Origin of the sequence: Antricoccus suffuscus (genome assembly GCF_003003235.1) — a bacterium.
GTDB classification, from domain to species: domain Bacteria; phylum Actinomycetota; class Actinomycetes; order Mycobacteriales; family Antricoccaceae; genus Antricoccus; species Antricoccus suffuscus.
In genome coordinates, this window is the sequence record NZ_PVUE01000014.1 from 1 (window position 1) to 56306 (window position 56306).

The following is a 56306-nucleotide window of genomic DNA, read 5'->3' on the forward strand; positions in this document are numbered from 1 at the left end:
GTGAGTTGTTGGTCGAAGATGTGTAGTGCGAACGCTTCGGTGGTGTGATCGAGGCGGTACTGGCGCGGTATTTCCTGCCCGACGGCAGCGGGCCGACCGGGACCGGTGGTGGTGCCGGTGGGTGGTGGGTCCTGGGTCGTGGTCATGTCAATTATGGTAGGACATGTGTACGACAATTCCGGAGTTGTCCACAAGCCGAGCCGGATGTCTCAGGACATCGGTGACAGTTCCAGGATTGTTGGTGGCGACACCTCCTCGGGGCGAATCCAACTGACCGACGCAGCGCGCCTAATCGCTGCGAGGCGCGTCGAAGCCTCATGACACAGAAATGCCCGCAACCTGAGGGTTGCGGACATTTCTAAGTTGCTGCGTCTACCGGCTACTTGCTGCTTTTGCCGCCGCGACGGGCTGCGAGGACTTCGAGCCGCTCAGCTAGTACCTCTTCGAGGTCGGCAATCGTACGGCGCTCCATCAGCATGTCCCAGTGCGTGCGCGGAGGCTTGACCTTCTTGGCCTCAGGCTCGCCGCCGCCGATCAACCGGGCGTTGACGCCGTCGTAGCGGCACTCCCACGTAAGCGGGGTTTCGGCGTCGTCGGCGAATGGCACGGTCGTGATGTGACCGTTGGGGCATTCGTAACGTGCCATGACCCGTGCGACTGGTTCGAAGTTGCGGTCGGTCTCGTAGCTGATGCTGCCAAGACGGCTACCGCGCAATGTGCGCTCGGCCATAGATAGTTCCTTCCGACAGGGAGTGCAAGGTGAGTCTTGTTCGTGTTACTGAATGAGTCTTCAGATACGTACATGTGGGGCGTTATCGGGTCCAACGCGCGACCCCGCCGAATAATTCCGGACTGCTAATTATGTCAGACTCAACTCGGCGACATGGGCAGTACGTCCTGTGCAGCCGAACCAGGACCAAGATCACCCGCGCGCCAGTGTCGGCGGCACAGCACCTGATAACGCACGTCGTCGTCTTGCCGTACGCCGTTCACGTCCCACGCTTCGCCCGGGGCCGTGTCCGCAACCATCACCTGGGCGCCCTCTTTTACAAGGATCCGGCCGACTACGCGGCCGTTGAAGGCACCCAGTCGACCGCACCAGCACAACACCTCGACCTGGAGTCTGGTTACCTCATCAGCGAGTTCGAGCAGCCGTTTCGACCCGGGAAACAGTTGGCTGCGAAAGTCGGTGATCAAACCAAACGCGTAGACATCCACGTCAGAACCATCGACGAGTTCGGCGAGCTGATCGATCTGGCATACCTGTAGAAACTGGGCCTCATCAACGATGATGTAGTCCACTCGTTGGCCCTGCGCCCAGAGGTCGCGGACAACTCTTCTTACGTCCATTTGGTCTGTGACATCGATCGCCGGCCTGCCCATACCCATCCGGCTAGAGATGACGGGAGCGGCTGAGCGGTCGTTCTGAGTGAGCAACAGGCCGTGTCGGCCCTGGCGCGCGTGATTGTGGTCGATCTGTAAGGCGAGCGTCGATTTGCCGCAGTCCATCGGTCCGTAGAAGTAGCGCAACTGGGCCGACGCCGGCAGGCCACGGCGGGCGCCTGCGGCCGGCACAGAAGACAGTGCGGAGGGGTTCTCGGACATGAGACGAAATCGTACGCGGTGTGCAAGGATCGGACTGTTCGGTGTCCTGCGCAGAAAGGCGATAAACGAGATGGGCGAGCACAGCAAACTACACGAACGGCATAAGGCGGTCATGCCTGCGTGGCTGGGTCTCTACTACAACGATCCGATCGAGATCGCCAGCGGTCAGGGCTGCAGAGTCACTGACGCAGAGGGCAACGAATACATCGACTTCTTTGCCGGCATCCTCACCAACATGCTTGGTTATTCGATCCCTGAGGTCAATGCGGCGATGAAGGAACAGATCGACGCTGGAGTACTGCACTCGTCGACGCTCTACCTCATCCGCCAGCAGATCGAGTTGGCCGAACGCATCGCAAAGCTGTCCGAGATCCCAGATGCCAAGGTATTTTTTGTAAATTCCGGCAGCGAGGCCAATGAGGCTGCGTTGCTGATGGCCACCCAAAAACGCGCTAGCAACCAGATCCTGGCCCTCCGCAACAGCTATCACGGGCGTTCCTTCGGCACGATGGGCGTGACCGGCAACCGCGGGTGGTCGGCGTCCTCGCTGACGCCGGTTAATACCCGTTACGTGCATAGCGGCTATCGGCTTCGTAGCCCATTTAAGGACTATTCCGACGAGGCATTCATTGCCGCTTGCGTCGACGATCTCCGCGACGTGATTGCGACCCAGACTGCGGGCGACGTGGCCGCAATGATCGCCGAGCCGATCCAGGGGGTCGGTGGATTCGCTACTCCGCCCGACGGATTCTTCAAGGCATTCAAAGAGGTGCTCGACGAGAGCGGCATCCTGTTCATCTCGGACGAGGTCCAGACCGGCTGGGGCCGCACTGGAGAGCATTTCTGGGGAATCCAGGCGCACGACATTGTGCCGGACGCGATGACCTTCGCCAAGGGCCTTGGCAACGGCGTCGCAATCGGCGGCGTGGTTGGAAAGCCGGAGTTCATGGATTCGATCAGCGCGCTGTCGATCTCGACGTTCGGCGGCAACCCGCTCGCCACGGCTGCGGCCCGCGCGACACTCGATTACGTCACCGACCACGACCTGCAGTCGCACGCTCACAAGATCGGCTCGTACCTGTTCGATGGCGTACGCCGGATTGCCGACGAGGTGCCCGGCATCATCGACGTACGCGGTCGCGGGCTGATGCTCGGAATCGAGCTGGGGGATCCCGGCGATCTCAGGCCAGACACCGAACTTGCCGGTCAGATCCTTGAGGCAACACGGGAGCGTGGCCTGCTGGTCGGTAAGGGCGGCCTTTACGGCAACGTCATCCGGATGGCCCCGCCGCTGACGCTGTCGGAGGACGAGGCCAAAGACGGACTCGCAATCCTTGCCGACGCGGTAACGGCGGTTTCGGCCCGAAAAAGCTGACTGGCTAAGGGATGTCGTCGGGTACGACGCCACCCGGGAACGCCGCGACACGCCGTTCGCTGAGCGGGCGCGTCTCGTCGACGTACCTGGGCGCGCGAAGTTCGGTGGCTCGTAACGGTCTCAGGTTGCGGGTAATCGCGGCCGCGATACGGTCCCGCGCCTTGACGGCGTCTCCCCGGCGGTCTGCCCGCAGGTCGTCGAGACTGACTGGTTGACCGAAGTGAACCCTGAGTTTCGGCTGTCGCCATACCGACGACAATCCGGACCGCAGCATTGCCTTGTTGTCTTCGTATTTCACGACCTCATGCGCGCCCCATTGGGACACCGGAATGACCGGGATCCGATGGGCAAGTGCAATACGGGCGAGGCCGGTCTTGCCGCGTTCGGGCCACAAACCGGGATCCAGACTGACTCGGCCCTCGGGATAGATGATCAAATGCGCCCCGTGCGCAATGGCTAGGTCGACGAGAGCGGTCGAGTTGTGCGCGTCGGACTGACCGCGATTTACTCGCAGACTGCCGGATTTCTCTAACAACCGGCCGACGACGGGGGCCGTCATGATGCCTGCCGTCACCAGAAACCTGGGGGACAGGCCTAAACGCCGGCACGCCACCGTGAGGACCATCGCGTCGAAATTGCCTATGTGATTGGGCGCAAGGAGGATCGGGCCGCGCATCAGGCGTTCGTCGATCGATCCGGTGATCTCGATCCGGCCGAACAGGCTGATCAGTCCGTATCCGTATCTGGTCGCGAATTGCCAGAACCACCACGGTTCCCGGACTGCGGTCACCTGTTGCCGACCGAACCAGTCGTCGTCCTGCGTTGCCATTGAGTCCCTAGTCGATACGAAAAATTTGCTGAGCATAAGCCCTTGACAGGGTAGCGAATCAAATCGTCCGCGAAGATGCGGCGAGAATTCTCAAATCGGCGTGGTCAACACGGTGTTACATCTGGCAATTGGTTGGTACGCTGTAGTCGGCTCACGCGTAGCAATCGGGGGATTGGCACGCAACAGCCGCAATACTGGGGGGTATTGGGGGATGCAACGCTTTTTGCGTGCAGCCACGCCTTCTGAAGATGGGGATCTTCAGGCCAACCACGAACACTCGCCTGATCTGGGCGGCGCTGTTCGGGTTCTCGTGCGTGGCGACGAGTACGACGATATTAATGACGTGGCGGGCTCAACCGTCGATGACGTCACGCCGCGGTTGACTGATGCGCCTTTGGGCGTGCCGACGCCGCAGCCAACGCGCGAGACGGCATCACCGCCTTCGGTCGCGTCGATTCTTGCGTCTATTGGGGCGCGCCGAGTCAAGACGAGATCGACAAGGGTGCGCGTTGTCGCGATCATCGGTGTAGATCTTCTGGCACAGATCCTCGCGATCGCTGCTGTCATTGGGATCCAGTTCGGCGCCGTGACGACCGCGAGCATCGCGTCGATGTCGCTGCTGGCCGCCGCGCTGCCGGTTGGCTGGGTGGTCATACTTGCGCTCACCGGCGGTTATAAGGCCGGATTGCTGAGTAGTCGCCACGGCGAACTGCGCCATGTTTTCCGAAGTGCGCTCTATGCAGCCGCCATCGGATGCATCGCGTTCAACTCGTTCGCATCGGGAGTCTCCCAGCTGACCGTCTTCGCGACCGTCGGAATCGCGTTGCTACTAATGATCCTGGGCCGACTTCAGATCCGCCGCATCGTTGCTCGTGCTTGGCGCGCCGATGCAGCAACCACAGGAGTGGTATTGGTCGGTTCCCTCGCGTCTGTACTCGATTCCGCCACGCGAATGAGCGAGTCGCCCGACAGTGGACTGCGCGTCGTTGGGCTATGCGTGTCGACTCCTGAGTTCGAAGACCGGGAGTCCATGCGTCCGATGGCGCTGCCAGATTCTTATCCGATCGCATCCGACGCCGACCTCCTACACATCGTCACCGAGCACAACGCCGGGATGGTCATCGTGACCTCGCCGGGGACGCTAGGTGCGAACCGGATTCGTGAAATTGCGTGGATGCTCGAGTCCACCGACGCGGAACTGATGCTGTCGACTGGGCTCGGACAGGTCGCCGACCACCGGATGCGGCTGCAGCGGATTGGCGGCGGCTCTTTTGTGTCGGTTGACCAGCCTCGCTACACCGGCGTACGTCGGGTTGCCCTCGACATCGGGGAGCGCGCGATCGCCGCGCTCGGACTGATAGTTCTATCGCCGATCATCGGGGCTATCGCGCTCGCCGTTCGGCTTGACAGCAAGGGAAAGGCGTTCTTCGTCCAGACTCGCGTCGGACGTGGCGGTAAGACCTTCCGGATGTTCAAGTTCCGGTCGATGGTCACGGACGCCGAGGTACTTCGGGACGCGGTCGTCGCCGCCGAGAATGAACCCGACCGCGGCCCGATGTTCAAGAGCCGCAACGATCCACGCGTTACGAGGATCGGCCGGCTGCTGCGCAAGTCGTCACTCGACGAGCTACCGCAGCTGCTCAACGTGGTGTCGGGCTCGATGGCGCTGGTCGGCCCTCGTCCGGCACTGCCCGACGAGGTTGCGCAGTACAAAGGCCCCGAGATCCGTCGTCTGCTCGTCAAACCTGGAATCACCGGACTGTGGCAAGTCAGCGGACGTAGCAACCTGAGTTGGGAACAGACGGTCAACCTCGACTTGGAGTACGTCGAGAACTGGTCGCCGGTAATGGATCTCTCGATCATGTCGCGCACGCTCGGTGCGGTCACCCGGTCGGCCGGCGCCTACTAAGTCGTTCTTCTTTCACGTGTGCTTTATGTATCACGTGCGCTTTGTGCCAGCGCTGATAATGTGGACAGGTGATCGAACGCGTATCCACTCGCGTTGATCGGGCGGTGACCTCCCTCGCGCCAGGCTACTTCGCGATCACGATGGCGAGCGGGATTATCTCGGTTGGTAGCCACCTCGAAGGCTACGAGGCGATCTCGCTTTGCCTGATGTGGTTTGCGATCGCGTCATTTGTCGTCGTCCTGGCCCTCACCGCAACGCGTTTCGTTCGCCACCGGCCTGAGTTCTTGGCCGATTTCACCGACGCCCGTCGGGGTTTCGGCTATTTCACGTTCATCGCGGCAGCAAACGTACTCGCCGTGCGGGTGGGCATGCACGGCGAGCGCACGCTGATGATCGTGCTGTTCACGATCGCGGCGATAACCGGGCTGGGGCTGTCCTACGCGCTGCCGTGGAGCGCCGTACTGGGGCAGACGATGCGCCCCGTGCTTGCCTCGGCCAATGGCAGCTGGTTTGTCTGGGTCGTCGCCAGCCAATCCGTTGCTACCGTCGCGGCAGTCATCGAACGCGACGCCGGTTCCGGTCGTGACGCACTGTCTTTGGTGGCGATGCTCAGTTGGTCGGTTGGGCTATTCCTGTACGGCGCCGCGGGAATCCTTGTGGCACTGCGGATGTTGCTGTACGACCTGCGCCCGGCCGACCTGACCGAGTCATACTGGGTTGCGATGGGTGCCTGCGCCATTACGGTGTTGGCCAGCACCCGGATCCTCATCATGACCGACGCTCCCGTCGTACGGGCCGCCGCCGGACTGATTGCAGGCGTGGCAGTCGTGTTCTGGGCATTTGCGACCTGGTTGGTGCCGGTCCTCATCGCCGAGACGTGGTGGCGCTACTGGCATCACCGGGTGCCGTGGCGGTACGACGAGGCGTTGTGGAGCATGGTCTTCCCGCTCGGGATGTACGCCGTGGCAGCGATCGACCTTGGCCGCGTCGAACGACTGCCCGTCATCGAAAATATCGGATCCGTCGAGTCATGGGTAGCGCTTGCGGTGTTCGTCTATGTCTTCGGCGCGATGTGCGTGCACGTGACCAACACCGTGTTTCGCGGCCACACCGTCAATCCCGGCGCCGACTAGTCGTCCTCGACCGTCGGTCGGCGTACCAATAAATGTCGCTCGCGGACGTGTTCCTCACCCAGGTCGTGCTTACGTGCATGCAGCAAGTCATCTAGTGAGATGACGCCGAGCAGCCGATCCGGCGCCATACGATCGACGACCGGCGCCCGGGTGACGCCGTGTTCGGCGAAGACATTGGCGACGTGCCGGAGGGTGTCGTTGTCGAACACGGTGGTCACGTCCGTGCTCATCAGGTCCGATATGAGCGGCCCCGAGTCTCCTCGATGTAGGGCCGTCATGACCCGGCCTATCGTGACGACAGAGGCCAGCTGACCATCCTTGCCCATGACCGGTATCAGTCGCTGAGTGTGCGCATGCGGATCGACCGTCAGCCGTGCGGCAACTTCGGCGACCGTGTCGTCGGGTGTCAGTGTCAGCGGGTCGATGTCCATAACCTCGTTGACGAAGAACGTCTCCAGCGGATCCGTCGAGTACTCCCGGGTCAGATGGAGTCCGTGGCGGGCGATCTTCTCGGTGAGCACCGAGCGCTTAAGGATGAGGCAGGAGACGGCGTACGCCGTAGTCGCCGCGATCACCAAGGGCAAGATGACACCCCAGACATGCGTGAGCTCAAGAGTGAAGATCACTCCGGTCAACGGCGAGCGCATTACCCCACCGACGACCGCGGCCAGCCCCATCATCGCCCAGAATCCGGGGAAGACGTGCGGCAGCACCTGCCCTTGCAGCGCGCCGAGCGAGCCGCCGATCATGAACACCGGGGCCAGTACGCCGCCAGACGTCCCAGAGCCGAGCGACAGCGACCAGATGATGGTCTTCACGATCAGGATGCCGAAGATCAGTGACAGGCCCGCCTTTCCAGTGAGGAGCTGGTCGATGACGTCGTAGCCGACCCCGAGCGCCCGAGGCTCGATCAGACCCCCGATGCCGATGATCAGACCACCAATTGCCGGCCACCACATCCAGTGCACCGGCAGTCGCTTGAACCCGTCCTCGGCGAGGTAAACGAGGTAGGTCGCGCCGACTGCCAGCAAGCCGCCGGTGAGCCCGGCGATGACACACAAGGCGTCGACGCCCGCGTTCAGGTGGAAATCGCCGGGATTCACGGGAAAGATCGGACCGCTGCCCAGGATCGGGGCACGCACGAGCACCGCAACGCAGACCGACGCGACAACGGGGATGAAACTGCGCGGCCGCCACTCGAACAGCAGTAGTTCGACGGCTAGCAGAATCGCGGCGAGAGGAGAGTTGAACGTCGCCGCCATGCCTCCGGCCGCCCCCGCGACGAGCAGCGTCTTACGCTCGTCGGCCGTCATTTTCGTCAACTGCGCGAGCATCGAGCCAACCGCGCCGCCGGTCATGATGATTGGCCCCTCGGCGCCGAATGGTCCACCGGTGCCGATGCTGACCGCCGCCGAGATCGGCTTGAGCACGGCGATCCGAGGAGCGACGCGGCTTCCGCCGGTCAGGATCGCCTCGATTGCTTCGGGCATTCCGTGGCCACGGATTTTCTCGGACCCGAATCGGGCCATCAGGCCGACGATCAGCCCGCCCGCGACGGGCGCGAGCAGGATTAGCCAGGCACTGTGGTGCTCAAGGCCCGGCGCGACTAATTTGGAGTCGACCCGCTGATAGAAGACCAGATTCGTGATCAAGCCGATCAGCGACAACAGGGCCCATGCAGTCAGCGCGCTTATTGCCCCGACGATCACCGCATATGCGGTGATGACGAGCACACGCGGAGTCAAGGTGAAGTCGCCTAAGTGGGCGGTACGCCGGGGAAGCGCATCGTCGGTCGGTTTCGTGATCCGCGATTGTTTGCTCATAGGAGATCAATTTTCCCATTAGAGACAGGTCACATAGGTGTCGGCTTAGGAGAAAACCGCTGCCGTTAAGGGGAAGTAAAGGAATTGCGGTTAGTCGGCGTCGTCGGTCGTCCAGAAGCCGCGCTTCTGCAGGACCTGTTTGAGCACCTCGGGCCTGTCAGTCATGATGCCGTCGACCTGCATGTCGATCAACCGGGACATCTCGTCCGGATCGTCGATTGTCCACACGTGCACTTGCTTGCCCAACTCATGTACGAGAGTCACGAATCGCGCGTCGACTAGCGTCTTACCCCGCACCGTGACTGGCACCTGCACGCAGTGTCCGGGCGTCTGAAGCATGGTGCCGCGGCGTCCGGCGTACGACGCGGCACGCAGTAGACCGACGCCTGCACGCCCGACGCCGGTAATGGCGTCCGGCCCCACTAGGGTTCGCAGGCGAGCGATCCGTGCGTCGCTGAACGACGTCAGGCAGACTCTCGACTGTGCGGATCGGCGTACGACCAGATCCGCAAGCGGCTCAACGACGTCGGCCGTTTTGGCGTCGATGTTGAGGTTGATCTGCGGCCATGTATCCAAAATGTCGTCCAGCCGCGAAATCGCGGGCACCGTGTCGTTCTTAATCTCGGCCAGTTCGTCCCACCTCGTGTCGGCGATGCGACCGGCCAATCCGGTGAGCCGGTTCAGCGACAAGTCGTGGAAGGCGACCACGACTCCGTCGGCAGTCAGTTGCACATCGGTTTCCAAGTAGCGGTAGCCAAGATCGACGCAATACTGAAACGCGGCCATCGAGTTTTCGTGCATGTGCGTCGCGCCGCCCCGGTGCGCGAACGCAATTGGTAGCGGTCCGTTCAGGTAACCCACCGGCCCAGCCTTCCCCGTTATCCGCCCCGTTGGCCGTACTCTCGCGCCGTGGCTAGTGAAACGCGTTGTAAGTGGTGCAGCAAGAAGATCGTCGACCAGACGTCCATTGGACGACGAAAACAGTACTGCGGTCAAGCATGTCGCCAACGTGCCTACGAGAAACGTCGTGAGCAGGGTGGTGGGATGCACGTAGACACCGACGCGGTAGTGGTACGTCGTATCGAGCTCGAATACCTGCAGGATCGGCTTTATGTACTGCGTTCGGCGGTCGAAGAACTCGACCGTTCGGTGAAAGAGAAGGCCTCGTTGCAGGAGATGACCACAGTCGCAAAAGAGGTAGTCGCGGCCACCGGTGATCTCGACAAGCTGTGGATCGTGCCCTAACGACCGCGGTACGCTGCTAGCTCGGAAAGCCGGTGATCGAGCATGGTGGACCACGCATCCAGGACGGGCCGGCGCCGGCGCGAGTCGTCACTGAGTAAGTTGGCCAGGGCAAGCCCACGCAAGAAGTCCAGTGTGGCCTGGATTGTGGCACGCACTCCGGGGATCGATTCGTCAACTTCCAGTAGCGACACGGCCAGCTTATGGACATCGCGACCGAGCCGCGCCTCGAAGGGTCGGACCCGTGTCAGGAGGTCCGCATCGGTCGACGCGATCGACCACACTGCGACCGAAGCCCGGAAACTGGCCCCGTTGTAGAGCACAAACAGATGGTCCAGGACTTTGCGAGTGCGCTGCGGGCCGCGCTCTGGGAGCGCATGTACAACGGCCTCCACTTCCTTCGATCGTGCCGCTACTAACCGGTCGATCGCTGCGGTGAAAAGCACGTCGCGAGTAGGGAAGTGGTGCTGCGCCGCGCCACGCGAGACACCTGCCCTCTCGGCGACTAGTCCGACGGTAGTCGCGCTCCAACCGTGCTCAGCGAGGGCTTCGACCGCAGCGTCGAGTAGCCGGTCTTGGGTGATCCGGCTCCGATCCTGTTGCGGCGGGCTCGCTGCAGACTGTGTCACTGGGCTACCCCCACTGACCCCTCTGGGATTTTGTGTCCACGTGCCACTGCGAGCTCGGTCATGGAAGTCTCCTCTAGTCGGTTGCCCACCGGGCCGGCCGACGCTCCAGGAACGAGCGCATGCCTTCGTGGGCCTCCTCGGTCGCGAACAGGTTCATCGACAGTTCCGTGAGTTTGTCGGCGTTCTCGTCGAAACCGGCAAGCATCTGCGCACTCTGAAGCTTCTTCGATTCGCGCAGTCCTTGCGGCGACGCTTTGCGCAGCTGCGCGGTCAACGCGTCGAGCTCTGCATCGAGATCGTCGGCTGCCGTGGTGATCAACCCGATGCGCTCTGCTGTTTTCGCGTCAAACACTTCTCCGGTCAGAAAGTACCGATTCGTGGCGCGGGAGGTCATCCGCGGGATCGTGGTCAGCGAAATGACCGCCGGTGCGAGCCCGAGAAGCGACTCTGAGAATGCGAAAGTGCCCTTATCGCTGGAGATGACGATGTCGCATGCGCCGACGATCCCCGTGCCTCCGGCCCGCACATGTCCGTCCAGACGTGCAATTACAGGTTTTGGTGCCTCGATGATGCGCCGTAGAATATCCGGCAGATTGACGGGCGCGGCTTTTTTCGAATCGCTGCTGGCCTCACTGAGGTCGGCTCCCGCGCAGAACGTACCGCCCGTGTGGGTGAGCACGATCGCACGCACAGCGTCATCGGCGATCGCGGCATCCAGCGCCGCAGCGAACTCGCCCACCAACTGACGGGAGAGGGCATTGCGGTTATGCGGCGCATCGAGAGTAATGGTGCAAATGCCTTTATCTGTCGCGGTGTGCACGACCTCGTCGGGATTCTCACTCATGCGTGCGGTCCTTTCGTTTCGATGGGTACAGGTGTTGAGTTAGCTTGCCGCGCCGGCGTCCTCTGCCGTCTTCTCAACGACGGCGAGCGCAGTGCCGACATCCACCTGAGTGCTGACCTCGACCAGTATCTCGGTAATGACGCCGTCGTACGGCGCGACAATCTGATGTTCCATCTTCATCGCTTCGAGCCACATGAGTGGCTGCCCGCTCACCACCGGATCGCCTACAGCACAGGCGATCCGCAGAACTGACCCGGGCATCGGGGCGATCAATGAGCCCTCGGCGACCTGGTCGGCCGGGTCGACGAACCGAGGATGACGCTGCAGCGTCGTCGTTCCGCGTGGTCCGCTGACATAGAACAGCGAGTCGTATCGCGTGACCTCCAGCGTCTGACGTACACCGGCCACCTCTGCCAGCACCCGTTCGGCGTCGTACGCAAGGACTCGCACGTCGTCGCGTCCCTCAAGCACCGGACCGGAACGCTCAGGCATGTAACGGATCGCGACCTCCTGTCCGCTGACGGTGAAGATATCTGCGATCGGTTCGCCGAGCACATTTCGCCATCCCTGGGGCAGGGTGCCATTGACCGGTGAGCGACCGTGTAGACCCGCGCGATAGGCCAGCGCGGCAGCGAACCCGGCCAGCGTCGCGTCTCGTTCGTCGTAGACCAACGCAAGCACCTGGTCGGCGTACTTCGTGAGGAAGGAAGTGTCGGTGTCACCGGCGACGAATGCCGGATGCGTCAGGATGCGCACCAGCGAGTCTCGGTTGGTGGTGACTCCGTGCAGCTTCGCCCGCCGCAGCGCATCGGCGAGAATGGCCGCGGACTCCGTGCGCGTCGGCGCCCAGCTGATCACTTTGGCAAGCATCGGGTCGTAGTCGGTGCCGATCACCGATCCCGCGACCACTCCGGAGTCCAGCCGGACCCCGGCTCGGTCTAGCACGCCGAACTCGCGCTGCACCGCGGGCACCTCGAAAGCGCGCATTACGCCGGCTTGTGGTTGATAGTCGTGCGCGGGATCCTCGGCGTAGAGGCGAACTTCGATAGATGAGCCGCGAGACGGTGACGGTTCGCCCTCGAGGCGTTCGCCCTGTGCGACCTCGATCTGAAGGCGCACTAGGTCGAGTCCGGAGGTGCATTCGGTGACCGGATGCTCCACCTGGAGTCGAGTATTCATCTCGAGAAAGTAGAAATGCCCGTCATCGTCTGCCAGGAACTCGACGGTGCCCGCGCCCACGTAGCTGATCGTCTTTGCCGCAGCCCGAGCAGCCTCGAACAGTTCTTCACGCATCCCGGAAATACGCTCGACGAGAGGGGAGGGCGCCTCCTCAACAACCTTTTGATAGCGCCGTTGGATAGAGCATTCACGTTCTCCGACAGCCCATATCGTGCCGTGCTGGTCGGCCATGAGCTGCACTTCGATGTGATGCCCGGTCGGAATGTAACGCTCGCAAAAGACCGTGTCATCACCGAATGCCGAACCGGCTTCCTGCTGAGCGGAGGCGATCTGATCCTTGAGCCGATCGAGCGTCTCGACGATGCGCATGCCGCGACCGCCACCGCCGGCCGATGCCTTGACCAGCACAGGGAGGTCGTCATCGGTGACATCTGCTGGATTCAGTTTGTCCAGGATGGGTACGCCGGAATCGGCCATCATCCGCTTGGACTCGATCTTCGAACCCATGACTTTGATCGACTCCGGAGGCGGTCCTATCCAGACGAGACCAGCGTCGGACACGGCTTGGGCGAATGCGGCGTTTTCCGAGAGGAAACCGTATCCGGGATGGATCGCCGTCGCGCCGGTGCTCTTAGCGGCGGCGAGAATCAGATCGGTGCGTAGGTATGTTTCGCTGGGCGTCGCGCCGGGCAGGTGCACGCTCAGGTCGGCCTCTGCCACAAACGGGGCGTCTTCGTCGGCGTCGGAGAACACCGCCACTGTCGAGATGCCCATGGTGCGGCACGTCGCGAAGACCCGACGTGCGATTTCGCCGCGGTTGGCGACCAGGATGCGCTCAATGCGCTGTGGGGTAGTCATGTGGTTGAGTTCCTCTACATCCGGAAGATGCCATAGCCACTGGCACCTTCGACGGGGCCGTTGTGGATAGCCGACAGGCAAAGCCCCAGCACGGTACGGGTGTCACGCGGATCGATGAGGCCGTCGTCGTACACGTGGCCCGACATGAACATCGGTAGTGACTCGGCTTCGATCTGGGCCTCGACGGCTGCTCGCATCGCCGCGTCTTGCTCCTCGTCGTACACCTCGCCGCGTCCCTGGGCCGATGCCCGGCCCACGATGGACAGCACGCCCGCAAGCTGCGCCGGACCCATCACCGCCGACTTTGCGCTCGGCCAGGCGAATAGGAACCGCGGGTCGTAGGCCCGGCCGCACATTCCGTAGTTGCCTGCGCCGTACGACGAACCCATGATCAGTGAGATGTGTGGGACGGTTGAGTTGGAGACCGCGTTGATCATCATCGAGCCGTGTTTGACGATGCCGCCTTGCTCGTATTTCTCTCCGACCATGTATCCGGTCGTGTTGTGCATGAAGATCAGCGGCGTATTTGCACGGTTGGCCAGCTGGATGAACTGCGTGGCCTTGTGTGCCTCCTCGCTGAAAAGTACGCCGCGGGCATTGGCAAGTATCCCGATCGGGTAACCGCCCAACTGCGCCCATCCGGTGACCAGGCTTGTGCCGTATAGCGGCTTGTACTCATCGAAGTCGGAGTCGTCGACGAATCGCGCCAGCACTTCCCTGGGATCAAAGGGAACCTTGAGGTCGCTGGGCGCGATGCCAAGCAACTCCTCTTCGTCGTACCGCGGCGGCAGACCTTCGCCGATCGGCGCCGGTCCCTTCTTCTTCCAGTTCAGTCGCTTGACGATGTTGCGGCCTATGCGCACGCAGTCATGCTCGTCCACGGCGAAGAAGTCCGCCAGTCCGGTTGTCCGGGCGTGCATCTGTGCGCCGCCGAGCGACTGCTCGTCGGCATCCTCGCCGGTGGCCATCTTCACCAGAGGCGGACCGCCGAGAAACACTTTTGCCTGTTGGTCGACCATGACGACAAAATCGGACATGCCGGGGATGTAGGCGCCGCCGGCTGTCGAGTTGCCAAAAACCAATGCGATTGTCGGGATGCCGGCCGCGGACAACCGGGTCAGGTCTCGGAAGCTTTGGCCACCCGGTATGAAGATGTCCTTCTGAGTAGGCAGATCCGCGCCGCCCGATTCGACCAGACTGATCAGCGGCATGCGATTCTTCAGTGCGATGTCGTTGGCGCGCAGCGACTTCTTCATCGTCCACGGATTCGTCGTACCGCCCTTGACCGTTGGGTCGTGCGCGACGAGAACGCACTCGACGCCCTCGACGACACCGATCCCGGTAACAACACTCGCCCCGACGGTGAACTTGCTGCCGTACCCCGCGAGTGGCGAGAGCTCTAAGAATGCCGAGTCCTCATCGAGAACGAGGTTGATCCGCTCGCGTGCCAGCAGGCGCCCGCGTTTGCGGTGCCGCGCGATGTAGCGCTCACCGCCGCCCGCGACAGCGATATCGTGCTGCTCGTGCAGTTGACGTAGCTTGTCCTCCATAGACTCGCGATTTGCCTGGTACAGATCAGACTTATCGTCGATCGCGGTGCGGATAACGCTCATTGGCGTCCTTTCTGTCGACGTACGCCGCTCATAGCAGCGAGTCCGGGATGTCCACGACTCGGGAACGAAGCCATTCGCCAATCGCTTTGGCTTGCGCGTCGAAGCGTGCTTTCTGCGCGACGCCGAGGCCGAGGATGCCCTCGATGACGAAGTTGACGGCATTCAGGTTGGGTAGCGGCTGCCGGCGGATTGTCAGGTCGGCCGCTTCTGGAAGCAGTTCGCGAACTTTGTCGACGGTCAGGGTCTGCGCGAGCCAGGGCCAGGCTTCTTCGCGACGTACCCACACGCCCACGTTGGCTGAACCGCCCTTGTCACCGCTGCGGGCGCCGGCAATCGTCCCGAGTGCGGCGCGTGTCGTCGGCTGGTCGCTGAGCGGCGGCGCGCTGTAGTCGTCGGGTACGTCGACTAGTTCGAGAGTTGTGGTGGTTGGTTCGATGATCTTCGTTGTTCCGTCTGGCAGCAGGGCCTGGTGCTCGATCTCGGTCGCCGGGATTGTCGCTGGAACGAGCACGCCGTACGGCTGCGAACCTTGCGGCGGGGCCGTGGTGTGGAACCCGGGAATGCTCGCCAACGCGATCTCGACACCGGTGTTGGAGAATGACCGGCCGATGAGCTTGGGATCCGGATCGCGCGCATCGAGGTGCAGGAACGCGCTGGCTTCCTCCTCGCTTGCGCTGTCCGAGTGGTCGGTGCGTGCGAGGGTCCAGGACATCTCCGCGGGACGCTTTTGCAGGTGCGCCTCGAACTGGTTCTTGATCAACTCGGCCTTCGCGTCGATGTTGAGTCCGGTCAAGATGAAGCTCATCTCGTTGCGGTGGCCACCGATGATGTTGGCGCACACCTTGTACGTCGGCGGTGGCGCCTCACCTCGCACGCCGCTGACCTCCACCCGGTCTTTGCCGTCTTGGCGCAACTTAATGGAATCCAGTCGCAACGTTGCGTCGGGGTTCGCATAGCGGGCGTTGCCTACTTCGTAGAGCAGCTGGGCAGTCACCGTTTCGACGGTGACTGCCCCGCCGGTCCCGTCGTGCTTGGTGATGATGCATGAGCCGTCCGCGCGTACCTCCGCAATCGGGTAGCCCGGGCTAGTCATGTCCTCGATCTCGTCGAAGAAGGAGAAGTTGCCGCCGGTCGCCTGCGTACCGCACTCGATGATGTGTCCTGCCGCGATGGCACCAGCAAGCTTGTCGAAGTCATCACGCTGCCAGTCGAACCGCCAGGCCGCTGGTCCGACAACAAGCGACGCGTCGGTTACCCGGCCGGTAACCACGATGTCCGAGCCCGCTGCGAGGCACTCGGCGATGCCCCAGCCACCCAGGTAGGCATTCGCGGTCAAAGCATCGTGTACGCCGAGGTCCTCGGCGCGGTCCATCACGTCATCGCCGTATACGACGCCGATCTTCGGCGACAAACCGAGCTCGGCGGCGACCTTGTGCAACGCCTCGCCGAGGCCCTCGGGATTGACCCCGCCGGCGTTGACGACGATCTTGGTATTGCGATCCAGCGCCGTGCCCATCGAACTTTCCATCTGACGCAGGAAAGTCTTGGCGTAACCGGTGTCGGCGTCCTTGAGCTTGTCGCGCCCGAGGATCAGCATCGTCAGCTCGGCGAGGTAGTCGCCGGTCAATACGTCGAGGTCTCCACCGGTCAGCATCTCCTCGAACGCCGATAACCGATCGCCGTAGAACGCCGAGCAGTTGCCGATTCGAATCACGTCGGGTGTCGACGTACTCATGCGTGTGCCTCTTCTCGTTTTGCGCCGGGCGGACCGGCGAACGCTTGGATGATCTCGAGCCAGTGATCGGCCTCGGCGCCGTTGGCCGTGACGTCGCAGTCATTGCGGTGCCGACGTTGAACGGCAAGCAGACAGAAGTCGAGTGCGCTGCCCTTGACCGACTGGTCGTCGTGAGGGTCACCCCACGTCCACAGCTCGCCGGACGGACCGGCGAGCTCGAGGTACACAGTGCTGTCCGGCGGCGTCAGGTTGTTAGTCATATACGCGAAACCCCGTGCGCGGTATGCGATGTGGGCGACATTCTTGAGTCGATCGGTCGGCGTGCGCTCAAGGCCGAGCCCGTCGGCGACGTCTTGCCCGTGTGCCCAGGTTTCCATCAGTCGCGCTGTCGCCATGGATACCGCGTTCATCGGCGGGCCGAACCAGGGAAGCTTCTCGCCGGATTTCGTCGCCAGCAGCACATCGGCGATGTCTCGGCGAGTCTCACGCCACGTCGCCAGTAGCTCGGCAGGATCTTCTCTCGCGCCATTTGCAGCGTCGACATCGACGAGGTTGGGCTGCGATTGCGACTGGGTCAGGATCTCCTTGAACGCGTCGGGATCGGTCGCCGCCTTGACGCTGGCGCGATCGGTCCACCGAAGATGGGCGATCTGGTGCGCGACGGTCCACCCGGGCGCAGGAGTCGAGGTACGCCATTGGTCGGGTTGTAGTCCTGCCACGATGCTATCGAGATCGTCGCCTTCAGCGACGAGGTCATTAACAATGCTGGCGAGATCTGCCATCGAGCGTCCTCCCTGACGTCGGTACCACCGAATCGTCGCATCACCACACGACAAAAGCAAGCACGCCTGATTGTTTTATCCGCGCGCTTAGATATCTAATCGATGCGCGGAGGCCGACCTACGCGCGTCGCAGCGTGATCAGCGCGATCTCCGGTGGCGCGCCAATCCGAAACGGCGGTCCCCAAAAGCCCGTACCGCGACTGATGTACAGCTGGGTGCTCGGCCCAGGACGAGATAGTCCAGACAATGCGCCTTGCTCCGCGCGCACCAGATAATGGAACGGCCAGATCTGACCACCATGTGTGTGGCCCGACAATTGAAGGTCCAGCTCCTGGTGTACGGCGTCTCGTACTTGCTTCGGCTGATGCGCCAGCAAAACCGTTCGAGTGCCCGCCGGGATACCTTGTACGGCCTTGTCGATATCCGGACGGTCCGATGCGGCGTCGTTACCGGGAGCTGTCAGGTCGTTGATGCCGACCATCGCCAGATTCGCCTCACCGATGCGCACCATTGCGTGCGCATTCTGCAGGACCGTCCAGCCGAGCTTGCGCATGTGCGCGACCCAGTAGGCGGCGTCGGACAGGTATTCGTGGTTTCCGGTGATGTAGAACCGGCCTAGGGGAGCGCGGATCTCGCCGAGCGCGCTGACCGCGTCCGTACGTCGGGCAACATCGCCGTCCGCGAGATCGCCGGTGTGGCAGACGATGTCGGGGGAGAGTGAATTGACCTGCTGGACGATGCGCGTCATCCAGCGCTCACCGAGCGCTAGTGACAGATGCGTATCAGTAATGTGCGCGATCGTGCGGCCGTCGAATTCTTGGGGGAGCCGATCCAATCGTATCGTCACGTGACGAATGCCGACGCGTCCAAGGGCAGTAATTGCGCCGCCGGCCAGCAGTCCTGCGACGATTACCACGCACGCCAGGGCGACGTATCGTTCGCGGGCGCCATGATCCGCGCCGAACGCCCATGCGATGAATCCAACGAACTCACAGATGACGGACCACACGAAGAACTGCCAGACCGCACCGAGCCAGACATCACCGATCAGTGCCGGCAGATCGCGTTTCTGCCCGTGCCCGAAAATCATCAGTATCGGCATAGCCAATGCGCCGACACACAGAATGACGATGCCGGCGACTTTCACCGGAGTCGACCAAATCGGTGCAAGTACGACGATCCATAGAGGCATGACATGCAAGATGGCCGACACGATGAAGAGGACACCGATAAAGATCAGCAACCGGCCGCGTGTCATTAACACCTCTAACTAAGTACCTACAGGTCTCCACAAAGAGTACGGCGATTCGAGTGTGAGCCGCGTCGAGTTTCCACCAGGTCGCGCCGCAACGGGCCAGCGATTCACAACAGCCGGTCCGGTGGGCGTATGCGCACGCGTCAGACTTGGGTCATCGGGCCATCCAACCGGCCTGCCCGACAACTCGACCTTGACCCATGATTCTGTCGATCAAACCGGGTCACCTAGATACGTCACAGTGACGTATCTAGGTGACCCGGTTTGATCTAGGTCGGACACCCTCGGTGGCGAAGTTCTGCCGGCGGCGCGACATCCGCGTCGGAAGGCCTTGCGATGCAGCCATCGCATTCGGCCACGGCGCCGAATCGAGCTGAGGCGCCGAGCCGAGCGCCCGGTAGCAAGCCGAGGCGATCCGACAACTCGAAGGTCAACACGTCAGTCTGGTCATCGCCGCAAGAGGCTCGGCGTCATCGGCTAAGGACGGCACAAAGTGACGGAATGATGAATCGGACCGCTTTGCGCCTGCGTATGAAGTACGCCGATAATCGACATTATGACATTCAAACTGGATACTATTGCATCTGTTGCACGATTCAGCGCCACCACTGCCGGGGGCTTTCTTGCATCTGCCGTCAGCGTGGCAGCCATGGTCAGAATTTGTGCCAGACTATTGCCATGGTGGCACGAGGTTCACCGAGTTCCGAGGCTCGCCGGGCCGAGGTCCTGGCGGCTCTCTCGATCTCTATCGACCTGGGGCTCGGGTTGCCGATGGAACACGTTTTGCGATCGTCGTTGCTTGCCTCGATGCTCGCAGACGAGTTGAATCTCTCCGACGACGAACGCGCCACGGTCTACTACACGAATCTGGTGCTGTGGATCGGTTGCCATGCGGACTCGCACGAGTTCAGTCGATGGTTCGGTGACGACCTCGCCATGCGGCGGGATAGTTATCAGGTCGACTGGTCCGGCCTGCCCTACATGAGATATCTGCTGCAGCGCACCGGTTCTGCACAGCCCATCGGCACGCGCGCGCTACTGCTGTTCACCCTGCTGATGGCTCCCCGCGCCCAGATGGCCGCGCTGATCCACTCGCATTGCTTGTCCGCGGGCCTCATGGCGCAGCGGATCGGGCTTGATCGTACGGTCGCAGACGCCGTCGCGTGCGCCTTCGAACGATGGGATGGCAGCGGGCTTCCGAGTGGGCTGCGCGGCGACCAAATCCCCCTACCGACACGGATCGTCCAGTTGGCGGAGACCTGCGAGGTACATCTGCGGACACGCGGTACGTCCGGTGCACTCGCAATGGCCCGGGATCGCAGCGGTCGGCAATTCGACCCGCTGCTGGTGCATGCACTTGCAAAATGTCGGGACCGGATCAACGCGCTCCCCGACCAGGACGTGTGGGCGCGAGCTCTTGAGCTCGCGCCGGACGACGGTGTGGTGCTCCGTGGCGCGGACCTGGACTCGCTGCTCGGCGCCATCGGTGACTTCGCCGACCTGAAGTGCCCATTCACCGTTGGGCACTCGCGCGCAGTTGCCGAACTGGCCGCGGCCGCGGCGACACGCATGGGACTTGGCTCTGCCGATACGGACGTCGTACGTCGGGCCGGGCTCGTACACGACCTCGGGCGCATGGGTGTGCCGAACTCGCTATGGGAGAGGTCGGCGCCGCTGTCCGAGTCCGACTGGGAAAGGATCCGGCTGTATCCATATCTGACCGGGCGAGTCCTCAATCGAGTTCAAGGTCTAAAGAGCGTAACCGCCGTCGCCGAGGCACATCGCGAACGTCTCGATGGGTCAGGCTATCCCCGCGGCCTGCACGGATCCGCTCTGCCGATTACCCACCGCATTCTCGCTGCCGCGGACAGCTATCGCGGCTCGCTCGAGCACCGACCGCATCGGCCCGCGCGAGCGGCCGAAGCCGCCGCGACGCGGCTTCGTGGCGAGGCTGATGCCGGACGGCTCGACCCAACGGCTGTTGACGCCGTCCTCTCGGTCGCGGGCCACCGCACTGGCCGGCGTACGTCGGGCCCGGCCGGGCTGACCGCGCGCGAAGTCGAGGTCTTGGGTCTACTCGCGCAAGGCTTCACGAACTCCCAGATCGCCCAACGCTTATGCATCAGCGCCAAGACCGTGCGCAACCACCTCGAGCATGTCTACCTGAAGGCCGGGGTTACCAACCGCACCGGCGCCGTACTCTTCGCGCTCGAGCGAGGCATCGTTGGCACGATCGAAGATGGGGCAACTGCCCCATGACTGGATGCTCCCTCCCCTGCCACGATCGGTGGTGAGAAAAGGGAGTTGCACATGAAGACCAAGTCAGTGATCAGTCTTAGCACCGGGCTGGAGGACGCGGAGAAGGTTGCCGTTGCCTTCCTCGTCGCCGTCGGGTCGGCCGAAGGCGAGCGCCCTACGCTGATGTTCCTCACCAAGGAGGCCGTGCGTCTTGCGGTCAGCGATGTCGCCCGCGGCACGGCGTGCGAGGGATGTCCACCGCTGGAGGACCTGATGCGGAGGTACTCCGAAGCCAGGGGCGAGTTCCTTGTCTGCCCGATCTGTTTCGACGCCAAGCACCTTGACAAGGGAGATCTGGTAAGTAACGCAGAACTCGGTGGCAGTGTGCCGATGTGGGGGTGGATCGGCGATGAACCAGCCAACACATTCAGTTACTGACCGCGCTCTTGGAGCCGAAATCGCATACGCGATAGCCGCGCAGGACGCCGAAGCGCTTCGCCGCGTGCTGTCGACGCCCGTGACATTCCGAGCGGTCACACCACGCCGGTTCTGGGATGCCGAGACCGCGGTGGGAGCGGTCGACATCATTCTGGGCACCTGGTTCGGACCCGACAAACAGGTCACCGAGATGACCTCGCTGGCGACTGACAGCGTGGGTGATGTGAAGAAGGTCAGCTATCGGCTAAGCGTCGAGCTCGAATCGGGTCCGTCGGTGATTGAGCAGGTTATCTACTACGCCGAGACAGACGGCCAGATTACAGACCTGCGACTGGTGTGCAGCGGTTTCCGACCGAGCTGAGCAAGCCAAAATGCGATGCCAGGTCCCGGCCGCGAACGACGCGGACGATTCATAGTTCCTTTGCCCTAGCAAATTTACTTCGTGTGGTTAAGAATCAAACAGAATTGTCCGTCGGAAGGAGCTCAGCCAATGACCTGGTATTCGTACGCCGAGAGTGACCCGGATCGTCTCGCGATCGTCGGAGACGAGGTGCGCCTCACCTTCGGAGAATTGTCGAACCAGGTGAACCAAATTATTCACGCGCTCGACGAGCTGGGTGTGGGGCGCGGCGACGCCGTCGCGATAGTCCTACCCAACGAGTGGGAGTACCTTCCCCTTGAGCTCGCCTGTCTCAGCACCGAGCGCTACGTCGTACCGGTGAACCGACATCTCACCGCGCCCGAAATCGCCTACATCCTAGGAAACTCCGAACCGAAGCTCGTGCTGACGAACGCCGATCTGCTCCCGACGGTCCGGGAGGCCGCCGACGAAGCGGGGCTCCCCGGCTCTGATCGGATCTATACGACTGGGGATCCTCAGTCCGAATCCGCCTGGTCGAAGGTCTGGGCCGCTAAACCGACAGATCCGCCGCAGCGCCGCCTGAGCGGTTCGGTGATGTTCTACAGTTCCGGCACCACCGGCAAGCCAAAGGGGATCAAACGCGCACTCTCCGGTCTCACACCGCAGGCCGAATCCGAACTCGGCCGCGAGACCTGGGAGATGCTCAACCTCACCACCGAGCCGGGTGTACATGTCGTCGCCGCGCCGATGTATCACTCGGCGCCCAACGCGCTGACCCTCAGTGCTCTCGGGCGCGGTGTCACCATCGCGTTCCCGCCTGCGTCCCGGTTCGATGCCGAGACGTTCCTTGAGTTCGCACAGCGGATCGGTATGACCGAATCATTCATGGTGCCAACCATGTTCCAGCGGTTGCTGCGGCTCCCAGACGACACGCGGAAACGATTCGATTCCTCGACGATTCGTGCCGTGGTGCATGCGGGCGCCCCGTGTCCGGTCTCGGTCAAGCAAGCAATGATCGAATGGTGGGGCCCGGTGCTCGAGGAGTTTTACGGTTCGACCGAGAGTTCTGTGGTCACCACCGTCAATTCCAAGCAATGGCTTGACGCGCCAGGGACGGTTGGCGCGGCACGACCGGGCTGGCAGATCCAAATCAGGGGTGCGGACGGCGAGCCCGCCGAGCCCGGTGTCGAAGGGTTGATCTACAGCCTCGGCAGCACACCGTTCGATTACGTCAAGGACCCGGACAAGACCGCGGCGACCTGGGACGGCAATGCCCTCCTCATCGGTGACATCGGCAAACTCGACGAGCAAGGGCGGCTGTTCGTCCTGGATCGGCGTACCGACCTGATCCTGTCCGGCGGCGTGAACATATATCCTGCCGAGATCGAATTCGTCCTCGTGGAGCATCCGTCGGTCGTCGACGTCGTCGTCATCGGGGTACCTGATGAGGAGTGGGGCCAGCGGGTTGTCGCCATCGTGCAACCGACGGACGAGGCTGAGTGGGGCGAGCTTTCTGAGGAACTGATGCGGTTTTGTCAGGGCAGGTTGGCGAAGTACAAGCAACCGAGCCGGATCGAGATCACTGAGGAACTGCCGCGCATGGCCACGGGAAAGATCAGCCGGTCAAGGGTCAGAGAGGCGTACGTCGGCACCTGAGTTCCGCGAACAACGTAGATTCCGCGCGACCACGACGGGAGCAGCTGGTACGCCGGCGGCCGGGCAAGAAGCGACCGTTTGATAACCGCGCCGCGGGTGTACACGAACGTTGATTCTGTTGAAACCGGTTAGTGCTTGTCGCGGACGCGTTGCATGTACTTCTGCCGGGACGCCTCGCATTCGTCGTCGCTCAATCCAGACAAAAGACCGTCGCCGTCTGCCCAGCTGCGTGCCGTGCCGACCATCGACTCGGTGACGGCATTGGTGTGGACCTTGGTGGCGAGTAGCGCGAGCTTAGGCATGCGGAGCAGGTTATGTACCAACTTCTCGACCTCGTCGTCCAGCTGGTCCGGCTCGACGACGCGGTTGAGGAATCCGGCCGCCTTTGCCTCGTCCGGCCCGAACTCGCGACACGTCATGACCAACTCTTTGGTCAGTGCCGGACCGATCTCACGCACTAACCGTGGGATACCGCCCCATGCCAATGGGATGCCTAACTCCACTTCGGGAATCGAGAATCGAGTGTCACTCGCGGCAACGCGCAGGTCGCACACACCGGCGAGGACAAGGCCGCCACCGACGCACCATCCACGGATCTTGGCGACCGCAACGGCCCGCATCTCGTCCATCGCGCGCGCCATCCGCCAACCGTTGTCGGCGTCGTCGCGCGGCGTTCGTCCGGTATTCTTCGCGAGCCCGAATGCGGCGACATCCGCACCGGCCGAAAACGCGCGCCCTCGACCGGACACGACGACGACTTTCAGGTCGTCATGCTCATCGAACCAACGGGCTGCCCGCTCGATCTCACGAAGCGTCAACGGCGAGAGCGGGTTGAGTTTGTCCGGGCGGTTCAGGGTTAATGCACCCCGTGGGCCGTCAATTGATACGTCGATTGTTTCGAATTCCATTAACGGACCCTACGACCTCGGGCAGTTCTGACCAAGTCGGCATCCGCCCGAGCATCGGTGCTGGGGCCGCGGGATGAGCCAAGGCGCCGTTACCCGATATCCATGTCTCCGCTGTCCCCCAGCCGCACGCGACACGTGAGCCGCCGCGGTACGGTCGCTAGGTGAGATGCAATCCGGGAAACCCTCATGAAAGGTTCCACGTTGCACACAGCTAATGTTGGCGCTGCCGACGTCACGGCCCTGCTCGATGCACCGTTCCTGCAGGATCTTGCGTTCCTGTCCCCCGACCACGCCGCCGAGCTGAAGGCGGAGTACCGCGACACTCTCAACGAACGCGGTCTGTGCACCGGTGCTGTCACCTGCTACCTCGTGAAGACCCCTAAAGGTCTCGCCCTGATTGATTCCGGAATCGGCCCGAGAAAGCGCAAGGGCTTCCCCACTGGGCGACTGGATGCAGCCCTCGAAGAGGCAGGCGTTCGGCCGGGTGACATCGACCTCGTCATCCACACCCACCTACACGTCGATCACGTCGGCTGGAATACCTACCCGAACGCGAACGGCCATGCGGAGATCTTCTTTCCGAACGCGCGATTCGCCGTCCAGCGCGACGAATGGGACTACTGGATGGCGCCCGAAAGGCTCGACGATCCGGGAAATGTCGTATTGCGCGAATGCATGTTACCGGTTCGCGAGGCGGGACGACTACTGCTGATCGGCCCGGAAACTCGGTTCTTCGACACGATCGGGTTCATCGCCACACCTGGCCACACTCCTGGTCACGTCGCAGTCGTCATTGGCGACGGTCCGGAACGCGCCCTGATCATCGGCGACTTATGTCACCACCCGTTTCAAGTGACGCACTCCGACTGGGCATCACCGATGGACGTTGACACGGAACTGGCTAGCCGCACTCGGGACAAGCTTTATGACCTCGCGGCTGACGATCAACTGCTCGTGATGGGCGGCCATTGGCAGCACCCAGGGTGGGGTGAGGTCGTTCGGGTGGGCGAACGGCGGGAGTACCGGCCCGGACTGCGCCACTGATAGGTAGCTAATTAGGGGCTTTCTGGCGCCTTCGGACCGGTGAGCCCGGTGGATCCGAACGCGATGACAACACCCCGAATGGCTCCCATGCGTTGAGCCTATCGATCTCCTAAGTCAGACCTTCGCGCCAACTGGCCTTCGCTCTAACTGGCCTTGCACCGGCGGTATTCAGTGTTACTATCTAGTGGTAGTCAGTAACACTGAGTAGTGGAGGTGGGTCGATGAGCAAGCAGATGACCGAGATGCTCAAGGGCACGCTCGAAGGCGTCGTCCTCGCGATCCTGACTGTGCAGCCGGCGTACGGCTACGAGATCACGGCGCGGCTGCGCGAGCAGGGCTTCTCCGACATCGTCGAGGGCACCATTTATGCGCTGCTGGTCAGGATCGAGCAGCGCGGCCTCGTGGATGTGGCGAAGGTGCCGTCCGAGAAGGGACCGCCGCGCAAGGTTTACTCGCTGAACGTCTCAGGCGGCCAATATCTCGAGGAGTTCTGGAAGAGCTGGAGTTTCCTGGCCGAACGTATCGAGCTGCTCCGCCACCACATCGACCACCCGAACGGAAAAGGACAGAAACCATGACCGCCAAATGGATAGAGCAGATTACGGGCTCGTTCGAGGACAAGAAGCGTTGGCGCCAATATAAGGCGCGCAAGGAACAGCTCCCCGCTAGCTACCGAACTGCGATCGACGGACTCGAGCGCTACTTCATGTATGCAGGAGCAATCGTCAAGGGCGACGTACTCATGCAAATGCTCGACGATCTCGCGGACCTCATCGAGCAGTCCGCCGCCGATGGCACCCCGATCCGCGCCATCGTCGGGGACGACCCGGTGGAGTTCGCGGAGACATTCATCGCGAACTATTCGGACGGCCAGTGGGTCAACAAGGAACGTAAGCGCTTGACCGACGCGATAGATCAGGCCGCCGGCGATGCCTAAGCAGAGGGAGTATCAGGAGTATCGGAAATGACCACCGACTTGGCCCTCGAGCCCGCGATCCGGGTGCAGGGCATCGCGAAGTCGTTCAAAGACCTGCGCGTGCTGCAGGGCGTCGACTTCGATGTGAAGGCGGGGAGCATCTTCGCGCTGCTCGGCTCGAACGGCGCGGGTAAGACCACGCTGGTCCGGATCCTCTCCACCCTACTGAAGTCCGACGCGGGCACTGCCACGGTGCACGGCTTCGACATCGCCGCTAAGCCCGGCAGCGTGCGCGAGTCGATCAGCCTGACCGGCCAGTTCGCGGCGGTCGATGAAATGCTCACCGGTCGAGAGAACCTCGTGCTGGTCGCCCGCTTGCGTCATTTGAAGAACCCGGGGGTGATTGCCGACGACCTGCTAGCCCGCTTCTCACTCACGGATGCTGGAAAGCGCAAGGCATCGGCGTACTCGGGCGGCATGAGACGTCGACTCGATATCGCGATGAGCCTGATCGGGAATCCGCCGATCATCTTCCTTGACGAGCCTACGACGGGGCTCGACCCCCAGGGCCGCATCGACGTCTGGGAGACCATCAAGCAACTCGCCGGCAAGGGTACGACAGTGTTACTGACGACGCAGTACTTGGACGAGGCCGAACAGTTAGCCGACCGGATCGCGATCCTGCACAAGGGCACGATCATCCAAAATGGAACCCTCACCGAACTCAAGGCGCTCCTGCCCCCTGCCAAGGTCGAGTATGTCCAGAAACAGCCCTCGCTCGAAGATGTGTTCCTCGCCCTCGTCGGCGACACGGACGTCGTCGACCACGAGTCTGCCCACGACCAGGACCCAACGCGAACGGAACTACGATGACCACCCATGTCCTCGGCGATACCCGCGTCCTGACCGGCCGCTCGCTACGCCACATTCTGCGCAGTCCCGACACCATCATCACCACCGCGATCACTCCGATCGCCATGATGTTGTTGTTTGTGTACGTGTTGGGCGGCGCGATCCGCACCGGGTCTGACGAGTCCTACATCAACTACATGCTCCCCGGCATCCTGCTGATCACGATCGCGTCCGGTATCGCTTACACGGCGTACCGACTATTCCTCGATATGAAGGGCGGCATCTTCGAGCGCTTCCAGTCCATGCCGATCGCGCGGTCGAGTGTGCTCTGGGCGCACGTGCTCACCTCGCTGGTCGCGAATGTCGTCGCGGTCGCGATCGTCACCGGCGTCGCTCTGATCATGGGGTTCCGCACTGGAGCATCAGTGCTCGCGTGGCTTGGCGTCGCCGGCATTCTGATCCTGGTCACCGTCGCGTTGACCTGGATTGCAGTCCTCGCAGGACTCTTGGCAAAGTCCATCGAGGGCGCTAGCGCGTTCAGCTACCCACTGATTTTTTTGCCGTTCATCAGCTCGGCGTTCGTCTCCACTGACTCAATGCCGGGCCCGGTCGCCTGGTTCGCCCAAAATCAGCCCGTGACCTCAATCGTGAACACCATCCGAGCGCTGTTCGCCCAGCAGGCGGTCGGTAGTGACATCTGGATCGCTCTGGCCTGGCTCCTCGGCATTCTCGTCATTGCCTACGCTTCCGCGATCGCCGTTTACCGTCGCAAAATCAGCTGAGGCTGAGTTGCGGAAATAGTGGCTCAGTGTGGCAGCCTAACGCCAGCCCAGCCCAGGAGCGACGTCCTTGATGATTGTCTCTAGGAGGTGAACGTTGTAGTCGACGCCCAGCTGGTTGGGGACCGTCAATAGCAACGTGTCTGCCGCGGCGATCGCCTCGTCTCCGGCAAGTTGCTCGATGAGCGCATCCGGCTCGGCGGCGTAGGTACGGCCGAAGACAGCACGCAGGTTCGCCTCGATCTGGCCGACTTGGTCCGTGCTCTCCCCCTCGCGGCCGAAGTAAGCGCGGTCTAGATCAGTGGTGATCGGCATGATCGAACGGCTGACCGAGACGCGTGGCTCGTGGGCGTGGCCGGCTTCCGACCAGGCCTTGCGGAAGACGTCGATCTGCTTACGTTGCTGGACGTGGAACGGCTCACCGCTCTCGTCGGCCTTCAGGGTCGAGCTCATCAGGTGCATGCCCTGCTTGGCTGCCCATCGGGCGGTCGCGTCGGACGCCGCACCCCACCAGATCCGCTCGCGCAGTCCCTCGGAGTGGGGTTCGATGCGCAGCAGTCCGGGCGGGTTGGGGAACATCGGCCGGGGGTTTGGCTGCGCGAATCCCTTGCCCTGAAGTACCTGCAGTAGCACGTCGGTGTGTTGGCGCGCCATGTCAGCGTGCTCCTCACCATCGGCCGGCTCGTAGCCGAAGTAGCGCCACCCATCAATGACTTGCTCGGGTGATCCCCGGCTAATGCCGAGCTGCAGTCTGCCCCCGGCTATCAGATCGGCGGACCCTGCGTCCTCGGCCATATAGAGCGGATTCTCGTAACGCATGTCGATCACGCCGGTGCCGATCTCGATCCGTGAGGTCTTGGCACCGACCGCGGCCAGCAAGGGAAATGGCGATGAGAGCTGGTTCGCGAAGTGGTGGACGCGGAAGTAGGCGCCGTCGGCGCCGAGTTCCTCGGTCGCGACGGCAAGGTCGATCGATTGGAGTAACGAGTCGGAAGCCGTCCGCACCTGCGAGTGGGGCGACGGCGTCCAATGGCCAAAGTTCAGGAACCCTATCTTTTTCATGTATTATTCAACTATTCGGTCCTAGGTTTTGTTCCATCCTTGAGCCCCGGTGCATCCTGGTCAGTAACGCCGCCATTGCACTCCGGCGCCCGCGACCATGCGATCACTCAGTGTGTGCCCATGGGAGTTGCGTCAGCGACTCTTTTGGAGACTAGCGGTGGCAAGGCAGATGTGAGCGAGATCCTCAAGGGGCACTGTGAGGGCGCGCGCTAGTGCGGCGATAGTTGCAAACGCCGGAGTCGGCATTCGCCCGGTCTCGATTTTGCGCAAGGTCTCCGGTGAGATCCCTGCCGCTTGCGCCACTTCGACGATGGCGCGGTCGCCTCGAGTCTGGCGTAGATATGCGCCAAGACGCTGACCGGCCGCGTGTTGGGCGGGAGTGAGCGGAAGTCGCACCATGCCAGTAGTCTACTCGAAGTCGGTATAAAAATACCGTCCAGCCAATTTTCCTGGTATTTTAATACCAGGAAATCGCATTGTCGGAGAGGAAACCCTTGTGCTGGAACTGAAGACACCCCAGGAGATCGAGGCGATGGGGGTCACCGGCGCATTCATCGCCGAGCTGCTTGACGATCTCGCCGGCCGAGCCAAGCCAGGGGTCAACCTGCTCGACCTCGAAGAGCGCGCCCGCGACTTGGTTGCCGAACGCGGCGCCGAGTCCTGCTACTGGGATTACGCCCCGTCATTCGGCCGGGGTCCGTTCCGTAACGTCATCTGCCTTTCGGTCAACGATGCGGTGCTGCACGGACTACCGCACGATTACGCACTGCGTGACGCGGACCTGCTGACCATGGATATCGCGGTATCGATCGATGGATGGGTCGCCGACTCAGCTCGCAGTGTCGTCGTTGGCGTTCCGCGGCCAGAGGACGAGCGACTCATCGAATGCACCGAACGCGCCTTGGAAGCAGGGATTGCCGCTGCGCTGTCCGGCAATCGTTTGGGCGACATCTCCGCTGCGATTGGCGCCGTGGCGACCGACTACGGGTACGGCATCAATACCGAGTTTGGTGGGCACGGACTCGGGCGCACCATGCACGAGGATCCACACGTACCCAACACGGGACGTGCCGGACGCGGTCTGAGGCTGCAACCCGGATTGACTCTTGCGCTGGAACCCTGGTTCGCCTGCGGTACCGACAAGATCATCTATGACGATGATGGGTGGACGATCCGTTCTGCCGACGGATCGCGGACCGCTCATAGCGAGCACACCATCGCGATCACCGATAGCGCACCACTTGTCCTGACTCGTCGAGATCACAACGCCGTGCCCGCACTGTAGTTCGACCCGTCCACTTATCAATGCCGCCGACCCACGATCGCCTCGACGTACCCGTCTAGGATCCGCCTCGGCTTGCCACGATCGCGCCATGGGGTCGCACACCAGCATCGGAGCGGGTCTCGATACGGACAATCTTGAACCCGGCCCGCTCCAGCAGACTAATTAGACGGGGTACGGGCCAGAAGTACGCCGTCGTCACAGCATGCTCAAATGACGCGAGTTCGGGTCCTTCACAGAACCCGAGACACAATCCCCCGTTGGGCTGGATCGCGCGGGCGAACTCGGCTAAGACCGCGCCGATTCGCGCGGGCTCGATATGGATCAACGAATACCAGGCAAGGATCCCGCCAAGGCTTGCATCGCGAACTTCCAACCGTTCGGCTCGCCCGACAGAAAATCGGACCTGCGGATGCCGGTCCTTGGAGATCGCTACAAATTCCGGCGCAGGGTCCACACCTTCGATATCAATTCCGCGACCGTGAAGCCATCCGGTCCACTGCCCCGGACCGCAGCCGACGTCTAACAGGCGTCCGCTCAGCCCCGCGGCCCAATTCCCGATCAGCTCCCGATCGGGATCTGCGGTCGCACTAATTGCCCCAAATAAGTCGGCATATTCCTGCGCACGCCGACTGTAGGCGCGGGCCGCGGCCGGACTCTCCATGCTCACCAGACTCGCATATGTCGAGGAAGGCCCGCCGCACCCATTCGGACGGTCGGTAAATGCTAGCTCGCTAGAGCGTCGCGAATCGCGGTGGCCTCAGCGCGAAGCCGATCCGCTTGGTCCTGGCTTCCACGCGAGGCATAGCCTTCGGCTGCCTGCTCGCGCTCGGCAACCTCGGTCTCGAGGATCGCGTGAACGTCCGCGTGAGTGAGCATCCGTCGCGCGACCTCGGTCGACCCCACTCCCACAGGACTGGTCTCGATGGCTCCGGCTGGCGGAGCACCGGTGATGTTGACTGCCTCAGCGTTTGCGATCGCGGCCATGGCCGATCGCAAACCGGAAACCGCTGCTCTATCGCGATGTCTCATCGCCGCCCGCAAAGCGGTGCGTAGGCGGGTAAGAGTCTTGTCGCTGTGGGATTCATCGGTCGCGTCCATGCCGCGATGCTATCGACACGGAGAGTGATGACGCACGGGATTTAACCGGCCAGCGACGCCTAGGTTGAAGGGGTCCTCACCTAGCCAACCGGGCAGCGTGCCCGCGGGTGTACGCGACGGGGGCCTTCGCAAAATTCATTTCGTTCATAATCACCCCGTCACACGTCGAACGTGAAAAGGTGAAGCCACTAGACCGTCGCAATCGGACTCGGCGGCCTGTCTGTTCAGGAAAGTGGTCAACGAATGGTCGCAAGCGGAGAGGAAGACGGCCCCGAGCTGCCTGCTCATCTCGATCCGCGCACGACGGATCAACGGACCACACGGGCCGGTCGTCGTCACCACCAGAGCAGAGCGAAACGCCTCGCGATCAACGCACTGCGCGCATTCGCTGGTGTGCTGGCGGTGGCCATTCTGGTGGCGTCCGGGGCGGCCCATTCCCTGTATACAACGGTGAGTGCTAAATCTGGCAACCTTCCTGCGGTCGACGCTGGCACGCACAACGCTGATGCGAGTGGAGTCAATGGCGAGGACCTGAACATTATGGTGGTGGGCGACGATTCCAGAGACGGTTACACCCCTGAACAGCTCGCCGAACTCAGCACCCAGGACGACGGCGGAGGGCAAAACACCGACACGATCATGCTCATTCACGTGCCTGCGAACGGTAAGTCCGCAACGGTTGTGTCATTTCCCCGTGATAGTTACGTCTCGATACCCGGTCAGGGAATGGGAAGGATCAATTCGGCGTACGCCGACGGCTACGCGAGTGTCGACGGAACAGATGCCGACAAAAGCGCGGCAGGACAGAAGCTCCTGATCGAAACCGTCAGCCAGCTCGCCGGCGTACAGATCGATGGGTACGTCGAGGTCAGGCTGTTGGGGGTCGTTGAACTGACCGACGAACTTGGCGGGATTGAGGTTAACCTCTGCCAGGCAGCGAAAGATCCGTACTCCGGAACCGATTTGCCCGCCGGCAAGTCCGTCCTCGACGGAAAGCAAGCCCTGAGCTTCGTCCGCCAGCGGCACGGACTCGACGATTTCGGCGGAGACCTGGCGCGGGTCCAACGACAGCAATACTTTTTCGGGTCCGTCATTCGCAAGATCCTCAGCGCGAACCTGCTGGACTTCGGGAAAGTGACCGGGCTAGTCAGCGCCTTGTCGGGAACCATTCATTACAGCAGCGGTCTTGACCCAATCACTCTTGCAAAGCAAATGCAGGACATTGCCGCGGGCGCGGTGAAGTTTGCGACTATTCCCCTCGCGCCTGAGAAGTTCGGCAAGGTCGACGGCCAGGACATCGTGGTGACGCAGACCCCAGACCAGATAAGACAGTTCATGATTGACCTAAACAAGGACCCGGCGACGCCTCCGTCCTCGGAATCCAGTGCACCCTCACCCGCGCCGTCGAACCCGAGTACTGGCGGCGACGCAAGCGCTCCCGCCGGCAGCGAACCCGCGACACCCACCACGACGGCCGCCGACACCGGCTGCATCAACTAGGTTGGACTTATGAAACTTAGCCTGTGGCTTCCAGCGGACCGCTCATGGAATGACTTGCGCAACTTGGCGACTCACGCCGAACAGTCAGGATGGAGCGGCCTGTGGCTGGCCGACCACTTCATGACCAACACGCCCGAGCCCAACGACGATCCGATGGGTGAATGCCTCGCTCAACTGGCCGCCCTCGCCGCCGTCGTGCCCCGCGTCCGCATCGGTTCGCTCGTCCTCGGTAATACCTACCGTCACCCGGCCGTCGTCGCGAAGGCCGCAGCAGCGATCGATGAGATCAGCCAAGGGCGATTCGTCCTCGGCGTCGGGGCAGGCTGGCAGATTAACGAACACGAGGCCTTCGGCATCGAGCTCGGCTCCGTTAAGGATCGTCTCGCCAAGTTCCGCGAGGCGTGCGACATCTGGACTTCCTTGCGGGACAACGACAGTACGACGTACGCCGGCTCCCACTACCAGCTGACGAATGCTGCCCTCAGTCCTAAACCCGTCGGGCCCCTGCCGATCCTGATCGGTGCTAGCGGCGAGAAGGTCATGCCAGGGATAGTCGCGCAGTACGCCGACGAGTGGAACACCTGGGCAACGCCGCAGATATTCGCACACAAGACCGCAGTCATGACGCGTGCATGTGAGAGCAGTGACCGCGACCCGGCGACTCTGCACCGGTCGACCCAGGCTCTGGTGTTCGTCGGTCCCGATGCGGCCGCTAAGGCTGAGCACGTGAGCAAGACTCGCCCGGCCATCGGTGGTACGCCCGAGCAGATGACCGATATCCTCGGCGAGTATCGCGACGCGGGGGTTGACGAATTCATCGTGCCGACGTCCGGCATGGGAAGTGTCTCGGAGATCAACGATTTCGCTGACCAGTTCGTGCATCAGATCGCCGCACCAATCGCATAGCCCGGCGTCACCGCACGAAATCGCAACAGCGTTCCACGTTCGGAACCGGCACGACTACGCTGACTTCTGCAACTGCTGATCTTGGAATGGACTAAAACTGTGGCCTCAACAGTACGCCGTGGACTGCGCAAGCTCCTTGGAATCTGGGTCGATGACGTCGTAGCCGGAGAGGCGGTCTCGCACCTGAAAGTCACGGAGGATCATCTCAACGGCGGCGGAATCCTGCACGGCGGTGCCATCGCGATGGTGTGCGACAGCGCCATGGGACATGCGGTCGGTTCGCTGATTCAGCCCGAACAGGGCGCATCCACCGCGACGTTGAACATCACGTTCCTCAACCGAGCTGAGCTCGGTGACGAGCTTGTCACTACGGCAAAGGTCCGTAAGCGCGGCAAGCGGATTGTCGTCGTCGATGCGTCTGTTGTGCGGACCTCAGACGATAAGCCGATCGCCGACGCGGTCGCCACCTTCGGCACCCGCGAGCGCCGTACCTAGCCTTCGGTCATCAAGCGCGACTTGCGGGTCGGCCTGGGTCGTACGCCGGCGCGATCGTTGTGGACGGGAGTGACATCGGGATGCGCGCCAAGGACGGCAGACGCGCTGCCGAGGTGGGCTAGCTCTCGCAGAATGACCCGTGTCGGCGTCATCAGTTGCAGATCTCCTCCATTACCGCGATCCAGTACCTCGCTCACTGGCAGCCATTCAGACTCAAACGCCTCTGTAGTTGTGTTGCGTGGCGAGCGGGGATCGCTTGTCGGCAGGTGCACGACCATGAAATGAACCTGGAATCGTTTCGGAAATGCCGGTGGTGTTGTCCAGTCGTCCCACGGCAGCACTTCGGGCGGGCTCAGTTGGATCCCGGTCTCCTCAGCCATCTCCCGTATCCCGGTCGCCAATAGCACTCGAACTGCGAGACGCGGATCGTCGGAGTTGGATACGTAGCTTGAATCTCGCCAGATCTCAGCGAGCTCGTCGAGGTCTTCGTGAGCTACCTCAGGTGCGTTCGCGGTGTCGATCGGGTCGATCCGCCCGCCGGGGAATACCACCACGCCGGGAGCGAAGTCCATGGTGTGCACCCGGTGTTGCACGTATACCTCCAGCCCGCGTTCGCCGTCGCGGATCGGAATGACACTCACCGCGGGCCGGGCCTCGACATGTGGCGAGATCGCACGTGCCATCGCTACGCGCGGGCCTCCCCGCTTGAGACCGATCCGCGTTTCCTCGGCGATCGCCGACGACAGATGGTCCGGCGCAGGGTCAACGACTTCGAAGCCAAGCTTCCGATAAAACGGCGCGTTCCACGGTACGTCGGCGAACGTCAGGAGGGTCATCGAATCTCCGCCGCGATCGGCGATTGCCTCTGCGGCGGCGTACACGAGCTCTGTTCCCAGGCCGCGGCGTCCGTGGTCGGGATGCACGGCGAGCTGCTCCAGGTGGAAGTGGCCATCAATCTCAGTGACGTGAGCGAATCCGACCGCGGGATCGCCGATCACGAAGAGCCGGCCGCCTGATTCGGCGCGCTTACGCCCAGTGGGCGGGGTGCCCCAGTGAGCGATCTCTATCAGTGGCGCGAACATCTGGTCGGCAGCCGCCTCGATATCTCCCAATAGAGCGAGATCACGCTCTTCGGCAACACGCGCACGCATAGGCCCCACGCTCATTCAATCCCGCTTCCACTAGACGTCTCAAAGCCTCCGTCGGCCGGGGTGGTCGACCGCGAATAGCGTTACTGCACCCGATCGGCGGCCACCGCAGCAGTGTCCGGGAAGCCGACAAAACGCACGAAACTACCGATATCTTCGCGATCGGACCGCACGCTGTTCGCCGCGAAAGTCTCGTCCGGATATCCCATCGCGATACACGTCATAATCACCTGATCGTCCGGGATGTCGGCCACCTCGCGTACTACATCCGAACGCTGAATTCCCTGGCCGTTAATCACCGCTCCGAGCCCGCGGGTCCACGCGGCCAGCACGAGGCCATAACTCAGCGCACCGAGATCAAATCGACATTCCGCGCCAATATCGAGCACCCGGTCGTAGGTCAATACCAACGACACCGGAGCGTCGAACTGACGAAAGCCGCGTAGCACCCAGTCCTGTCGCATCGGGATGTCTTCCCGCGCGATACCCATCGCCGCAAAGAGCTTTTTCGCGATGCCGACCTGCCGGTCGCGATGCACGCCTTCGTACTTGCCATGCGACGGAATGTCGCGGCTCGGTTGGGCGCCGTCCATCATCGCCGTCATGTTGCGGCTGCGGATCTCCTCCAGAGGCTCGCCAGTGACGACATGAATGTGCCAAGGCTGGGTGTTCATAGAGGAGGGCGCCCGTTTGGCCAGGTCGATAATCTCCTCGATGACCGATTGCGGCACTGGTTGATCCTTAAATCCGCGCACACTCCGGCGCGCGTGTACCAACGTCTCGAAATCCATACTCAGCGTCCTCGCTCGGTTTGGTGACTCAGTCTCATTCGACATCCCTAGCGAACCTTAGCGCGAGCGCATATCAGCGCTCGCCGTACCGCGTCTGCAAGCCGGTGATGCGGGACGTGCATTGACGAACAAACGCCTGTGGGGCGGACTCATCGCCGACTACGGCAACAAGATCCGCCCCACAGGACCAACTAGTTTCTTCGCTTAACCCTCGGCCTCGAGGTCTGCGGTGATACGACGATGCGCTTCCCAGATCGACTCCGGGAGGCCATCGAACTGTTTGAGATGCTTCTCGCGGTGGCCCATCTCTTGACGCCAACGGTCGTTATCGATCGTGAGAATCGTGTCGAGGTCTTCGGGCTTGATCTCAAGCCCGTCGAGGTTGAGCTCATCCTTGGTAGGAATGATCCCGACCGGAGTCTGCCGGCCCTTGACCTCTCCATTCTTGAGTTCCATGAGCCACAGGAGCGGCCGAAGGTTTTCGCGGTATCCGGGCCACAGGAAGTGACCGTCCTCCGGGTCACGCTGGAACCAGTTGACATGCGCGAAGATCGGCTGGTCTTTCGCTTGGCCAATGACCTTGAGCCAGTGCGCGGCATACGCGCCTTCGGGATAAGCCATGAACGGGCGCATCGACATTGGGTCGTAACGCAGCTGCCCGTCTACGCCCTCGGCCGCGAACGTCGCCTCCGCGCCAAGGGTAAGTCCGTCGTACACGCCCTCGGCAAGGTCGGTGATGGCGCGGATCAGCGGCTCGCGGTCGCGGGTGCGACCGCCGAAGATGACCGCATCGATCGGCACGCCCTTCGGGTTTTCGAAGTCTGCGGCGATATTGGGCACGTTGGCGAGCGTCGTCGTGAAGCGGCTGTTGGGGTGCGCCCACGGCGAGTCGTCCCCTTCTGCGCGCTCCGAGATCAGGTTGCCCTTCCAGTCGGCCCAGCCGGTGACATCGGCCGGCGGCTCCGGGGTCTTGCCCTCCCACCAGACTTCATTCGTGTCGGCGTTGTAGGCGATGTTGGTGAACAGCGACTGGGTGCCCGGAGCAACGGAGTCCAGGGCGCCGGGGTTGGTGGCCGCGTTGGTGTCTTTGGCTACGCCGAAAACGCCGAACTCGGGGTTGATCGCGTAGATCTTGCCGTCCTCGGGATCGACCCGCAGCCAGGCGATGTCGTCGCCGTAGAACTCCACGTAGTATCGGTCGCCCAACGCGTCGGGGGCGAGCGTCATTGCCAGGTTGGTCTTACCGGAAGCGCTGGGGAAGCCGCCACAGATGTGGTACTTCTTGCCGGTCTTCTTGTCCGTGATGCCGACCAGCATGAACTGCTCGGCTAGGAATTCTCCCGAGGCCCAACCGTCGTACGCGGCCTGACGCAACCCGTGTGCGATCTTGCCGAGGAGTGCGTTGCCGCCGTACGACGACCCGAAGTGCAAGATCGTGCGCTCGTCGCCGATCGTGACGAAGTAGCGCTGGTCCTCCGGCGTACCTTGTCCTAGGTTTTCCAGGTCGCCGGTGACGTGTACGGCGCGGACGAACGAGTTGGGATCGGCGAGGTTGTTGACGAAGTCGACTCCGACTCGGGACATCCGGATCATGTGCAGCGCGACGGTGCGGTGGTCGGTGAGCTCGACGCCGGCGGCGTACGCCTCCAGCGGTGAGCCGGGGGGCGCCATGAGATAAGGGATGACGTACATCGTCTTACCGGCCGACGCGCCGCGCATCTTGCCTTCAAGCAGCGGCCGCATCTCCTCGGCAGAACGCCAGTTGTTGTAAACGCCAGCGTCTGATGGATTGTTCGACGCGACGATCGTGCGCTCTTCCGAGCGAGCGGTGTCTTTGAAGTAGCTGCGCGAGTAGTACAGTCCGTCGCCGGCGGGCAGAATCTCGCCGGCTGCCAGCGACTCCTTAATGAGTCGGCTGTCGTCAGATGCGCTGACTACCTCGACACGTTCGGCGCCGGTGAGCTCCGCCCAATAATTCACATACTCCCGAACGTGCGGGTTCGTCAAACCTGCCGCGTCCATCGCCTGGTCGACCGCTGCCACCATCTGCCTGTCCTCTCGTTGGTAATCGTTCCGAACATAGCAGTTCATTAACTTGTAAAGTCGGTCCGCTCGGAGTATGGCGATGCAACGCACATGTCGGGTCCTAGCCGAACTGGTGACGAGTGTGAGTGAATGCGCCGAGACCGAAGGACAACACCTTGGTCGGCGCGACGCCGTACACGACCGCCTCGCCGCCAGCGTGGCGAAATACTCCGCCGACGACGTCGTAGCGCCAACTGCCATCCCACTTCGCTTCCCAGGCCTTAGCGAGTCGGCGCAGCCTGTCAGGCTCGGTCACCCGATGGGCATCACCTTCCACGACGATGTTCATTCCACCGTTCCAGTCTCCCCGTCCGGTCGCAAGGATGACGTGCGGGTTGTCTCGCAGGTTGACCGACTTCTGCTCGTCCCTGCCGGTGCAGAAGTAGACGGCTTCGTCGAGCCAGACCGCTACGAGTGGCGTCATGTGCGGCCGCCCGTCGGATCGCACCGTGGTGAGCCAGAACATCTCTGCGCGTTGTAAGTCGCGCCGGGTCTCCGCCCACGGCGTGGCGGAACTGCCCGGGTCGCTGTATCGGTCGTCGATGGTCGTTGTTGGTCCCGGCATCGGAAACTCCTTGACTGCGGATCGGTTATAGCGCGCAGCCTCAGCGTCGCGAGAAGAACATATGGGTGGCGCCGCTGCTCGTGGTCACCGACTCAATGTCGAAGCGCGTCTCGATGCCTTCGAGCCCGTCCCACAGGCGTACCCCCCGACCGAGAATGATCGGGACGACGACAAGATGCATGCGGTCGACCAGGTCCGCGGCGAGGAAGTCGCGCACCGTGCTCGGACCGCCGCCGATGCGTACGTCGAGCCCGCCGGCGGCGTCGGTTGCCTGTTGAAGCGCCTCTTCTGGAGTGGCGTCGATGAAATGGAATGTCGTGCCGCCGTCCATCTCGAGTGTTGGCCGTGGGTGATGCGTCAGCACGAACACCGGCGTATGAAACACCGGATCGTCGCCCCACCAGCCTTTCCATTCCTCGTCCGTCCATGGTCCCCGCTGGGGCCCAAATTTATTGCGTCCCATGATCTCGGCGCCGATGCCAATTGGGAACGTCGCGAGGAATGTGTCGTCAGCTCCGCTGGTGCCGCCGACCTCTCCGTGTATTCGCTTCCCGAAAGTCGTCTCCGACAGCCAATCCATGAGTCGGCCGTCGGCATGCCCGAACGGCCGGTCGAGACTTTGCCCCTCCCCTGTCCCGAATCCGTCCAAGGACACCGTGAAGTGCTGCACGCGAGTCTGGCTCATCAGATTTTTCAACTCCTAGGTGATTGCAGTGTGCAACTGCAGCGAGTGTTCAAACCGTATAGGCTGCGATTGCAGATTGCAATCACTAAGGAGAACCCATGAGAGACAGTCCACGCTCGGGCTGCCCTATCAACGCCGCCGTGGAGGCGTTCGGCGACCCGTGGAGTCTGATCGTGTTGCGCGACGTCATCTTCGGTAACCGGCGCTACTTCAGAGATCTGCTCGCTCGGTCCGAGGAGCGCATCGCCTCCAACATACTTTCCAGCCGACTCAAGTCACTTGTCGAGGGCGGACTCCTCAGCAGGGCGGACGCGCCGCGCGGACACAAGATCGCCTATAGCCTCACCGAGGCTGGCATCCAGACCGTGCCGATCATGGCAGCGCTTGGATCGTGGGGGCTACAGCATCGTACGACGACGACAGAATTGCGAGTCCGCGCCGAACTCCTTCAGGACGGGGGTCCCGAACTGTGGGTCGACCTCATGGACGAGCTACGAGAATTGCATCTTGGGACACCACGACCGACCACTACCAAGCGCCGCGCGTCGGAGCGGCTTCAGCAGGCCTATGACGACGCGGTCGCCAACAGGACAGTCAACTGACGATGCAACATAACGCATTTCATGAAGAGTACGAGGTCGCGACCCAGTCGTTTGGATCGCGGCCTCGCCTCCGTCTACTTCCCGCTGCGCGTGGGCGCGGTCTTGTCCATCCACATATTCATGACGTGACGGTAGCCGTACTCCGGCTGCGGGTAGATGTCATGGATATAACCTGCATATAGCGTGAGCTGATTATACTGATAAAGCATTACCGGATTCATCACGTTGCTAATGATGTACTTCTGAATCTCCTTCAGTTCGGCAATGCGCTTGTCGGGATCAAGAATCTTGCGCTGATCGATAATCATCTGGTCTAGTTTCGGGTCATCGATGTTGTACCAGTTGCGCGGTCCGGTCGAGTAATACAGATTCATCAGGTAGTCATCGGCCGTTAACCCTGGCGTCTGCAGACCGGATCCCATCTGGTAGGTCTTGTTCGGCCAGCTCTTGGTGATGTAGGTCGCGTAGTCCTGCACGTCGATTTTGGCCTTGATGCCGATCTTCGCCAGATCTTGCTGAATCCACTGAGCCTCGTTGACCACCGCCTCGCCGTAACCTGTGGTCGTCATCATCGACGTCTCAAATCCATCAGGATATCCGGCCCCGGCGAGCAACTCTTTTGCCTTCTTCGGGTCGTACGGCTCGAGCGGGCCAAACTCCTTTTGGGACAGCGCGCCGGGAATGCTGCTCGCAATCGGGCCCATGAGCTTGCCGCCGGGCCGTACATTTTTCATCATCCCTTCGCGATCGATTGCCATCGCAATTGCCTTACGCACACGGATGTCTTGAAACGGCTTCTCGCCCATGTTCATGAATACAAAGACAGGGCTGCCGAGCTCCTTAGACAAATAGACATCGGGGTTTGTCTTCAGCACTGAATTTACGGTCTGCATATCCGAGATCGTGGCGACCACGTCCAGCTTGCCTGTTCGGAATCCGGCAATAGCGGCTGCGGTGTCTGGAATGAAGTCATATTCGACGCCGTCGAGGTAGGGCTTCCCCGCTACGTAGTAGTCCGGATTCTTGACATAGTTTCGAACCTTGCTCTTTACCCATTGCTTCAGAATGAAGGGACCGGTGCCAATTGCCTGCTCGGCCATGTTGAACTGACCAGTCGTGCCCTCACACGGCAGCATCCACAGGTTGTTGCCCGCCAGCTTGTAGGCCAGGTCGGGATAAGGGCTATCCAGATGGAAGATCACTGTGTAGTCATCGGGTGTCTCCACTGATGACACAGCACTCACGTCAGCCTTCTGGTGACCTCGTTCTTTAATTGCTGAGATCGTGCAGGCGACATCCTTCGAAGTGAACTCGCGGCCGCTGACGGGCGCGACGTTTTGCCATTTCACGCCTTTGCGAAGGTGAAAAGTCCACGTCAGACCATCCTTGGACATATCCCACTTCTCAGCGAGATCACCTTCGAGCTGGTCTGTGCCGTACGGGACGTCTTTGCCGATCTTGTAGTCAACCAGCTTGCTGTAGGTGTAACCGATAGCAAACATGGTCTGGAACGACGAGTCTTTAATCGGATCAAGCGACGGCGGGTCGGATGGGGTCGGAATCCGCATGACACCGCCGGATTCCGGAGGGCCGGCGTCCTTCTGCTGATTGACATTCTTGTCGGTCTTGTCGCTGCTACTAGCTCCGCTAAAGCAACCTGCGGTCAGAAGAAGCGTGGCTGCGAAGATTCCTAGCAACCGAGCCGCTCGTGAATTCAAACTGTGCACCGTTGAACCTTCCCTTTAGCATCGGGCACGGCTCATCGGCCGCGGTCAAGGTGAAATGTCGTACTAGAATTCCGTTTCAGGACACTAGCCCTCGGCGCTAGCCATGTCAACGCTCAAGCCGCACTCGCGGGCGTATCATCGTGCACTCGTAATGAATAGATCGCAGGTATATAAGCGATCCGCGAGGAAGTTAAGTATTAGCACACGGGCTGCATATATCTTCCTGGCGCGCTGCGCCACGACCCCTATTCGCTGCGGCCGGAAGACTCGATAGCCAAGGAGCAAGTCGCCCGCTATTCGCGAGGACGAAGTGCAGTCAGGGCCATGCGGGCAGCTGCGGCAGGTCGTCGGACTGCGGACGACCGATCAGCCACGCCAACATCTGGGACGGCGGAAGGTCCGGCACTTCCACGCCTGGGGCTCGCTCGGACAGCAGCGGCAGCTCGGCTTCGAGTGTCTCTTCGACAAACGCAGGATCCCAATCGTCGACCGTGTAACCGGTCCCGAGGTCCACGTGGTGGATCTCCAGCTCGCGCCATCGCATCAGCGGCAATGACGCAGCAGTGACCGGGCGCCGCCACGGAATTTCCACCGAGAGCGCAGCGTCGGTCAGCCGGCGCAACTCAGCGATGGCTCGAGCGCCGCAATATTCCAAATCTGCAGCCAATAGCGCCACCGGTCGTTCGGCACCGTCCTCGATCGCGCTATTGCGTGCTTCTTGCCCGCCCGGATACATCTCGGTTTGCGCGGGACCACCAAGGACCGACCTAGTGATCCGGGTGATCGCATCGGCATTGCGGCACACGTGCGTGATGAGATGGCCGCGTGTCCAGTCCGGGAGTAGCGACGGGGCATGTGCGTCCCGCTCTGAGAGGCCGCGCACTGAGGCGTTGATTGCGGCCTGCGACCGCTCGACGGCGTCGGTGACCTGCACATGAGACAAAGGCATGCGACCACACTAGCGTGGCTACGGTGCGGCATGCCTAGTTGCGCTCGTCGACTCGATAGCGACGCGCCGTCGGTGGTTAGACTCCGGAGACCTACGGCGTACCGAGAGGGATGACATGCGCAACGCGATCACCGAGCACACGCTGAAGACCGCCCGCCACACGACGGGATATCTGCAAGCCGGCCCTGAAGAGGGTCCTCTGCTGATCTTCTGCCACGGCTGGCCCGAACTGTCTCGGTCCTGGCGCCATCAGCTGCCGACACTCGCCGCCCTCGGGTTTCGTTGTATCGCACCGGATATGCGTGGCTACGGACGATCCAGCGTGTACGGCGAACACTCCGACTACCGGCAAGAGCTCATCGTCGCGGACATGCTCGAGTTGGTCGAGTCGACCGGACGAGACACGGCCGTGTGGATAGGGCACGACTGGGGTTCGCCGGTCGTCTGGAATGTCGCCGCGCATCATCCCGAGGTCGTCGCCGGGATCGTCTCGTTGTGCGTTCCCTACCTACCGCAGGGATTCACGCTCGACGGGCTGGTCGACTACGTCGACAGAACTATCTATCCCGAAGACAAGTACCCCGCCGGACAGTGGGACTACCAATACTTCTACGAAGAGAGCTTCGAGTCCGCCAGCGAGGCATTCGACGCGGACGTCGCAGGCGTCGTCAAGGCACTCTTTCGGCGGGGCCGCGCGGACCAAGTAGGCGCTCCCGCACCGACCGCGACCACCCGTCGCGATGGGGGCTGGTTTCGCGGTGGACCCGTACCCGACATTCCGCAGGACTTCGATGTCATCACCGAACAGGACCTCGCGGCGTACACCGCCGCGCTGCAACGCAACGGGTTCTTCGGCCCTGACTCCTGGTACATGAACCACAGCGCGAACGGTGACTACTCGAAGAAGGCCAAGCATGGCGGGCGGCTTGAGATGCCAGTGTTGTTCCTCCACGGCCGCTACGACCAGACGTGCGAGACCGTCAACTCGACGCTCGCCGACCCGATGCGCGGTGCCTGCCCGAACCTGACTGAGGCGATCGTGGATTCTGGCCATTGGATGGCGCAGGAGCAGCCGGTCGCGGTGAACGCCGCCGTCGCCAAGTGGCTCGCGACCGAGCTGTCCAGCATGTGGCCGGCGCCGTCTGATCCGGCTCAGTAGCCCGTTAGCTGGAAGGCGACGTAGGGTCTCTGGACTAGGTGAATACCTTGCCGGGGTTGAGGATTCCGTGCGGATCCAGAGCCGCCTTCACCGCGCGGTGCATCTCCAGTACCGCAGGCGATAGCTCCCGACGTAGACCATCCATCTTCAGCAGGCCCACTCCGTGCTCCCCCGTCACAGTTCCACCGAGGTCGAGTGCGTCTGAAACGATGTCCTCGAACGCCGCCTGGGCACGTCGGCGCGCGTCCTCGTCGCCGACGGGAGTGATCAGCAGCGGATGCAGGTTTCCGTCTCCGGCATGCGCGATATTGGCAATCTTCGTATTGTGCCGAATGGCAATCCTCTCGATGCGGGCGAGCATCTCCGGCACGTGCGCCTTCGGTACGACGATGTCCTCGGTCAGCACCGGGCCCAACCGTTCGAGCGCCGGGTAGGCCAACCGCCGCGCCGCGAACATCGCCTCCGCCTCGTCTGCGTCGGTTGACTGCGCGGCCCACGTCGCGCCGGACTGTCGGCAACATTCCAGTATCGCCGTTGCTTCCTCGTCGCCGGCCGCACCCGGAACGTCGCTACGGGCAAGCAGTACCGCGTTGGCATCGACCGACAGACCCATGTTTTTCCACGCATCGACCGCCTCAAGGCAATGCCGGTCGACCAGTTCTAGCGCGGCCGGCGTGAGGCCCGCTTCGGCGATCGCGCGCACCGCACGTCCGGCATCGACGACCGAATCGAAATAGCCCGCAACGGTCCGCGAGGCGGTCGGCAGCGGCCGCAGCTTGACGGTTACCTCGGTGACGATGCCAAGCGTCCCTTCCGAGCCGACCATGAGCCCGGTGAGATCGAAGCCCGCGACACCTTTCGCCGTACGACGCCCCAGGCGCACGATCTCGCCGGTTCCGGTCACGACCTCCAGCGCAAGGACGTAATCACGGGTAACGCCGTACTTCACGCAACACAGGCCGCCCGCGTTGGTCGCCACGTTGCCTCCGATGGTCGACCACGGCGCGCTGGCAGGGTCCGGCGGGTACCAGAGTCCATGGGGTGCAACGGCCGCCCGCAGGTCGTCATTCACCACGCCGGGTTGTGCGACGGCGAGCCGTTCAAGCGGATTGATCTCGAGTACGTTGTTCATCCGCTCAAGCGAGAGTACGACGCAGCCATCGATCGCGTTGGCGCCACCAGACAAGCCGGTACCCGCGCCGCGTGCCACTACCGGTGTACGACAGGCGATGCACGCTTGCACGACCGCCTGCACCTCGGCGGTGTTAGTGGCTCGTACGACGACGGCCGGTATGCCGGATGGTGCCCATTCGGCGTCGTCCGCGCGATAGCTCTCGATGATGTCGGGATCAAGAACTATCCGGTCGGCAGATAGCGCCGCCCGCAGCGCGGCAAGGAGTTCAGAAGGCATGCTCCGACCCTAGCCCGCGGCCGGACGCATCGGATTCATCGGACTACTTCCCGAACGTATACTCTCAGTGTAGAGTCTCGATGCATGACGGTTCCCTTAGCGATTCTGGGCCTACTCGAACGCGAGCCGAGCCATGGCTACGACCTCAAACGCGACTACGACACCTTCTTCGGGCGCGGCAAGCCACTGCCGTTCGGGCAGGTCTACGCGACCTTGGGCCGGCTGGCCCGTGATGGCAAGGTGATCGCCGCCGACGCCGAACCGGGCGGCGGCCCGGACCGCAAGCGCTACGTCATTACCGAGCAGGGCGTCAGCGAAGTCGAGACGTGGTTGGCCGAGCCCGTCGCGCCCGAACCGCATCTGCAGACCGTGTTATTTGTGAAGGTCGTCCTGGCGCTGATGTCCGGCCGCGACGCCGAGAACTATCTCGACACACAACGCGCCGCGCACATGCAGCGAATGCGGGAGTTGACTGACCTACGGCGTACTGGCGGCATGGTCGACGCACTGCTCGCCGACCACGGACTGTTTCACCTCGAGGCTGACCTGCGGTGGATCGAGCTCACCACGGCTCGCCTGGATCAACTCGCCAAGGAGATCAAGCTATGACCGTCGTGCCCGCATCTGATTTAGCAACAAGGTCGGATACCGCGCTTGAGGCTCGTGAGATCTGTTTGTCGTTTGGGCAGACGCCCGCGCTACGAGGTGCCAGTGTCTCGATCTCTCGGGGCGAGATCGTGGCGGTGATGGGGCCGAGCGGGTCGGGAAAGTCGACCTTGTTGCATTGTCTGGCAGGCATTCTCACACCCGATAGCGGCGAGATTGTGTTCGCCGGCCGACGTCTCGACACTATGACCGAGAACGAACGAAGCGCCGTACGACGAGATCGGTTCGGCTTTGTCTTCCAGTTTGGGCAGCTCGTCCCGGAACTGACGACAGAGGAAAACGTCGCGCTGCCGCTGTTGCTCAGCGGTGTACGGCGTACCGAAGCATTGCGCCGCGCTCGCCCGTGGTTCGAGCGGCTCGGTCTGCGCGGCATGGAACGGCGACGCTCCGGCGAGCTGTCCGGCGGAGAAGCTCAACGAGTGGCGCTTGCCCGCGGACTCGTCGCTGCGCCCGAGGTGTTGTTCGCGGACGAGCCGACCGGGTCACTCGACTCACTCACCGGCGAACAGGTCATGGAGCTCATGGTTGGTGCCGCGCGCGACCAGGGCACGACCGTCGTACTCGTCACGCATGATCCACGGGTCGCCGCGTACGCCGACCGCGAGATTAACGTCCGGGACGGCAAGGCCGCCGCCATCGACCAGGCCCGCCGGTGATCCGGCTCGGCGCACGACTGACGATGACCGGTGGGCGCGAGGCTATCGCCCGGCTAGCGCTCATCGCCATCGCCGTCGCTATCGGTGCGGGCCTACTGCTCACCACGATCGCAAGCCTCAATGCAGTCCACACCCAGAACGATCGATACGCGTGGCTGGAGACCGGTTTCGTCGCGCAGGCAGCGCAGTCGGAGTCGACGACCGATCCGTTGTGGTGGGAGCTGCAGCCGGACTATTACCAGGGCCAGCTGATTGGCCGAGTCGATCTTGCAGCCACCGGTCCGGACTCCCCTATTCCTCCAGGCATCAAAGCGCTCCCTGAGGCCGGCGAATTCTACGCCTCGCCGGCCTTGGCCGAACTGTTGGCGGCTACCCCGGCGGATCAGCTAGGCGACCGATATCCGGGGAAACAGATCGGCACGATCGGGGCGACTGGGCTGCCCTCACCGGACTCTCTCATCATCATCATCGGTCATAGCGCTGCGGACCTGTCCCAGAGCGGCCATGCACGACAGGTCTCCAGCATCAGCACGACCACTCCGGCCGAATGCGATGGAGGATGCGCCGCCCTCGTAGGCATCGACTCCAACGGCATCACGCTCATTCTGTCGGTCGTCGCCGTCACCTTGCTGTTTCCGGTGCTGATCTTCATCGGCGGCGCGACCCGCTTGTCCGCGGCACGACGAGAGCAGCGCTTCGCCGCAATGCGGCTCATCGGCGCCACTCCGAGGCAGATCTCCGTCATCTCGACGGTCGAGTCGTGCATCGCGGCCGCGGCCGGTGTACTGCTGGGCCTCGGGCTGTTCTACGCCTTCCGACCGATGCTGGCGTCGATTCCGTTCACCGGGACTACCTTCTACACCAGCGATCTGTCGTTGACAGTCACCGACATAGCGCTGACCGTGATCGGCATTCCAGCCGCAGCTGCGATCGCGTCCCGCATCGCCTTGCGAAGGGTCAACATTTCCCCGCTTGGCGTCACGCGGCGCGCGACACCGCGTCCGCCGCGCGCGTGGCGGGTGATACCTCTGATCATCGGCATTGCCGCTCTTGGGTATTTCGCATACTTCACGGATATCGGCGCGAGCAAAGACACTGGCGCACAGGTTGCGGCGTACCTGTCGAGCATTCTGGTGATCATGGCCGGTCTCGTGATCGCCGGACCGTGGGTCACGATGGTCGGCGCCCGACTCATGGCAAGGCGCGCCCAACGTCCGGCAAATCTGATCGCCGGGCGCAGACTGGCCGATAACCCCCAGGCGGGATTTCGTGCGATCAGTGGACTCGTTATCGCGCTGTTCGTCGGCAGCTTGATCATCGGCGTGATCTCGACCATCGTTTCGAACAATGCTGCTGGCGCTGCAGACAAGATTGGATCGACCGCATCGGCGGGCACGCTTGTGTACCGGTTCAGCTCCGCGGATCCCGACGCTCTCGCCACGTCTGTTCCGCCCGCTCTCCTGGACGATCTGGCCGGGATCCCCGGTGCGACGGGGGTATCGGTCCTTCGTCGTGTTGCAAGCGCGCAACCAGGGCCCGGGACAAGTGTCGTCTCGTGCGCTCAACTCGCCGGTACGCCGGCCTTCGGACGTTGCCCGGCGGGGGCGGAAACGGTGAAGATAGATACCAACTACGGTGGCGCGGTCGTCGAGCAAGGATCCACCATGGCCGACACCGTGTGGCCCGATGCGGGGCTGTCGGTTTCGCAGCTGCAGAGTCTCCCGATCAGCACGATCGCGGTCGGGACTGACGGGACGAGTGCTGCCGTCGAGCGGGCGCGCACCATACTGACCCTTGAGTTCCGCGAGAACACCGCGTTTCCTCCGCAAACCCTAGAAGAGTTCAAGGCGCGGGCCTCGAAGATGCTCAACGACTATCAACAGTTGGCCAACGTCGTACTACTCATGAGCTTGCCCATCGCAGGGTGCAGTCTCGCGGTGAGCGTCGCCGGCGGACTCGCTGATCGCAAGCGTCCGTTCAGTCTCTTGCGCCTCACGGGCACCCCGCTCGCGCTACTTCGTCGCATCGTGGCTCTCGAGGCCGTCGTACCGCTGTTGCTCTCGGCGCTAATCGCAGCGAGCGCTGGATTCCTGACCGCCTTCCTGTTCCTCCGCGCGCAGATGGGCCAAACCCTGCAGCCGCCTGGTACGTCGTACTACCTACTCGTCGGCGTCGGGGTCGTCATCTCACTCGCCGTGATCGCCTCGACGTTGCCGCTGCTCAAGCGGATGACCGGACCCGAGACAGCACGCAACGACTAGCCGTCGAACCGACTACTTCGTCGGGAGGTCGCCGACGGCGAGTGCCTCGACAGGATCGAGGAAGGTTGCCTCAATCGAGGCCGTCAACGAGCCGTCGACCTCGGAAGCCGACCTCGCAGCCACCCAGTCCGGATCGACTTTGAAGTCGGACCAATTCTTGGCCGGATCGCCTTCGTGCCAAAGAAGATAGACCAGCACCGACGGGTCGTCCTCGCGCAACCAGTAGCCAACGCTATGCATTCCGTGCCGCGCAAAGATAGCCAGCGTGTGGTCGGTGAACCGCGCCAGCAGGGCGGGCATCTTGCCGTCGGATGCACGGTAGGTCCGGAGCTCAAACTTCACGGGTGCCTCAATTCGTCATAGTGCGCATCAGCTCCACGATCGCCGGTGCGCCGATAGGTTTGGTCTGAAGCCTATCCTTACGGCACGCCGGCATTACTAAAGCGAGCCTGACAAGGACACCGACTCATGGCCAAACTGATCTTCAGCGCGATCACGTCGCTCGACGGATTCATCGAAGACTCAACCGGTAACTTCGACTGGAGTATGCCCGACGAAGAGGTACACACCTACGTCAACGACCTCGAACGCTCCGTCGGCACCTACCTCTATGGGCGGCGCATGTATGAGGTCATGGTCGCGTGGGAGACGTTCGAGGACGCCGACCTCGCACCGTTCGCGGTGGACTACGCGCGGATCTGGCGCGCCGCCGACAAGATCGTCTACTCGTCGACGCTGCAGGCGGCATCCAGTGCGAATACCAGGATCACGCGGACGTTCGACCTGTCCGCGGTTCAGAAGTTGAAAGACACGGCACAACGAGACATCAGCGTCGGAGGACCCAATTTAGCGAGTCAAGCCCTCAAGGCAGGGCTCGTCGACGAATGCCACCTGCTGCTGTCCCCTATCTCTGTTGGGGCAGGCAAACCAGCGCTGCCAAACGATTTCCGAGCCGAGTTCGAGTTGCTTGACGTACGCCGGTTTGGTAACGGCGTGGTCCACCTGCACTACCGGACGAGGACGTAGACGGGGTCTTAGACTCCGTCACATGGATCTCGCTCGCCGAGTACGACGGGATCATCGCCAGAGGCGGTAGTCCCGTCGGCGAACCGCGCGTGCTCGGCGACACGGTGCGTTTTGCGTTTGTCTGCGATCCGGATGGCAACCACATCGAGATTAGCCAGCGCGCGTCATTGACGGGAAGTCTCTGACGCTGGGACAAGAAACCACAGAAGCACCATCCAGACACAAAAGTTGGGACCCAGCCAGGCTCGGCCGGGTCCCAACTTTTGGTGCGAGGTGTTTAGCTGTCGGCGTAGCCGTTCTGGTCGTAGTCGGTAACCACGGTGTCGGTGTACTGGTCGCCGTCGGTGTCGATCTCGTAGACGTCATCGATGCCGTCGCCGTTGGTGTCATAGCCGATCTGGTCGGCAACCCCGTCGCCATCGCTGTCGTAGTAGGTCCCGCCGTCGGAGCCGGTCGCAGGGGCGGCGCTGGCGGACGGAGCGGTCGAGGCGGAGTTGCCGCCTTCGTACTGGTTGGCGTACGGCGTGGCCGAACCAGAGTCGGCGATGCCGTCCTGGTTGTAGTCGGTCACCGTCGTATCGGTGTACTGGTCACCATCGGTGTCGATGTTGTAGACGTCGTCAATGCCGTCGCCGTTGGTGTCATAGCCGACCTGGTCGGCAACCCCGTCGCCGTCGCTGTCGTAGTTGGTGCCGCCAGCGGGCGTGACATCGCCTTCGGCGTAGTAGGTGCTGTCACCGGGAGCAGCAGGATCGGCGTACGACGCTTGCGTCCCGTCGGCGATGCCGTCCTGGTTGTAGTCGGTGACGACCGTATCGGCGTACTGGTCGCCGTTGGTGTCGATTTCGTAGTAGTCATCGACCCCGTCGCCGTTGGTGTCATAACCAACCGAGTCTGCAACGCCATTTCCGTCGATGTCGAAGTAGTCCATGATGTTCCCCTCGCAGGTGTGGATGTCCGAGTTTGTGGTTTAAGTCGTAAATTCAGGCCGTGCAACATAACGGACGCACAGGGTTCTCGACCAGGTTCCCTAAATCCCGAAGAAGTCTCAAGACTTTTCCGAGAATGACTCAGAATCAGCGGCGACGGCCGCCACTCCCACGCGTAGATACCGGGGGCACCATGAGGCTGGTCCCGACGCCGCGAGGTTACGACCAGGACAACTCGTCCGGCCCGGGCCTGCTGGAAAGTACGCCGAGCTCCTGAGTGCATCGCGTCATCGCGACGTACAGCGCGTTCCAACCCCGTCGCTGCGCGATGACAGCGTGCGGCTCGACGATCAGGACGGCATCGAACTCCAGCCCCTTTGATTCGGCCGGGGTCAAGATCGCGACTTCAGCATCCACGTCTTCGGGGAAATCGCGCAGTTGCGAACAGGTCGAGTCTGCACCTATCACGGCGATCTGCCCGCCGCGGTAACGGTCGGCCATCTCCCGGACCGCGCCAATGGTGTCCGCTCTTAGGCTTACCTCGCTGACGAAGCGTCGCCACGGCTGCACCCCGTTGGAGCGCACGGCGCGAGGTGGCGCGACCGTGCTGCCCGCTGCGGCGAGTACCGGACCAGTCCGTTCCATGATCTCGTGCGGCGTGCGGTAGCAGATCGTAAGTTCGCCACGTCTGAAACGGCGCCCGAACGACGGTTCGAGGGCCGTGTCCCAACTTGCCGAGCCGCCCGGCGACTCGGTCTGGTTGACGTCACCGACGACGGTGAAGGAGCGGGTCGGGCATCGGCGTACCAGCATCCGCCATTGCATCGCGGACAGTTCCTGAGCCTCGTCGACGACAACGTGCCCATACGTCCAAGTGCGGTCGGCCATCGCTCGATCCGAGAGCGTCTCCGAGTCACCGACGGTGTCAACTGCGGACGGCGTACCGACCAAGTCGGCTACCTCGTCCAACAGCGCGACATCCTGCTCCGACCAGTCCGACGTATTTTCCTTCTGGATCGCACTTCTCTGATCCGGAGTCAGTTCGGGCGCGTACTCCGCGAGAAGGGCTGGCGACGACAGCAGTTCAGCGAGCACTCGCGTCGGCTCGAGGACGGGCCACAACTGGTCGAGCGCTGCGCTTACCTCCCCTGAGTGAGCGAGGTCCTGACGAAGAGCCGAGATATCGGCGGCGGTCGCGACGCCGTCGACGTCCACACCATCGCTGTCGACTCGCGACGGGAGGGCGTCATTCCCACGTGCCATCGCCGCGTCTACCCTGCTCAGCACGTCTTCAAAGCCGGCCTCGACCGTGCTGAGCATCTGCTTGCTGTGCTCGACCACCTGTCTCGTCAAGAGGTCGATCATGCGGAGCCGGAATGCGGCACGCGCGTCGTAGTGGCTGGTACCCGCGGCTCGCGCAGCCGCTAAAGCTTCGGCGACCTGCTCCTGGTCGAGGGACACCAGATCCTCACCGTGATGCACCTCGACCGTCGTGAGAACGGGGCTGCGCGCCTCCACGACGCGCCGGAGGATGACTGCCCACACCGCGCGACCCTTGATCTTCGCGACCTGCGCGTCATCGGACCATTTCGCATCGACGCCAGGCAGCAACCGGTCAACGGTGCTGGCGACGACTTGCGTTTCGCCAAGTGACGGCAGCACTTGCTCGATATACCGCAGGAATGTCGGCGACGGTCCGACTACGAGAACGCCGCGTTCAGCCAACTGCGGATAAGTGAACAGCAGGTACGCCGCGCGATGCAGCGCGACTGCGGTCTTGCCGGTCCCGGGGCCGCCCTGTACGACGAGGCAGCCGCCGTGTGGCGCCCTGATCACCTCATCCTGCTCGCTTTGCAGGGTCGCGACGACATCGCCCATCGCGCCAGTTCGTCGAGCATCGAGCGCCTCTAACAGCGCCGCTTCGCCGACCAAGTCGCCACCGCGATCGTGACGATCGAATGCTTCGTCATCGACGCCCAGAACCGCGCGACCCTCGGTGCGGATATGACGACGGCTGCGAAGTCCTTGAGGGCGGGCCGCGGTCGCGGTGTAGAACTTGCGCGCGATGGGTGCCCGCCAGTCCACCAGCAACGGATCCGCCGAATCGTCCTCCCCCGGCAGGCCAACCCGACCGATGTGAAGGCGGACGCCGTTGAGCTCCTCGATCCGGCCAAAACACAAACCGCTGTCCGCGCGGTCCAACTCCGTTCTGCGTCGTACGAGCCCGGTAATCCGCGCCGCGGCCTCGGGGCTGTCGTCGATACCCGCCTGCTGTAGTTGCGATCGGACTTCATCGAGCAAGATCTCTCGACGGGCAAAGAGTCGGTCAAGGGTGTTCTGCTCGCGGGTTACTTCTTGGTGCAGGGCGCTGTCTTCTTGGCGGAAGGCGTTGGCGGTGGTGCGTGGACTGTTCGACATCGCGTCCTATCGTACGTTGTACGGTTATCTGGCACGGCGTCCAACGCACAACGAATCGAGTTTGTTCCGATGCCCCGAAAATCCACTCGCACGGCCGATCCGGCAGCCCTCACGGAGCTGCTGTGGTCGCCGGCGACGTCCGTCGGCCGGTCCGGCGTGACGCTGGCGGCGATCACCGCAGCGGGAGTCAGGATTGGAGACGAGGAACGACTCGATGGGGTGACGATGCGCCGGGTCGCCGAGGCGGTGGGGGTCGCACCGATGACGCTTTACAGCTACGTCCCTGGCCGGCCTGAGCTCCTTGAACTGATGCTGGACTCGGTCGCAGCCACGACGTACGCCGGCCGACCCAAGCCCCGCGACAAACCCGACTGGCGCGCCGCGATGGAGTACGTCTCCGAACGCAACTGGGAGCATGCACTCGCGCATCCGTGGACGGTCGAGGCGCCCCCCGGGCGGCCGATCCTCGGTCCCGGAGTGTGCCTCAAGTATGAGGATGAGCTAGCAGCGGTCGACGGTATCGGCCTTACCGACCAAGAGATGGACCATTTGATCACCACGGTGATAGGCATATCGGCGTCTGCGGCGCGGTGGCGGATCAGCCTAGACCGCATCCGCGCCAACAGCGCGCTCACCGACGATGAATGGTGGCGACTGAGCGAGCCAGTCTTATCCGAGTCCGCGCGCGGACTGGACCTGCATATCTCAACGCGGGTCGGGGAGTCCATGTCATCGGTGGGCGAACCTCACGTGTCCATGCGCTTTGGGCTCGCCTGTCTGCTGGACGGCGTCGCTAAGCGGATCGCCCGCTGACGCGCTAGTCCCCCGCGCCACATCCGCCTAGTACGGCGATAATCAACGAGAACACTGCCCGAGCAGTTTCAGCGCACCTTGACGAGGGGTTACCAGATGAATCAGATCCTCACCGACGACCTACTTGAACGCATTCGCGGCCGGGCCGCCGACTACGACCGAGACAATGCATTCTTCGACGAAGATCTCGCCGAACTCATTGAGACCGGTTATCTCACCGCTCTTGTGCCCACCGAATTCGGTGGCCGCGGACTCACCCTCGAGCAGCTGACCCATGAGCAGATGCGGCTCGCCGGCGCCGCGCCGGCGACGGCATTGGCGGTCAATATGCACCACGTGTGGACCGCCGTCGCACGCGCAGTCAACGCTCGTGGCGATCACTCTGCCGACTTCATCCTCGAGGAGGCAGCCGCCGGCGAGATCTTCGCGTTCGGCATTTCCGAGCCAGGCAATGATCTCGTCCTGTTCGGCTCGCAAAGCGAGGCGCGTCCCGACGGCGACGGCGGCTTCTCCTTCTATGGCACCAAAATCTTCACGTCCCTCTCCCCTGCCTGGACGCGGCTTGGCACGTTCGGCGCTGACACCAGCGGCGACGATGGGCCTCAGTCGGTGTTCGGTTTCATCACCCGCGACGGCGGTGGGTTTGAGATCAAGCAGGACTGGGACACGCTGGGCATGCGCGCCTCGCAGTCGTGTACGACGATCCTCGACGGCGCGCACGCGCCGGCAAACCGGATTGCGCGACGGCTCGCTCCGGGCCCGACGATGGATCCATTCGTATTTGGCATCTTCGCCAGCTTTGAGATTCTGCTTGCTTCGGTGTACACCGGGATCGCGCAGCGGGCACTCGACCTAGCCGTCGAGACGGTGCGCCACCGTACGTCGTTCAAGAACAAGGGTGCGCCGTACTCCAACGACCCTGACATTCGTTGGCGACTGGCCGATGCGGCGATCTCGCTCGACGGGATATTTCCCCAGATCGCGGCTGTCGCCCACGACATCGACAACCTCGTCGATCGTGGACCGCGATGGATGCCCCAACTGTCCGCGGTGAAGTCTCGCGCTACCGAGGTCGCGTTGTCCGTCGTAGAGAAGTCGATTCGCGCGTCCGGTGGTTCGTCGTACTTCAATTCGAACGAGTTGGCGCGGCTCTACCGAGACGTGGTTGCTGGACTATTCCACCCAAGCGACGACGAGTCGGTGCATGGAGCGTGGGCTAATGCATTGCTTGGTCCGGTCGCCCTTTGACCGGCCGACGAGGACGCAATTGCACGAAGCCGGATTCGTAGGCGGCAATGACCGCTTGAACGCGATCACGGACGCCTAGTTTTCCGAGGATCCTGGCTACATGTGTCTTTACCGTCGTTTCGCCAAGGACCAGCTCGCTGGCGATCTCGCTGTTCGACTTCCCGTCTGCGAGGAGCCGCAGCACGGTCTGCTCGCGAGCCGTCAGCCTCTGTAACTCGGGCGTCTGGTCGCGTTCGAATGCCGGATGTTGCACGAAACGTTCGATGAGCCGCCGCGTGATTGCCGGTGCGAGCAGCGACTCGCCGCCGGCGACGACTCGCACCGCGTGCACGAGTTGGTCACGCGGCGCGTCTTTCAACAGGAATCCGCGCGCGCCATCGCGCAGCGCCTGGTACACGTACTCGTCGGAGTCAAACGTTGTCAGCACGAGGATTGCTGATGTGGTGTGCGCTGCCGTCAGCCGCCGTGTCGTTTCGAGGCCGTCCATGACCGGCATCCGGATGTCGAGAAGCACGACGTCCGGCCGCAACGCGGAGGTCAACGCCAGCGCCGCCTTGCCGTCGCCAGCCTCACCCACCACCGTGAGATCCGGTTCGAGGTTGAGCATCAGCTTGAAAGCGTCGCGAATAAGCTGTTGGTCATCGACGAGAAGAATCCTAATCATGCTGGACTCGGGCTCTTGGGATCGCCAGCTCGCTCGGCGGGAAGCCGCGCTATGACGGCAAACCCACCGTCGGCGCGTGGACCGGCAGTCATGCTGCCGCCGAGCAGTTCTAGTCGCTCACGCAGCCCGCGTAGCCCGTAGCCGATGCCCTGCT

Annotated in this window: 55 protein-coding genes (1 of these 55 running past the window's edge); 25 read left to right on the forward strand and 30 right to left on the reverse strand. The window is 62.5% G+C overall.

The window, feature by feature from the left end:
* Positions 1–379 precede the first annotated feature (379 nt).
* On the reverse strand, positions 380–730 hold the full coding sequence (locus CLV47_RS15050; RefSeq protein ID WP_106349890.1) for an RNA polymerase-binding protein RbpA: 351 nt from the start codon (positions 728–730) through the stop codon (positions 380–382).
* Positions 731–870: 140 nt separating this feature from the next.
* Complete coding sequence (locus CLV47_RS15055) at positions 871–1605, reverse strand: thymidine kinase (RefSeq protein ID WP_106349891.1); 735 nt, start codon at positions 1603–1605, stop codon at positions 871–873.
* 70 nt (positions 1606–1675) lie between these two features.
* Between CLV47_RS15055 and CLV47_RS15060 the strand changes: the two genes are divergently transcribed.
* Positions 1676–2980, forward strand: coding sequence for an aspartate aminotransferase family protein (locus CLV47_RS15060; RefSeq protein ID WP_106349892.1), 1305 nt, complete (start codon positions 1676–1678; stop codon positions 2978–2980).
* Between the two features lie 4 nt (positions 2981–2984).
* Here CLV47_RS15060 and CLV47_RS15065 read toward each other — a convergent pair whose 3' ends face one another.
* A complete protein-coding gene (locus tag CLV47_RS15065) occupies positions 2985–3809 on the reverse strand; it encodes a lysophospholipid acyltransferase family protein (RefSeq protein ID WP_106349893.1) in 825 nt (274 codons plus the stop codon).
* Between the two features lie 211 nt (positions 3810–4020).
* Here CLV47_RS15065 and CLV47_RS15070 point away from each other — a divergent pair, with 211 nt between their 5' ends.
* On the forward strand, positions 4021–5718 hold the full coding sequence (locus CLV47_RS15070; RefSeq protein WP_106349894.1) for a sugar transferase: 1698 nt from the start codon (positions 4021–4023) through the stop codon (positions 5716–5718).
* A 68-nt stretch (positions 5719–5786) separates the two neighbouring features.
* The gene (locus CLV47_RS15075; protein ID WP_202862614.1) at positions 5787–6851 is read left to right on the forward strand and encodes a tellurite resistance/C4-dicarboxylate transporter family protein; all 1065 of its coding nucleotides are present in this window, start codon (positions 5787–5789) and stop codon (positions 6849–6851) included.
* Here CLV47_RS15075 and CLV47_RS15080 read toward each other — a convergent pair.
* Entirely contained in the window at positions 6848–8674 is a 1827-nt protein-coding gene (locus CLV47_RS15080) for a chloride channel protein (RefSeq protein WP_106349895.1), read from the reverse strand. The two genes, CLV47_RS15075 and CLV47_RS15080, sit on opposite strands and share 4 nt — an antisense overlap.
* Before the next feature lie 90 nt (positions 8675–8764).
* Positions 8765–9535: a glycerophosphodiester phosphodiesterase family protein gene (locus CLV47_RS15085; protein WP_238145456.1), complete on the reverse strand. Its 771-nt coding sequence runs from the start codon at positions 9533–9535 to the stop codon at positions 8765–8767.
* A 183-nt stretch (positions 9536–9718) separates the two neighbouring features.
* Between CLV47_RS15085 and CLV47_RS15090 the strand changes: the two genes are divergently transcribed.
* Complete coding sequence (locus CLV47_RS15090) at positions 9719–9919, forward strand: hypothetical protein (protein WP_106349896.1); 201 nt, start codon at positions 9719–9721, stop codon at positions 9917–9919.
* On the opposite strand, the gene CLV47_RS15095 is transcribed toward CLV47_RS15090, so the two are convergent.
* The 7 genes from CLV47_RS15095 to CLV47_RS15125 all read right to left on the reverse strand — a co-directional run bounded on the left by CLV47_RS15095 (position 9916) and on the right by CLV47_RS15125 (position 18814).
* Entirely contained in the window at positions 9916–10545 is a 630-nt protein-coding gene (locus CLV47_RS15095; RefSeq protein WP_106349897.1) for a TetR/AcrR family transcriptional regulator, read from the reverse strand. The genes CLV47_RS15090 and CLV47_RS15095 overlap by 4 nt on opposite strands.
* A 73-nt stretch (positions 10546–10618) precedes the next feature.
* On the reverse strand, positions 10619–11389 hold the full coding sequence (locus CLV47_RS15100; RefSeq protein WP_106349898.1) for an enoyl-CoA hydratase family protein: 771 nt from the start codon (positions 11387–11389) through the stop codon (positions 10619–10621).
* 39 nt (positions 11390–11428) lie between these two features.
* Positions 11429–13426, reverse strand: coding sequence for an acetyl/propionyl/methylcrotonyl-CoA carboxylase subunit alpha (locus tag CLV47_RS15105; RefSeq protein ID WP_106349899.1), 1998 nt, complete (start codon positions 13424–13426; stop codon positions 11429–11431).
* Between the two features lie 14 nt (positions 13427–13440).
* Entirely contained in the window at positions 13441–15039 is a 1599-nt protein-coding gene (locus CLV47_RS15110; protein WP_106349900.1) for an acyl-CoA carboxylase subunit beta, read from the reverse strand.
* 28 nt (positions 15040–15067) lie between these two features.
* Complete coding sequence (locus CLV47_RS15115; RefSeq protein ID WP_106349901.1) at positions 15068–16774, reverse strand: acyclic terpene utilization AtuA family protein; 1707 nt, start codon at positions 16772–16774, stop codon at positions 15068–15070.
* Positions 16771–17556 carry a TIGR03084 family metal-binding protein gene (locus CLV47_RS15120; protein WP_106349902.1) on the reverse strand — a complete coding sequence of 262 codons (786 nt, stop codon included), beginning with the start codon at positions 17554–17556 and terminating at the stop codon, positions 16771–16773. The genes CLV47_RS15115 and CLV47_RS15120 overlap by 4 nt, the downstream gene beginning before the upstream one ends.
* Positions 17557–17674: 118 nt before the next feature.
* Entirely contained in the window at positions 17675–18814 is a 1140-nt protein-coding gene (locus CLV47_RS15125; RefSeq protein WP_106349903.1) for a metallophosphoesterase, read from the reverse strand.
* A 675-nt stretch (positions 18815–19489) separates the two neighbouring features.
* Between CLV47_RS15125 and CLV47_RS15130 the strand changes: the two genes are divergently transcribed.
* The 4 genes from CLV47_RS15130 to CLV47_RS15145 all read left to right on the forward strand — a co-directional run bounded on the left by CLV47_RS15130 (position 19490) and on the right by CLV47_RS15145 (position 23504).
* Positions 19490–21070, forward strand: coding sequence for an HD domain-containing phosphohydrolase (locus CLV47_RS15130; protein ID WP_106349904.1), 1581 nt, complete (start codon positions 19490–19492; stop codon positions 21068–21070).
* A 51-nt stretch (positions 21071–21121) separates the two neighbouring features.
* Positions 21122–21487 carry a DsrE family protein gene (locus CLV47_RS15135; protein ID WP_106349905.1) on the forward strand — a complete coding sequence of 122 codons (366 nt, stop codon included), beginning with the start codon at positions 21122–21124 and terminating at the stop codon, positions 21485–21487.
* A complete protein-coding gene (locus CLV47_RS15140) occupies positions 21459–21848 on the forward strand; it encodes a hypothetical protein (RefSeq protein WP_146135397.1) in 390 nt (129 codons plus the stop codon). The genes CLV47_RS15135 and CLV47_RS15140 overlap by 29 nt, the downstream gene beginning before the upstream one ends.
* A 129-nt stretch (positions 21849–21977) precedes the next feature.
* Positions 21978–23504, forward strand: coding sequence for an AMP-binding protein (locus tag CLV47_RS15145; RefSeq protein WP_106349907.1), 1527 nt, complete (start codon positions 21978–21980; stop codon positions 23502–23504).
* 128 nt (positions 23505–23632) lie between these two features.
* Here the strand turns inward: CLV47_RS15145 and CLV47_RS15150 are convergent, their stop codons facing one another.
* Positions 23633–24412: an enoyl-CoA hydratase/isomerase family protein gene (locus CLV47_RS15150; RefSeq protein WP_106349908.1), complete on the reverse strand. Its 780-nt coding sequence runs from the start codon at positions 24410–24412 to the stop codon at positions 23633–23635.
* Between the two features lie 186 nt (positions 24413–24598).
* Between CLV47_RS15150 and CLV47_RS15155 the strand changes: the two genes are divergently transcribed.
* From CLV47_RS15155 to CLV47_RS15175, 5 genes are all read left to right on the forward strand, one after another.
* Entirely contained in the window at positions 24599–25456 is an 858-nt protein-coding gene (locus CLV47_RS15155; RefSeq protein ID WP_106349909.1) for an MBL fold metallo-hydrolase, read from the forward strand.
* 221 nt (positions 25457–25677) lie between these two features.
* Positions 25678–26034 (forward strand): PadR family transcriptional regulator, encoded by a 357-nt coding sequence (locus tag CLV47_RS15160; RefSeq protein ID WP_106349910.1) that lies wholly within the window; start codon positions 25678–25680, stop codon positions 26032–26034.
* On the forward strand, positions 26031–26393 hold the full coding sequence (locus CLV47_RS15165; RefSeq protein ID WP_106349911.1) for a DUF1048 domain-containing protein: 363 nt from the start codon (positions 26031–26033) through the stop codon (positions 26391–26393). The genes CLV47_RS15160 and CLV47_RS15165 overlap by 4 nt, the downstream gene beginning before the upstream one ends.
* Before the next feature lie 27 nt (positions 26394–26420).
* The gene (locus CLV47_RS15170) at positions 26421–27245 is read left to right on the forward strand and encodes an ABC transporter ATP-binding protein (protein ID WP_106349912.1); all 825 of its coding nucleotides are present in this window, start codon (positions 26421–26423) and stop codon (positions 27243–27245) included.
* Positions 27242–28006, forward strand: coding sequence for an ABC transporter permease (locus tag CLV47_RS15175; protein ID WP_106349913.1), 765 nt, complete (start codon positions 27242–27244; stop codon positions 28004–28006). Before CLV47_RS15170 ends, CLV47_RS15175 begins: the two co-directional genes overlap by 4 nt.
* A gap of 36 nt (positions 28007–28042) precedes the next feature.
* Here the strand turns inward: CLV47_RS15175 and CLV47_RS15180 are convergent, their stop codons facing one another.
* Positions 28043–29065 (reverse strand): LLM class flavin-dependent oxidoreductase, encoded by a 1023-nt coding sequence (locus CLV47_RS15180; protein ID WP_106349914.1) that lies wholly within the window; start codon positions 29063–29065, stop codon positions 28043–28045.
* Between the two features lie 132 nt (positions 29066–29197).
* Positions 29198–29464, reverse strand: coding sequence for a helix-turn-helix domain-containing protein (locus tag CLV47_RS15185; RefSeq protein WP_106349915.1), 267 nt, complete (start codon positions 29462–29464; stop codon positions 29198–29200).
* A gap of 97 nt (positions 29465–29561) precedes the next feature.
* Here CLV47_RS15185 and map point away from each other — a divergent pair, with 97 nt between their 5' ends.
* The gene (gene map, locus CLV47_RS15190) at positions 29562–30350 is read left to right on the forward strand and encodes a type I methionyl aminopeptidase (protein WP_106349916.1); all 789 of its coding nucleotides are present in this window, start codon (positions 29562–29564) and stop codon (positions 30348–30350) included.
* A 55-nt stretch (positions 30351–30405) separates the two neighbouring features.
* Here the strand turns inward: map and CLV47_RS15195 are convergent, their stop codons facing one another.
* Positions 30406–31011 (reverse strand): class I SAM-dependent methyltransferase, encoded by a 606-nt coding sequence (locus tag CLV47_RS15195; protein ID WP_106349917.1) that lies wholly within the window; start codon positions 31009–31011, stop codon positions 30406–30408.
* A 62-nt stretch (positions 31012–31073) separates the two neighbouring features.
* Positions 31074–31448: a GatB/YqeY domain-containing protein gene (locus tag CLV47_RS15200; RefSeq protein WP_106349918.1), complete on the reverse strand. Its 375-nt coding sequence runs from the start codon at positions 31446–31448 to the stop codon at positions 31074–31076.
* Positions 31449–31691: 243 nt separating this feature from the next.
* Between CLV47_RS15200 and CLV47_RS15205 the strand changes: the two genes are divergently transcribed.
* The 3 genes from CLV47_RS15205 to CLV47_RS15215 all read left to right on the forward strand — a co-directional run bounded on the left by CLV47_RS15205 (position 31692) and on the right by CLV47_RS15215 (position 34349).
* Complete coding sequence (locus tag CLV47_RS15205) at positions 31692–32948, forward strand: LCP family protein (protein ID WP_106349919.1); 1257 nt, start codon at positions 31692–31694, stop codon at positions 32946–32948.
* A gap of 9 nt (positions 32949–32957) precedes the next feature.
* A complete protein-coding gene (locus tag CLV47_RS15210; RefSeq protein ID WP_106349920.1) occupies positions 32958–33854 on the forward strand; it encodes an LLM class flavin-dependent oxidoreductase in 897 nt (298 codons plus the stop codon).
* A 99-nt stretch (positions 33855–33953) separates the two neighbouring features.
* Positions 33954–34349 (forward strand): PaaI family thioesterase, encoded by a 396-nt coding sequence (locus tag CLV47_RS15215; RefSeq protein ID WP_170111102.1) that lies wholly within the window; start codon positions 33954–33956, stop codon positions 34347–34349.
* Here the strand turns inward: CLV47_RS15215 and CLV47_RS15220 are convergent.
* The 5 genes from CLV47_RS15220 to CLV47_RS15240 form a co-directional block, all read right to left on the reverse strand.
* Positions 34346–35500 carry a GNAT family N-acetyltransferase gene (locus CLV47_RS15220; RefSeq protein WP_170111103.1) on the reverse strand — a complete coding sequence of 385 codons (1155 nt, stop codon included), beginning with the start codon at positions 35498–35500 and terminating at the stop codon, positions 34346–34348. The two genes, CLV47_RS15215 and CLV47_RS15220, sit on opposite strands and share 4 nt — an antisense overlap.
* Before the next feature lie 80 nt (positions 35501–35580).
* Positions 35581–36333 (reverse strand): nitroreductase, encoded by a 753-nt coding sequence (locus tag CLV47_RS15225; protein ID WP_337589582.1) that lies wholly within the window; start codon positions 36331–36333, stop codon positions 35581–35583.
* A gap of 159 nt (positions 36334–36492) precedes the next feature.
* Positions 36493–38334 carry a phosphoenolpyruvate carboxykinase (GTP) gene (locus CLV47_RS15230; protein WP_238145457.1) on the reverse strand — a complete coding sequence of 614 codons (1842 nt, stop codon included), beginning with the start codon at positions 38332–38334 and terminating at the stop codon, positions 36493–36495.
* 100 nt (positions 38335–38434) lie between these two features.
* Complete coding sequence (locus CLV47_RS15235; RefSeq protein ID WP_106349924.1) at positions 38435–38938, reverse strand: pyridoxamine 5'-phosphate oxidase family protein; 504 nt, start codon at positions 38936–38938, stop codon at positions 38435–38437.
* 40 nt (positions 38939–38978) lie between these two features.
* Positions 38979–39623, reverse strand: a complete 645-nt coding sequence (locus tag CLV47_RS15240) for a dihydrofolate reductase family protein (protein WP_106349925.1) — start codon at positions 39621–39623, stop codon at positions 38979–38981.
* A 98-nt stretch (positions 39624–39721) separates the two neighbouring features.
* Between CLV47_RS15240 and CLV47_RS15245 the strand changes: the two genes are divergently transcribed.
* The gene (locus CLV47_RS15245; RefSeq protein ID WP_106349926.1) at positions 39722–40225 is read left to right on the forward strand and encodes a winged helix-turn-helix transcriptional regulator; all 504 of its coding nucleotides are present in this window, start codon (positions 39722–39724) and stop codon (positions 40223–40225) included.
* Positions 40226–40299: 74 nt separating this feature from the next.
* Here CLV47_RS15245 and CLV47_RS15250 read toward each other — a convergent pair whose 3' ends face one another.
* The gene (locus CLV47_RS15250) at positions 40300–41952 is read right to left on the reverse strand and encodes an ABC transporter substrate-binding protein (protein WP_146135398.1); all 1653 of its coding nucleotides are present in this window, start codon (positions 41950–41952) and stop codon (positions 40300–40302) included.
* Between the two features lie 316 nt (positions 41953–42268).
* Positions 42269–42901 (reverse strand): maleylpyruvate isomerase family mycothiol-dependent enzyme, encoded by a 633-nt coding sequence (locus tag CLV47_RS15255; protein ID WP_106349928.1) that lies wholly within the window; start codon positions 42899–42901, stop codon positions 42269–42271.
* Between the two features lie 115 nt (positions 42902–43016).
* Here CLV47_RS15255 and CLV47_RS15260 point away from each other — a divergent pair, with 115 nt between their 5' ends.
* Positions 43017–44060: an alpha/beta fold hydrolase gene (locus CLV47_RS15260; RefSeq protein WP_106349929.1), complete on the forward strand. Its 1044-nt coding sequence runs from the start codon at positions 43017–43019 to the stop codon at positions 44058–44060.
* A gap of 34 nt (positions 44061–44094) precedes the next feature.
* Here the strand turns inward: CLV47_RS15260 and CLV47_RS15265 are convergent, their stop codons facing one another.
* Positions 44095–45471, reverse strand: a complete 1377-nt coding sequence (locus CLV47_RS15265) for an FAD-binding oxidoreductase (RefSeq protein WP_106349930.1) — start codon at positions 45469–45471, stop codon at positions 44095–44097.
* Positions 45472–45555: 84 nt separating this feature from the next.
* Between CLV47_RS15265 and CLV47_RS15270 the strand changes: the two genes are divergently transcribed.
* From CLV47_RS15270 to CLV47_RS15280, 3 genes are read left to right on the forward strand one after another with little or no spacing between them, the layout of a single operon-like run.
* A complete protein-coding gene (locus tag CLV47_RS15270; RefSeq protein WP_106349931.1) occupies positions 45556–46080 on the forward strand; it encodes a PadR family transcriptional regulator in 525 nt (174 codons plus the stop codon).
* Entirely contained in the window at positions 46077–46793 is a 717-nt protein-coding gene (locus tag CLV47_RS15275) for an ABC transporter ATP-binding protein (RefSeq protein ID WP_106349932.1), read from the forward strand. Before CLV47_RS15270 ends, CLV47_RS15275 begins: the two co-directional genes overlap by 4 nt.
* Before the next feature lie 23 nt (positions 46794–46816).
* Complete coding sequence (locus CLV47_RS15280) at positions 46817–49054, forward strand: FtsX-like permease family protein (protein WP_202862617.1); 2238 nt, start codon at positions 46817–46819, stop codon at positions 49052–49054.
* A gap of 12 nt (positions 49055–49066) precedes the next feature.
* Here the strand turns inward: CLV47_RS15280 and CLV47_RS15285 are convergent, their stop codons facing one another.
* Positions 49067–49396, reverse strand: a complete 330-nt coding sequence (locus tag CLV47_RS15285) for an NIPSNAP family protein (protein WP_202862618.1) — start codon at positions 49394–49396, stop codon at positions 49067–49069.
* Between the two features lie 126 nt (positions 49397–49522).
* On the opposite strand from CLV47_RS15285, the gene CLV47_RS15290 reads away from it, so the two are divergent.
* The gene (locus CLV47_RS15290) at positions 49523–50080 is read left to right on the forward strand and encodes a dihydrofolate reductase family protein (protein WP_106349934.1); all 558 of its coding nucleotides are present in this window, start codon (positions 49523–49525) and stop codon (positions 50078–50080) included.
* A 277-nt stretch (positions 50081–50357) separates the two neighbouring features.
* Here the strand turns inward: CLV47_RS15290 and CLV47_RS15295 are convergent, their stop codons facing one another.
* Entirely contained in the window at positions 50358–51011 is a 654-nt protein-coding gene (locus CLV47_RS15295; protein ID WP_106349935.1) for a hypothetical protein, read from the reverse strand.
* Positions 51012–51228: 217 nt separating this feature from the next.
* On the reverse strand, positions 51229–53427 hold the full coding sequence (locus tag CLV47_RS15300) for a HelD family protein (protein WP_106349936.1): 2199 nt from the start codon (positions 53425–53427) through the stop codon (positions 51229–51231).
* Between the two features lie 69 nt (positions 53428–53496).
* On the opposite strand from CLV47_RS15300, the gene CLV47_RS15305 reads away from it, so the two are divergent.
* Both CLV47_RS15305 and CLV47_RS15310 read left to right on the forward strand, forming a co-directional pair.
* A complete protein-coding gene (locus tag CLV47_RS15305) occupies positions 53497–54240 on the forward strand; it encodes a TetR/AcrR family transcriptional regulator (RefSeq protein WP_106349937.1) in 744 nt (247 codons plus the stop codon).
* Positions 54241–54336: 96 nt separating this feature from the next.
* Positions 54337–55488, forward strand: coding sequence for an acyl-CoA dehydrogenase family protein (locus CLV47_RS15310; RefSeq protein WP_106349938.1), 1152 nt, complete (start codon positions 54337–54339; stop codon positions 55486–55488).
* On the opposite strand, the gene CLV47_RS15315 is transcribed toward CLV47_RS15310, so the two are convergent.
* On the reverse strand, positions 55457–56152 hold the full coding sequence (locus tag CLV47_RS15315; RefSeq protein WP_106349939.1) for a response regulator: 696 nt from the start codon (positions 56150–56152) through the stop codon (positions 55457–55459). The two genes, CLV47_RS15310 and CLV47_RS15315, sit on opposite strands and share 32 nt — an antisense overlap.
* On the reverse strand, positions 56149–56306 hold the end of the coding sequence (locus CLV47_RS15320) for a sensor histidine kinase (RefSeq protein WP_170111104.1). It continues 1018 nt past the right edge of the window; 158 of the gene's 1176 nt are visible here — the last part of the coding sequence; the start codon falls outside the window, past its right edge; the stop codon is at positions 56149–56151. The genes CLV47_RS15315 and CLV47_RS15320 overlap by 4 nt, the downstream gene beginning before the upstream one ends.

Excerpts from the sequence above, each read along its gene's own strand:
- CLV47_RS15290 (WP_106349934.1), top strand. The coding sequence starts at position 49,523 with ATGGCCAAACTGATCTTCAGCGCGATCACGTCGCTCGACGGATTCATC.
- CLV47_RS15315 (WP_106349939.1), bottom strand. The coding sequence starts at position 56,152 with ATGATTAGGATTCTTCTCGTCGATGACCAACAGCTTATTCGCGACGCT.
- CLV47_RS15200 (WP_106349918.1), bottom strand. The coding sequence starts at position 31,448 with ATGGACGCGACCGATGAATCCCACAGCGACAAGACTCTTACCCGCCTA.
- CLV47_RS15170 (WP_106349912.1), top strand. The coding sequence starts at position 26,421 with ATGACCACCGACTTGGCCCTCGAGCCCGCGATCCGGGTGCAGGGCATC.
- CLV47_RS15165 (WP_106349911.1), top strand. The coding sequence starts at position 26,031 with ATGACCGCCAAATGGATAGAGCAGATTACGGGCTCGTTCGAGGACAAG.
- CLV47_RS15275 (WP_106349932.1), top strand. The coding sequence starts at position 46,077 with ATGACCGTCGTGCCCGCATCTGATTTAGCAACAAGGTCGGATACCGCG.
- CLV47_RS15205 (WP_106349919.1), top strand. The coding sequence starts at position 31,692 with ATGGTCGCAAGCGGAGAGGAAGACGGCCCCGAGCTGCCTGCTCATCTC.
- CLV47_RS15110 (WP_106349900.1), bottom strand. The coding sequence starts at position 15,039 with ATGAGCGTTATCCGCACCGCGATCGACGATAAGTCTGATCTGTACCAG.
- CLV47_RS15195 (WP_106349917.1), bottom strand. The coding sequence starts at position 31,011 with ATGGAGAGTCCGGCCGCGGCCCGCGCCTACAGTCGGCGTGCGCAGGAA.
- CLV47_RS15120 (WP_106349902.1), bottom strand. The coding sequence starts at position 17,556 with ATGGCAGATCTCGCCAGCATTGTTAATGACCTCGTCGCTGAAGGCGAC.
- CLV47_RS15310 (WP_106349938.1), top strand. The coding sequence starts at position 54,337 with ATGAATCAGATCCTCACCGACGACCTACTTGAACGCATTCGCGGCCGG.
- CLV47_RS15130 (WP_106349904.1), top strand. The coding sequence starts at position 19,490 with ATGGTGGCACGAGGTTCACCGAGTTCCGAGGCTCGCCGGGCCGAGGTC.
- CLV47_RS15280 (WP_202862617.1), top strand. The coding sequence starts at position 46,817 with ATGACCGGTGGGCGCGAGGCTATCGCCCGGCTAGCGCTCATCGCCATC.
- CLV47_RS15145 (WP_106349907.1), top strand. The coding sequence starts at position 21,978 with ATGACCTGGTATTCGTACGCCGAGAGTGACCCGGATCGTCTCGCGATC.
- CLV47_RS15255 (WP_106349928.1), bottom strand. The coding sequence starts at position 42,901 with ATGCCTTTGTCTCATGTGCAGGTCACCGACGCCGTCGAGCGGTCGCAG.
- CLV47_RS15065 (WP_106349893.1), bottom strand. The coding sequence starts at position 3,809 with ATGGCAACGCAGGACGACGACTGGTTCGGTCGGCAACAGGTGACCGCA.
- CLV47_RS15300 (WP_106349936.1), bottom strand. The coding sequence starts at position 53,427 with ATGTCGAACAGTCCACGCACCACCGCCAACGCCTTCCGCCAAGAAGAC.
- CLV47_RS15080 (WP_106349895.1), bottom strand. The coding sequence starts at position 8,674 with ATGAGCAAACAATCGCGGATCACGAAACCGACCGACGATGCGCTTCCC.
- CLV47_RS15210 (WP_106349920.1), top strand. The coding sequence starts at position 32,958 with ATGAAACTTAGCCTGTGGCTTCCAGCGGACCGCTCATGGAATGACTTG.
- CLV47_RS15305 (WP_106349937.1), top strand. The coding sequence starts at position 53,497 with ATGCCCCGAAAATCCACTCGCACGGCCGATCCGGCAGCCCTCACGGAG.
- CLV47_RS15090 (WP_106349896.1), top strand. The coding sequence starts at position 9,719 with ATGCACGTAGACACCGACGCGGTAGTGGTACGTCGTATCGAGCTCGAA.
- CLV47_RS15235 (WP_106349924.1), bottom strand. The coding sequence starts at position 38,938 with ATGCCGGGACCAACAACGACCATCGACGACCGATACAGCGACCCGGGC.
- CLV47_RS15100 (WP_106349898.1), bottom strand. The coding sequence starts at position 11,389 with ATGAGTGAGAATCCCGACGAGGTCGTGCACACCGCGACAGATAAAGGC.
- CLV47_RS15105 (WP_106349899.1), bottom strand. The coding sequence starts at position 13,426 with ATGACTACCCCACAGCGCATTGAGCGCATCCTGGTCGCCAACCGCGGC.
- CLV47_RS15060 (WP_106349892.1), top strand. The coding sequence starts at position 1,676 with ATGGGCGAGCACAGCAAACTACACGAACGGCATAAGGCGGTCATGCCT.
- CLV47_RS15245 (WP_106349926.1), top strand. The coding sequence starts at position 39,722 with ATGAGAGACAGTCCACGCTCGGGCTGCCCTATCAACGCCGCCGTGGAG.
- CLV47_RS15240 (WP_106349925.1), bottom strand. The coding sequence starts at position 39,623 with ATGAGCCAGACTCGCGTGCAGCACTTCACGGTGTCCTTGGACGGATTC.
- CLV47_RS15180 (WP_106349914.1), bottom strand. The coding sequence starts at position 29,065 with ATGAAAAAGATAGGGTTCCTGAACTTTGGCCATTGGACGCCGTCGCCC.
- CLV47_RS15155 (WP_106349909.1), top strand. The coding sequence starts at position 24,599 with ATGAAAGGTTCCACGTTGCACACAGCTAATGTTGGCGCTGCCGACGTC.
- CLV47_RS15125 (WP_106349903.1), bottom strand. The coding sequence starts at position 18,814 with ATGACACGCGGCCGGTTGCTGATCTTTATCGGTGTCCTCTTCATCGTG.
- CLV47_RS15295 (WP_106349935.1), bottom strand. The coding sequence starts at position 51,011 with ATGGACTACTTCGACATCGACGGAAATGGCGTTGCAGACTCGGTTGGT.
- CLV47_RS15160 (WP_106349910.1), top strand. The coding sequence starts at position 25,678 with ATGAGCAAGCAGATGACCGAGATGCTCAAGGGCACGCTCGAAGGCGTC.
- CLV47_RS15265 (WP_106349930.1), bottom strand. The coding sequence starts at position 45,471 with ATGCCTTCTGAACTCCTTGCCGCGCTGCGGGCGGCGCTATCTGCCGAC.
- CLV47_RS15225 (WP_337589582.1), bottom strand. The coding sequence starts at position 36,333 with ATGTCGAATGAGACTGAGTCACCAAACCGAGCGAGGACGCTGAGTATG.
- CLV47_RS15140 (WP_146135397.1), top strand. The coding sequence starts at position 21,459 with ATGAACCAGCCAACACATTCAGTTACTGACCGCGCTCTTGGAGCCGAA.
- CLV47_RS15135 (WP_106349905.1), top strand. The coding sequence starts at position 21,122 with ATGAAGACCAAGTCAGTGATCAGTCTTAGCACCGGGCTGGAGGACGCG.
- CLV47_RS15185 (WP_106349915.1), bottom strand. The coding sequence starts at position 29,464 with ATGGTGCGACTTCCGCTCACTCCCGCCCAACACGCGGCCGGTCAGCGT.
- CLV47_RS15230 (WP_238145457.1), bottom strand. The coding sequence starts at position 38,334 with ATGGTGGCAGCGGTCGACCAGGCGATGGACGCGGCAGGTTTGACGAAC.
- CLV47_RS15270 (WP_106349931.1), top strand. The coding sequence starts at position 45,556 with ATGACGGTTCCCTTAGCGATTCTGGGCCTACTCGAACGCGAGCCGAGC.
- CLV47_RS15050 (WP_106349890.1), bottom strand. The coding sequence starts at position 730 with ATGGCCGAGCGCACATTGCGCGGTAGCCGTCTTGGCAGCATCAGCTAC.
- CLV47_RS15220 (WP_170111103.1), bottom strand. The coding sequence starts at position 35,500 with ATGCGTGCGCGTGTTGCCGAAGAGCGTGATCTCGCTCTATTGGGAGAT.
- CLV47_RS15070 (WP_106349894.1), top strand. The coding sequence starts at position 4,021 with ATGCAACGCTTTTTGCGTGCAGCCACGCCTTCTGAAGATGGGGATCTT.
- CLV47_RS15055 (WP_106349891.1), bottom strand. The coding sequence starts at position 1,605 with ATGTCCGAGAACCCCTCCGCACTGTCTTCTGTGCCGGCCGCAGGCGCC.
- CLV47_RS15150 (WP_106349908.1), bottom strand. The coding sequence starts at position 24,412 with ATGGAATTCGAAACAATCGACGTATCAATTGACGGCCCACGGGGTGCA.
- CLV47_RS15260 (WP_106349929.1), top strand. The coding sequence starts at position 43,017 with ATGCGCAACGCGATCACCGAGCACACGCTGAAGACCGCCCGCCACACG.
- CLV47_RS15115 (WP_106349901.1), bottom strand. The coding sequence starts at position 16,774 with ATGAGTACGTCGACACCCGACGTGATTCGAATCGGCAACTGCTCGGCG.
- CLV47_RS15175 (WP_106349913.1), top strand. The coding sequence starts at position 27,242 with ATGACCACCCATGTCCTCGGCGATACCCGCGTCCTGACCGGCCGCTCG.